Source organism: Flavobacterium sp. Root901 (assembly GCF_001429765.1).
In the GTDB taxonomy this organism is placed as follows: domain Bacteria; phylum Bacteroidota; class Bacteroidia; order Flavobacteriales; family Flavobacteriaceae; genus Flavobacterium.
This window is the reverse complement of record NZ_LMJB01000006.1, coordinates 519043-576713: the sequence shown is the minus strand read 5'-3', so window position 1 is coordinate 576713 and position 57671 is coordinate 519043. Positions and strand designations below refer to the sequence as shown.

General features: G+C 34.8%; 46 protein-coding genes (2 of these 46 only partly in view). 13 read left to right on the top strand and 33 right to left on the bottom strand.

The features are described 5' to 3' along the window. On the top strand, positions 1 to 216 hold the end of the coding sequence (locus ASE21_RS11935) for a LytR/AlgR family response regulator transcription factor (RefSeq protein WP_057122891.1). The gene continues 480 nt to the left of window position 1, outside the view; 216 of the gene's 696 nt are visible here — the last part of the coding sequence; its start codon lies off the left edge, out of view; its stop codon occupies positions 214 to 216. A 101-nt stretch (positions 217 to 317) separates the two neighbouring features. After that, positions 318 to 794, top strand: a complete 477-nt coding sequence (locus ASE21_RS11930; RefSeq protein ID WP_057122890.1) for a hypothetical protein — start codon at positions 318 to 320, stop codon at positions 792 to 794. 76 nt (positions 795 to 870) lie between these two features. Here ASE21_RS11930 and ASE21_RS11925 read toward each other — a convergent pair whose 3' ends face one another. Beyond that, positions 871 to 1473: a murein L,D-transpeptidase catalytic domain-containing protein gene (locus ASE21_RS11925; RefSeq protein WP_057123187.1), complete on the bottom strand. Its 603-nt coding sequence runs from the start codon at positions 1471 to 1473 to the stop codon at positions 871 to 873. Between the two features lie 730 nt (positions 1474 to 2203). On the opposite strand from ASE21_RS11925, the gene ASE21_RS11920 reads away from it, so the two are divergent. The 4 genes from ASE21_RS11920 to ASE21_RS11905 all read left to right on the top strand — a co-directional run bounded on the left by ASE21_RS11920 (position 2204) and on the right by ASE21_RS11905 (position 8010). Further along, positions 2204 to 4345, top strand: a complete 2142-nt coding sequence (locus ASE21_RS11920) for a catalase (RefSeq protein ID WP_057122889.1) — start codon at positions 2204 to 2206, stop codon at positions 4343 to 4345. An 18-nt stretch (positions 4346 to 4363) separates the two neighbouring features. After that, a complete protein-coding gene (locus tag ASE21_RS11915) occupies positions 4364 to 4933 on the top strand; it encodes a ferritin-like domain-containing protein (protein WP_057122888.1) in 570 nt (189 codons plus the stop codon). A gap of 190 nt (positions 4934 to 5123) precedes the next feature. After that, positions 5124 to 6704, top strand: coding sequence for an FAD-dependent oxidoreductase (locus ASE21_RS11910; RefSeq protein WP_057122887.1), 1581 nt, complete (start codon positions 5124 to 5126; stop codon positions 6702 to 6704). 85 nt (positions 6705 to 6789) lie between these two features. After that, positions 6790 to 8010, top strand: coding sequence for a DUF763 domain-containing protein (locus ASE21_RS11905; protein ID WP_057122886.1), 1221 nt, complete (start codon positions 6790 to 6792; stop codon positions 8008 to 8010). A 57-nt stretch (positions 8011 to 8067) separates the two neighbouring features. Here ASE21_RS11905 and ASE21_RS11900 read toward each other — a convergent pair whose 3' ends face one another. Continuing rightward, complete coding sequence (locus tag ASE21_RS11900) at positions 8068 to 8310, bottom strand: hypothetical protein (RefSeq protein ID WP_057122885.1); 243 nt, start codon at positions 8308 to 8310, stop codon at positions 8068 to 8070. Positions 8311 to 8635: 325 nt separating this feature from the next. Between ASE21_RS11900 and ASE21_RS11895 the strand changes: the two genes are divergently transcribed. After that, the gene (locus ASE21_RS11895; protein WP_057122884.1) at positions 8636 to 8893 is read left to right on the top strand and encodes a hypothetical protein; all 258 of its coding nucleotides are present in this window, start codon (positions 8636 to 8638) and stop codon (positions 8891 to 8893) included. Positions 8894 to 8985: 92 nt separating this feature from the next. Further along, on the top strand, positions 8986 to 9747 hold the full coding sequence (locus ASE21_RS11890; protein WP_157848777.1) for a hypothetical protein: 762 nt from the start codon (positions 8986 to 8988) through the stop codon (positions 9745 to 9747). A gap of 16 nt (positions 9748 to 9763) precedes the next feature. Here ASE21_RS11890 and ASE21_RS11885 read toward each other — a convergent pair whose 3' ends face one another. The 3 genes from ASE21_RS11885 to ASE21_RS11875 all read right to left on the bottom strand — a co-directional run bounded on the left by ASE21_RS11885 (position 9764) and on the right by ASE21_RS11875 (position 12353). Beyond that, positions 9764 to 10729 (bottom strand): YheT family hydrolase, encoded by a 966-nt coding sequence (locus tag ASE21_RS11885; RefSeq protein ID WP_057122882.1) that lies wholly within the window; start codon positions 10727 to 10729, stop codon positions 9764 to 9766. A gap of 171 nt (positions 10730 to 10900) precedes the next feature. Continuing rightward, positions 10901 to 11395 (bottom strand): hypothetical protein, encoded by a 495-nt coding sequence (locus ASE21_RS11880; protein WP_057122881.1) that lies wholly within the window; start codon positions 11393 to 11395, stop codon positions 10901 to 10903. 106 nt (positions 11396 to 11501) lie between these two features. Next, positions 11502 to 12353 (bottom strand): helix-turn-helix domain-containing protein, encoded by an 852-nt coding sequence (locus ASE21_RS11875; RefSeq protein ID WP_057122880.1) that lies wholly within the window; start codon positions 12351 to 12353, stop codon positions 11502 to 11504. A 117-nt stretch (positions 12354 to 12470) separates the two neighbouring features. Here ASE21_RS11875 and ASE21_RS11870 point away from each other — a divergent pair, with 117 nt between their 5' ends. Beyond that, the gene (locus ASE21_RS11870) at positions 12471 to 12887 is read left to right on the top strand and encodes a VOC family protein (RefSeq protein WP_057122879.1); all 417 of its coding nucleotides are present in this window, start codon (positions 12471 to 12473) and stop codon (positions 12885 to 12887) included. Positions 12888 to 12969: 82 nt separating this feature from the next. Here ASE21_RS11870 and ASE21_RS11865 read toward each other — a convergent pair whose 3' ends face one another. Then, positions 12970 to 15363, bottom strand: coding sequence for a TonB-dependent receptor (locus ASE21_RS11865; protein ID WP_057122878.1), 2394 nt, complete (start codon positions 15361 to 15363; stop codon positions 12970 to 12972). A 446-nt stretch (positions 15364 to 15809) separates the two neighbouring features. Here ASE21_RS11865 and ASE21_RS11860 point away from each other — a divergent pair, with 446 nt between their 5' ends. Beyond that, entirely contained in the window at positions 15810 to 16403 is a 594-nt protein-coding gene (locus ASE21_RS11860; protein WP_057122877.1) for a hypothetical protein, read from the top strand. Positions 16404 to 16422: 19 nt separating this feature from the next. On the opposite strand, the gene ASE21_RS11855 is transcribed toward ASE21_RS11860, so the two are convergent. From ASE21_RS11855 to ASE21_RS11790, 13 genes are all read right to left on the bottom strand, one after another. After that, complete coding sequence (locus tag ASE21_RS11855) at positions 16423 to 16662, bottom strand: hypothetical protein (protein WP_242410264.1); 240 nt, start codon at positions 16660 to 16662, stop codon at positions 16423 to 16425. 60 nt (positions 16663 to 16722) lie between these two features. After that, positions 16723 to 18072, bottom strand: coding sequence for a S41 family peptidase (locus ASE21_RS11850; RefSeq protein ID WP_057122875.1), 1350 nt, complete (start codon positions 18070 to 18072; stop codon positions 16723 to 16725). Between the two features lie 58 nt (positions 18073 to 18130). Continuing rightward, positions 18131 to 18904 carry a hypothetical protein gene (locus ASE21_RS11845; protein ID WP_057122874.1) on the bottom strand — a complete coding sequence of 258 codons (774 nt, stop codon included), beginning with the start codon at positions 18902 to 18904 and terminating at the stop codon, positions 18131 to 18133. 56 nt (positions 18905 to 18960) lie between these two features. Next, positions 18961 to 19809, bottom strand: coding sequence for a T9SS type A sorting domain-containing protein (locus tag ASE21_RS11840; RefSeq protein WP_057122873.1), 849 nt, complete (start codon positions 19807 to 19809; stop codon positions 18961 to 18963). Between the two features lie 67 nt (positions 19810 to 19876). Next, positions 19877 to 21178 carry a hypothetical protein gene (locus ASE21_RS11835; protein WP_242410263.1) on the bottom strand — a complete coding sequence of 434 codons (1302 nt, stop codon included), beginning with the start codon at positions 21176 to 21178 and terminating at the stop codon, positions 19877 to 19879. Positions 21179 to 21709: 531 nt separating this feature from the next. Continuing rightward, on the bottom strand, positions 21710 to 24952 hold the full coding sequence (locus ASE21_RS11830; protein WP_082603468.1) for a TonB-dependent receptor: 3243 nt from the start codon (positions 24950 to 24952) through the stop codon (positions 21710 to 21712). Positions 24953 to 25059: 107 nt separating this feature from the next. Beyond that, a complete protein-coding gene (locus ASE21_RS11825) occupies positions 25060 to 25908 on the bottom strand; it encodes a FecR family protein (protein ID WP_057122871.1) in 849 nt (282 codons plus the stop codon). A gap of 210 nt (positions 25909 to 26118) precedes the next feature. Beyond that, entirely contained in the window at positions 26119 to 26700 is a 582-nt protein-coding gene (locus ASE21_RS11820; protein WP_057122870.1) for an RNA polymerase sigma factor, read from the bottom strand. A gap of 277 nt (positions 26701 to 26977) precedes the next feature. Beyond that, positions 26978 to 28801, bottom strand: a complete 1824-nt coding sequence (locus tag ASE21_RS11815) for an alkaline phosphatase (RefSeq protein WP_057122869.1) — start codon at positions 28799 to 28801, stop codon at positions 26978 to 26980. Between the two features lie 345 nt (positions 28802 to 29146). Next, positions 29147 to 30682 carry a RagB/SusD family nutrient uptake outer membrane protein gene (locus ASE21_RS11805; RefSeq protein WP_057122867.1) on the bottom strand — a complete coding sequence of 512 codons (1536 nt, stop codon included), beginning with the start codon at positions 30680 to 30682 and terminating at the stop codon, positions 29147 to 29149. An 18-nt stretch (positions 30683 to 30700) separates the two neighbouring features. After that, a complete protein-coding gene (locus ASE21_RS11800) occupies positions 30701 to 34042 on the bottom strand; it encodes a SusC/RagA family TonB-linked outer membrane protein (RefSeq protein ID WP_242410262.1) in 3342 nt (1113 codons plus the stop codon). Positions 34043 to 34301: 259 nt separating this feature from the next. Then, entirely contained in the window at positions 34302 to 35225 is a 924-nt protein-coding gene (locus tag ASE21_RS11795) for a FecR family protein (protein ID WP_057122865.1), read from the bottom strand. A 117-nt stretch (positions 35226 to 35342) separates the two neighbouring features. Further along, a complete protein-coding gene (locus tag ASE21_RS11790) occupies positions 35343 to 35900 on the bottom strand; it encodes an RNA polymerase sigma-70 factor (protein ID WP_057123185.1) in 558 nt (185 codons plus the stop codon). A 382-nt stretch (positions 35901 to 36282) separates the two neighbouring features. Between ASE21_RS11790 and ASE21_RS11785 the strand changes: the two genes are divergently transcribed. Beyond that, positions 36283 to 36966, top strand: coding sequence for a DUF4386 domain-containing protein (locus tag ASE21_RS11785; RefSeq protein ID WP_057122864.1), 684 nt, complete (start codon positions 36283 to 36285; stop codon positions 36964 to 36966). Between the two features lie 117 nt (positions 36967 to 37083). On the opposite strand, the gene ASE21_RS11780 is transcribed toward ASE21_RS11785, so the two are convergent. From ASE21_RS11780 to ASE21_RS11770, 3 genes are all read right to left on the bottom strand, one after another. Next, the gene (locus ASE21_RS11780; RefSeq protein WP_057122863.1) at positions 37084 to 38508 is read right to left on the bottom strand and encodes a SusD/RagB family nutrient-binding outer membrane lipoprotein; all 1425 of its coding nucleotides are present in this window, start codon (positions 38506 to 38508) and stop codon (positions 37084 to 37086) included. A gap of 12 nt (positions 38509 to 38520) precedes the next feature. Continuing rightward, a complete protein-coding gene (locus ASE21_RS11775; RefSeq protein WP_057122862.1) occupies positions 38521 to 41697 on the bottom strand; it encodes a SusC/RagA family TonB-linked outer membrane protein in 3177 nt (1058 codons plus the stop codon). Positions 41698 to 42304: 607 nt separating this feature from the next. Next, positions 42305 to 45253 (bottom strand): Ig-like domain-containing protein, encoded by a 2949-nt coding sequence (locus ASE21_RS11770; protein WP_057122861.1) that lies wholly within the window; start codon positions 45251 to 45253, stop codon positions 42305 to 42307. Positions 45254 to 45656: 403 nt separating this feature from the next. Here ASE21_RS11770 and ASE21_RS11765 point away from each other — a divergent pair, with 403 nt between their 5' ends. Beyond that, positions 45657 to 46223: a GNAT family N-acetyltransferase gene (locus tag ASE21_RS11765; protein WP_082603467.1), complete on the top strand. Its 567-nt coding sequence runs from the start codon at positions 45657 to 45659 to the stop codon at positions 46221 to 46223. Between the two features lie 61 nt (positions 46224 to 46284). Here ASE21_RS11765 and ASE21_RS11760 read toward each other — a convergent pair whose 3' ends face one another. From ASE21_RS11760 to ASE21_RS11750, 3 genes are all read right to left on the bottom strand, one after another. Continuing rightward, entirely contained in the window at positions 46285 to 46737 is a 453-nt protein-coding gene (locus tag ASE21_RS11760; RefSeq protein ID WP_057122860.1) for a hypothetical protein, read from the bottom strand. A gap of 172 nt (positions 46738 to 46909) precedes the next feature. After that, a complete protein-coding gene (locus ASE21_RS11755; RefSeq protein WP_057122859.1) occupies positions 46910 to 47545 on the bottom strand; it encodes a hypothetical protein in 636 nt (211 codons plus the stop codon). Between the two features lie 212 nt (positions 47546 to 47757). After that, positions 47758 to 47952 (bottom strand): hypothetical protein, encoded by a 195-nt coding sequence (locus tag ASE21_RS11750; RefSeq protein WP_057122858.1) that lies wholly within the window; start codon positions 47950 to 47952, stop codon positions 47758 to 47760. A 170-nt stretch (positions 47953 to 48122) separates the two neighbouring features. Here ASE21_RS11750 and ASE21_RS11745 point away from each other — a divergent pair, with 170 nt between their 5' ends. Next, positions 48123 to 49577, top strand: coding sequence for an FAD-dependent oxidoreductase (locus ASE21_RS11745; RefSeq protein WP_057122857.1), 1455 nt, complete (start codon positions 48123 to 48125; stop codon positions 49575 to 49577). Positions 49578 to 49778: 201 nt separating this feature from the next. Here the strand turns inward: ASE21_RS11745 and ASE21_RS11740 are convergent, their stop codons facing one another. From ASE21_RS11740 to ASE21_RS11705, 8 genes are all read right to left on the bottom strand, one after another. Beyond that, a complete protein-coding gene (locus ASE21_RS11740; protein WP_242410261.1) occupies positions 49779 to 50861 on the bottom strand; it encodes a PepSY-associated TM helix domain-containing protein in 1083 nt (360 codons plus the stop codon). Between the two features lie 56 nt (positions 50862 to 50917). Next, entirely contained in the window at positions 50918 to 53299 is a 2382-nt protein-coding gene (locus tag ASE21_RS11735; RefSeq protein WP_057122856.1) for a TonB-dependent siderophore receptor, read from the bottom strand. 142 nt (positions 53300 to 53441) lie between these two features. Next, entirely contained in the window at positions 53442 to 54482 is a 1041-nt protein-coding gene (locus ASE21_RS11730; protein ID WP_057122855.1) for an adenylate/guanylate cyclase domain-containing protein, read from the bottom strand. Between the two features lie 129 nt (positions 54483 to 54611). Beyond that, positions 54612 to 55430, bottom strand: coding sequence for a DJ-1/PfpI/YhbO family deglycase/protease (locus tag ASE21_RS11725; RefSeq protein ID WP_057122854.1), 819 nt, complete (start codon positions 55428 to 55430; stop codon positions 54612 to 54614). Between the two features lie 34 nt (positions 55431 to 55464). Continuing rightward, positions 55465 to 56229, bottom strand: a complete 765-nt coding sequence (locus ASE21_RS11720) for a putative quinol monooxygenase (RefSeq protein ID WP_057122853.1) — start codon at positions 56227 to 56229, stop codon at positions 55465 to 55467. Positions 56230 to 56235: 6 nt separating this feature from the next. Further along, a complete protein-coding gene (locus ASE21_RS11715) occupies positions 56236 to 56466 on the bottom strand; it encodes a 2TM domain-containing protein (protein WP_057122852.1) in 231 nt (76 codons plus the stop codon). 29 nt (positions 56467 to 56495) lie between these two features. Next, on the bottom strand, positions 56496 to 57083 hold the full coding sequence (locus tag ASE21_RS11710) for an NAD(P)H-dependent oxidoreductase (protein ID WP_057122851.1): 588 nt from the start codon (positions 57081 to 57083) through the stop codon (positions 56496 to 56498). Between the two features lie 76 nt (positions 57084 to 57159). Beyond that, on the bottom strand, positions 57160 to 57671 hold the 3' portion of the coding sequence (locus tag ASE21_RS11705; protein WP_057122850.1) for a Crp/Fnr family transcriptional regulator. The gene runs 79 nt beyond the window's last position; 512 of the gene's 591 nt are visible here — the last part of the coding sequence; the start codon falls outside the window, past its right edge — the gene reads right to left on this strand; the stop codon is at positions 57160 to 57162.

Here is a 57671-nt window from a genome sequence, read left to right as displayed (position 1 = left end):
GGTCGAATAGAACTTCATGACAAATCGTTGGAATCATTAGAAAAACTTCTTCCTCCTACATTTCAGAGAATTCATAAATCGTACATTTTATGCTGGAATGAAGCTGAAAAACTCACGGTTGAAGCTGGTGGAAAATACAATATCCTGCTTAAAAATGGTGATTTACTGCCTGTTGGACGTTCTAAATATAAAGAAATGAAGAATAAATTGATTTAGAAAAGAAGAAAACAAGGTATAACTTATAAAACTCAAACACTATTATGTAACAAGCTTATTTTCTTAATAAATTAATTTTGAATGTTTTTAAAATATTTTTTATGAAAAATCTATCTATAATTATATTATCCGTTTTCTTTTTCTCATGCCAGCAAAAAGAAAACAAAAGTCTTCCCGTTCCAATGTCAGATTCAATTACAACAAAGGAAATAAAAACAGAGGAAGTTAAAGAAGTAAACAAACAAACCGGCGACACTATTGTGATGGATGTTAAGAATGAAATTGGGCTTTTTATTGCTAAGGGAATAATAGATTCTATTCATCCGAGAGTGTATGTTAAATTCAAAAATGAAAATCCGGGCGAATTAAAAGGGAAAATTATTACTCCAACAGGCGGAGGAAACATTCGTTTCAATCAAATTATTTTTCCTGATAAATCTTCAGACGGACCTTTTGGAGCAGACTTAACTTTAAATCTCAGACAAAAAGGAAATAACATTTTGGTTATTGGACATTCTCAAATGGCTGACAATCCTTATTATGGCAAATTTGAGGTACAGCTTGAAAATAAAAAATAATATTTCAGGATATTCTAAAATAAAAAAGAGCTTATTAGTTAATAAGCTCTTTTTTATATTTTTTTCATCGATAATATTAATAATACATATAAAGCATGATTTTTGAATCGGAGCTGTCTATGATTTTTTCAAGTCTTTTAAAGAATACTTCACTAACCATTGGACAACCGTGACTGTTAATGATGTAATATTCTTTTTCTTCATCCGGAACTTCTTTATAACGGTGCAGGACAATAGCTCTTTTCATTGCATTGTTATTTGTCTGATCTAAACCGTTTAATCTGAAAGCTTTTCCAAAAACACCATTGTAAGATTTCTCAATACAGTAGCGTCCTAGTGAAGAACAGTTAGAATTTGGCTGATTGCTGAATTGCAATATATCGCCTTTTATTCCTGTTTCTGATCCTGATCCGTGTGCCACAAGGCCCTGATCGATTATTCTTTGATTTTCAAGATCATAAACAAAGAAACGATTTTTCCCTGATTTAATTTTCATATCTAACAGGAAAGCTACTTTTTTGCTGTAACCGTGGTTTGCAGCAGTAAAAGATTTAATCTCGTTGACGTGGTCGTTAAGACGAACTAATTCAACTTCAGAAAGTAGGTCTTTCTTATCCGTTACATTGTAGGTAGTAAAGGAACTTAGAGAAAGAAGCAATGCTATAAAAAATATTCTCATAAACAGCCAGTAAAATTTAGTTAACAGCAGATTGGGGTTGCTTGCCAAAAATCAAACTTATTCGATATCAATTTTTAACCTTGCAAAATTATGTACAAATTTTACATAATTCCCATGTTTCATGTGTTAAATATATTATAAATATTTGAATTAAAGAACATTAGTGGCATTTTTTTCTTTGTAATATTTTTTTAAATCTTCCAAACTCCCAGTAATTGCTTGATTTTTAGAAAAATATTTTTTTTTAATTAAAAGTTAAATATTACTGCTTTTAATAAAATTTTATTTCAAAAACATAAAAAAACCTGCGGCATCAGCTGCCGCAGGTCAAACATTAAATAATCAAACAGGATGATACAGTGTATCATCTTTATCGTAATATCATTTTGATTCTATATTCCCTCATCTTCTAGTCTAACATTCAAACCAATATATTTAAAAAGCTGTGTATGTAATTGTTACCGCAATATTTATAAAATAAAAGTAACAGCACTTTCAATCAAATACTTATAAAATTATAATCTCTTATTACATTATTATCCTAAAATTAAAATAGTATTTTAAATATCAGCGACTTAGACTTTATAATTGTATAATATCGTCAGGAAATTCTGTAACTGTGTCCCCTATACTAAGCTTAAATTTGGATGTCTGAAAATTAATTCAGCTTATTAGTGCTGAGTTAACACTTTATTTCAGATTTATTTTTAACCAATAAACATTACCTCATATGAAAAATTTGCAGGATGAAAAGCAGAGAGATCTGCTGATCAATAAATCAGACGGCACCAATAAGTTTCTGACTACCGATCAGGGTGTCAGAATAAATGATGACAACAACTCATTAAAAGCTGGTGAACGCGGCCCCTCTTTATTAGAAGATTTTATTTTGAGGGAAAAAATTACCCATTTTGACCATGAAAGAATTCCGGAAAGAATTGTACATGCAAGAGGCTCCGGCGCACATGGATTTTTTGAAGTAACTAATCCAATCCCGGAATTAACAAAAGCAGGTTTCCTGCAGGAAAAAGGTCTTAAAACTCCTGTTTTTACAAGATTTTCGACAGTGGCAGGCTTCCGCGGATCTACTGATCTGGCCCGTGATGTTCGTGGTTTTGCTGTTAAATTTTACACTCAGGAAGGAATTTATGATTTGGTAGGAAATAATATTCCGGTATTTTTTATCCAGGATGCCTCTAAATTCCCTGATCTTGTTCATGCTGTAAAACCAGAACCACACAATGAAATTCCGCAGGCTGCCTCTGCGCATGATACTTTTTGGGATTTTATATCACTAATGCCGGAATCTATGCACATGATTATGTGGGCAATGTCTGATCGTGCTATTCCGAGAAGTTACAGAATGATGGAAGGTTTTGGCGTACATACATTCAGATTAGTTAATGAAGCAGGCGAATCAACTTTTGTGAAGTTTCACTGGAAACCTAAATTAGGAACTCACGCCGTTGCCTGGGACGAAGCCCAAAAAATTTCAGGTAAAAATCCGGACTTTCACAGACAGGATCTTTGGGAAGCTATTGAAGCCGGTAATTTCCCGGAATGGGAATTAGGGGTACAGATTATTCCAACTGAAGATGAAAACAAATATGAATTTGATCTTCTTGATTCAACTAAAATTGTTCCGGAAGAATTAGTTCCTGTCAAAATTATAGGAAGAATGGTTTTGAATAGAAATCCTGATAACTTTTTTGCAGAAACAGAACAAATCGCTTTTCATCCCGGACATGTTGTTCCAGGAATTGACTTTTCAAATGATCCTTTACTACAGGGACGTTTATTTTCTTATACAGATACACAACTTTCAAGACTGGGAAGTCCAAACTTTCATGAAATTCCTATCAACCGCAGCGTAGCGCCTGTACATAACAATCAGCGCGACGGACATATGCGTCAGGAAATCAATATGGGACGTGTAAGTTATCATCCTAATTCTCTTGGAGGCGGATGTCCTTATCAGGCAAAAATTGCCGAAGGCGGATTCTATAGTTTTAACGAACGTATAGACGCTCATAAAATAAGAGAACGAAGCGAAAGTTTTAACGATCACTTTGGTCAGGCAAAACTATTTTTTAACAGCCAGACTCCTGTAGAAAAAAGCCATATTGTAAAAGCACTTCGTTTTGAACTTGGAAAAGTAGAGACTACTGCTATTCGAGTAAGAATGCTCGGGCTTTTATCTCAAGTGGACAGGGAACTTGCCGAAAAAGTAGCTATTGGACTTGGGGCAACGGTACCGCCAATTTTAGAAACTCCTATAAATCATGGCGTTTCTCCAGAAAATGAAAATGGTAAACACGAACCAAGAACGGTAGAACAATCTGTTCAGTCGTCTGATGCATTGAGCATGCTTAAAAACCCAACAAACTCACCAACAATCGCATCCCGAAAGGTTGCAATACTTTGTTCTGACGGAGTTTCTGAAGCTGCGGTATCTAACATGAAAAAAGCTTTATTGAAAGAAGATGCTAAAGGCTGTATTATAGCGCCGCATTTAGGTGCTGTTATTTCTGATACCGATGCAGAAATTCATGTAGATTTTAGTTTCCTTACTGCTTCATCTGTATTATTTGATGCTGTTTATATTCCGGACGGACTTGGATTAAGCGTTCTTGCAGAAAGTGACGAAGTAAATGAATTTTTAAATGATGCTTACAAACACTGCAAAGTAATAGGTGCCGACGGAAAAGCCGGTGCTGTATTAAGTGCTGCACCTTTTGCCTCTAAGATCACAAATGAAGATCAGGGACTTATTATAACTGAAGAAGCTGCAAGCGATAAATTTGTTAGTGACTTTATCTCTGCAATGGAAAAACACAGATTTTGGGATCGTGAACCAAACTTATACAATTAAATCAAAAAAAATAGAATTATGAAAAATTCAGAAAAACCAAGCAATACAAAAACTTCAGATAAAAGCACCAAACAGCCAATTGTACAGCCTGCAAGTGGTGCAGCATCAGAATTAAAAGAATTATTTATTGATAGTCTGAAAGATATTTACTGGGCAGAAAATGCATTAGTAAATGCTTTGCCAAAAATGCAGGCCAATGCTACAGACGGAAGTCTGGCTTCTGCAATTAAAGAACATCATGCTATTACACAAAATCAGGTAACAAGGCTTGAAAAAGTTTTTGAACTATTGGGTGAAAAAGCTGAAGGAAAAAAATGCGAAGCAATGGCCGGATTACTAAAAGAAGGAGACAGCATTCTTGAAGAAACAGAACCGGGAGCAGTTCGTGACGCTGGTATTATTGCAGCCTCTCAAAAAATAGAACATTATGAAATTGCAACTTACGGAACCCTGGCAGCTTTTGCTAAAACACTTGGAGAAAATGATGCTGCAAAATTATTAACACAAACACTTGCAGAAGAAAAAGAAGCAGATTGTCTTTTAAATGATGTAGCACTAAATGCTATTAATATTGTAGCTGCAGAATAATTAAAGACTTAAAAACTCTTTTATATTTCACATAAAAAACCTTAAAGCATAATTCATGCTTTAAGGTTTTTGTTTTTAAAATAACGTAAACTGGCAATCATATAAATTTCTCCGGATTATTTGTAATGCAGTAAAATATTAGATTTTTAATTTTAAGAATCTAATTTTCAATAATCTAAAAAAAGCAAATATGAAAAATGCAGATGAAAAATTAAATGATGGAAGTATTACTTCAGGAGAAAATGTTTCATTCTGGATCGATTCGGCTCCAATTACCGGGTTTGAAAAGCCGGACAGAGATATTCAGACTGAAGTATTGATTATTGGCGGCGGAATAGCCGGACTAACAACAGCTTATAACCTTTTAAAAGAAGGAAAAAAAGTGGTATTAGTTGAAGATGGCTTTATAGGCAGCGGAGAAACCGGCCGTACGACCGCACATCTTACCAGTGCATTAGACGACCGCTATTATTTTCTGGAAGATACCTTTGGCAAAGACGGCGCAAAACTTGCGGCAGAAAGCCATACTGCAGCTATTGCCGAAATTGAGAAAAATGTAAACGACTTAAATATTGACTGCTCTTTTAAGAGAGTAAATGGTTATCTTTTCCTGCATCCGAGCGATAAAGAAAAAAATCTGCAAAAAGAATTTGAAGCTACTCAAAACGCAGGACTCAACACAGGAATTTTAAAAAGCACTCCTGCCATGGCAAATGGTGAAGAAACGCCTTGTCTGGCATTTTATAATCAGGCACAATTTCATATATTGAATTATCTTAGCGGACTTGCGCAGGGAGTTGTATCATTAGGCGGCCAGATTTATACCGAAGCGCATGCAGAAAAAATTTCAAAAAAAGGTGCTGTAGTAAACGGTTTTGATTTTACAGCAGATAGTATTGTAGTGGCAACAAATTCTCCTGTTAATGACGTTGTAACCATGCACACTAAACAAGCTGCTTACAGAACTTATGTTGTTGCCGGAAAAATTCCAAAAGGCAGTCTTCCTTATGCTTTGTGGTGGGATACTGGAGATGCCGATTCTAAATGGGTTTCTGAGCCTTATCATTATGTAAGAGTCGAAAATTTCGATGAGAATTACGACCTTTTAATTTCGGGGGGTGAAGATCATAAAACAGGTCAGGCAGATGAAGAAGGAGTCTCTGAATTTACACGATATGAAAAACTCGAACAATGGACACGCAGTCATTTTCCGGTTTTTGAAGAAGCATCATACAAATGGTCGGGTCAGGTTATGGAACCTGTAGACTCACTTGGTTTTATGGGTAAAAATCCCGGAGATGATAATATTTATATCATTACCGGAGATTCAGGAAATGGTATGACACATGCAACTATAGGCGCCAGAATAATTTCTGATGCGATTACCGGAAATAAAAATAAATGGGAAGATCTCTACAGCCCATCGAGAATTACTCTTAAAACAGGTTTTGATTTTGCAAAAGAAGCAGTTAATATGGCTGCTCAGTATTTAGACTGGATATCGACTTCTGATTTAAAAAATACAGCTGATCTTGGTGCAGGCGAAGGCGGAATCATATCTTCAAATCTTAAAAAAATTGCGGTATACCGTGATTATGATAATACGCTCAAAGCCTTTTCTGCAGTTTGCCCTCATCTTGGCTGCATTGTTCAGTGGAATAATGATGAAAAATCTTTTGACTGTCCCTGCCACGGTTCAAGATTTGCAACAGATGGCACAGTAATTAACGGTCCGGCCGATGCAGATTTGAGCCCTTTACAAATTAAATAAATATAAAAAAGTGCTAATTAATAGTCTGTTATACAAATAATTATTAACAGCATTTTTTAGTATTTTTGCATTAAATAAACTCTGTATGAAACGTTCCGGCACTGCTGATCTTCCACTGCATTATGGGCAGGTTCCGTTATGGCTTTCAGAACGAATGTCGAAACTGGGCTTTGCAATTGTAGAAACTATTGCCATGGAATTTTCTACTTCTGAGGTAATCAGTAAACTTAGCAACCCTTTTTGGTTTCAGAGTTTTGGTGCCGTTATGGGAATGGACTGGCATTCATCCGGAATAACTACTTCGGTGTTGGGAGCTTTAAAAAAATCCGTTAATCCACATTCAAAAGAACTGGGAATTTACATTTGCGGAGGCAAAGGAAAACATTCGATGTTAACGCCTCAGGAGCTTTTAATGGTTGGAGAAAAAACAGGTCTTGACGGCAGCGGTCTTGCCAATTGCAGCAGACTTACCGCCAAGGTAGACAATACAGCCATTCAGGACGGATTTCAGCTTTATCAGCATAATTTTATTGTTGATAATAAAGGACAGTGGGCGGTAATTCAGCAGGGAATGAATCCAGATTCTAAAACTGCGAGACGTTACCATTGGCATTCACAAGATTTGAAATCTTTTATTAATGAACCCCACACTTTTATTTATGGTGAAAATCAAGGAACTATTTTAAATCTTACCGCTCAGGCTGCTTTAAAATCAAGAGAAGGTATTTTAGAATTGACCAGAGAATCTCCTGCAAAAATTATAAAGGAAATGCAATATCTCTCTATGCCTTCACATCATGATGTGAGAATAGAAGATGTGAACATGAAAAGACTGGGCGCGATGTTATGGGCAACGCACGAAAATAAACCCGAAGATTTTGAAGAACTCCTGCTTTTAAAAGGAATGGGACCAAGAGCTTTACAGTCACTGGCACTCGTCAGCGAAGTAATCTACGGCACTCCTACCCGATTTGAAGATCCGGCACGTTTTTCTTTTGCGCACGGAGGAAAAGACGGACATCCGTTTCCTGTTCCCGTAAAAATTTATGACGAAACCATTGATACGCTTCAAAAAGCAATTAATCGTGCTAAAATTGGAAATAGTGATAAAATTGAAGCGATAAAAAAATTATCTGAAATCTCCAGAAAAGCTGAAGAAAACTTTACGCCCAATTCTAACTTCGATGCACTGATTAAGAAAGAAAGGGACGAATCGTATAAATATGGCGGAAGGACAATTTTTGGTCATGCAAAACCTCCTAAAAATAAACCTTCAAACCCAAATAACCAGCTTGAGTTATTTTAAATTTCCAAAGAAAATATTTTAGAAAACTTCCAAAAGAAACATTTGGAAGTTTTTTTTTTAACTGCTGTTTCTTACGATATAAAATAGTATTTCCTCTTCCAGCTCTTTTGCCATATTTTCAGAATTCAATTGTTCTCGTATTTTTTTCTCAATTTTTTCCTTACAAACTTTCACATTTACAACGTTTTTGCAGTAATCATCGCAAATCATCCTGAAACGATCGTCAAGCAAATACATTTTTCTCATCGCTTCAAAATATTCTGCAAATTTTACATTGTATAGCTCGTCAGGTAAAGACATAATTTCAATTTTTTATAAAAATGAATTAATAGCTGAAACTAATATTCCGATTTTTTAATACTGATTTCATCTAATGGTATATAAAGTTATGAAGATCTGAGACTAGCCTGCCGTATAATTTGGTTGCATATTATAACCTGAAACAAGAAAAGATTATACAAAACCTAAACAAAGTCTGTAATAATTATATTTAATTCCCATAAATGAAAATTTGACAAGTACCTGAGAAAATTATATAAAACTTTACAATACTGAAAACTGTACTTTTAAGAATATCTATTAAAAACAAAGATTCATTCTTTTACAATTAATAAACTCAACTATTATGAAGTCTCAAAATTACCTTTACATATCCGATGAAACTTCAGGTGATATGACATCTTACGAAGAACAGTTATTATTAAATTATGACGAATATCTTGAAACCAATTTTGCAAACAAACTGGCAAGCTCAAATCACTACAACTTAAAGCTTGGAGAACTGGAAGATTTTCTTGAAGATGATTTCGATTCAGAATACGATGAAAATGACTGGGAAGAAGAAGAAAACAATGAAGAGGAAACCGGGACTTTTTTAATGTAATTAATTCATTTTTAAACATTTCTGTATATAAAAATAAATCATTAATATTGAGAGAGGTTAAAAACGTATTTCTCAATTAAATGAATACAGATATGTTAGAACACACCTGGATAATCGCTTTATCACTTTTTGTGGTAATGCTTATTTCAACTTATTTCGGAAAACGAACAGGTGATTATATTCGGAAAAAAACAACTGTCGAAGAAAAATTACCCGAAACTTCATCACTAATTGCTTTGCTTTTTTTCTTACTCGCTTTTACATTTGGCATGAGCGGCGATCGCTATGATTCCAGAAGAAAGGTTGTTATAGATGAGGCAAACAGTATTGGTACCGCAATATTAAGAAGCGATTTATATCCGGATTCAACCAGAGCTTTATTTCGAAAGGATTTTAAAGATTATGTAGAAGAAAGAATAACCTATTATGAAGTTGGTGCAGATGAAAAAGGCGTTTTAAAAGCTGACAGTTTATCGCAGATTATTTCGGCTAAATTGTGGAAACGTGCAGCCGCACTTTCTAAAGATCCTGTTCATCTGGCTGCGATACAGCAAATGATTCCGGCATTAAATGATATGATTGATGTGACCACTACACGTCTGGCAGGCGAAAAAGCAAAAGTACCCCAAAGCATTTTAGTCATGCTGTTTTTTTTGGCTATGATTATTGCATTTTACGGCGGTTATTCTGAAGGCAGAAAAGGCAAAATTGACTGGCTAGTGCAAATTGGTTTTTGTCTTTTAGTATCTTTAGTTATTCTTTTTACTTTAGATCTGGATCGTCCAAGAACAGGTTTTGTCAATTTAGATACGCCTAATCAGACTATAATTAATTTGAGAAAAAATTTCGAATAAACTTTATTTAACCAAATCAGGCATTTGCATACGACTTGAAAAAGCTATACGCTCGTTTCTCTGCATAAGAATGAATGGAATCCCGAAGCGGAAAAGCACAGTGTCCGCCATACTTAGGCGTTTCAAGGTAAACATATGCGCTGTCTTGTGCTATATCTTTCGGGTAACATCTTTCGCCTAAAAAAGGATCATCAAGAGAATTAATAATCAAAACCGGAGTTGTAATATTTTTAAGTGAAAATTCAGGCGAAACGCGCTGGTAATAATCATCACGACTTGCAAAACCATGCAATGGCGCTGTAAAATACTGATCTACTTCATCAAAAGAAGAAATTTTATCAATCTGGTCACGGTTTATAAAATCAGGAAACTGTATGGCCTTATGTTTAAGTTTTCGTTTAATATCAATTGTAAAATTCTTTAAATAAACCCGGTTAAAACCCTGTTTGAGTATTGCTGCACTTGTCGCAATATGTGTAGGCACAGAGATCGTAACGGCAGCTTTTATGCGCTTATCAATTTTTGTCCATCCAAAATAATTTAACAGCTGAACACCGCCCATCGAATAGCCAATTAAATAAACCTCTTCGAAACCTTTTTTTAATACAAACTGAACCACTTCATCCAGATCATCAACAGCACCATGGTGATAAAGTCTTGGAAGCCGGTTCATTTCTCCTCCGCAGGTCCTATTGTTCCATGCAAAAACTGAAAAACCCTTTTCCTGAAAATAGGCAGCGCAGCTGTTGACATAGGTTCTGCGTGAATCTCCTTCTAAACCGTGGCATAAAATAACAGCCTTTTTAGGATCGTTTATAATAAAGTCAATATTAATAAAGTCTCCGTCATTTAATTCATGCTTTTCCCTGGTATATTCCGGCGCATCAAATTTTTTAAACAAAGCAGCATAAATAGTCGAAATGTGCCTGTTGCGATGAATAATAGAAGGAAAATGATATTCTGATTGTTCAATTATGGGCATAATAAAAGATTTTTATGGTGCGTAGTACAAATCTAATAAATCAATCAATATCTTACATAAAACTCTCTTTTTTTATTTATTTATCTTACATAATGAACTTAAACATCTGTTTTTTAATCTCATAAAATAAAAATCAGGTTTCGAACCATTTTTCAGAAACCTGATTTTTATTTAAGCTGCGACGGCTTTACTACTTTTCTTTTGTTTAATAAACTGATAGACCGAACCTGCAATAAACAGTAAAAGCAAAACAAGAAGTGTATTCCCGATAACAGGATCTTTTATGTCTTTTGCCAGCGGATGCCCAAGCGGAACGCGCGTAAAAGTTTCATTTACAGTAGGAACAAGAGACAGAAAAAAGCTAAAAGAAAGCCAAAAGTTTTCAAAATAACGCGCCCTGCTGCTGTTTTTTCTTTTTGCATTTAGAAAATAAGCTCCCAATACCAAAAGAATAATAAAGATTGAAAAAGCATGTCCCGGATTAAATCCGCCATGTTTTGAAATACCCAGTGAAGTTACCGAGGTTACAATTGTTCCGTAAAAATATATTTTACCGGATACAGTATTCAAATTGATTTTGCCATATTTGATAAAATCTCTTAAAGCCGCAATAATTGCCGCGACACCTATTACAGTGTGAAAAATTCCTAAAGCTGATAATCCCATTTCTTTTAATTTTAATTGGTTTGAAAATTACTTTGCAAACTTATATTTTATCAAAAGGAATGGTTTTGTCAATTCGTTCAATTATTTGTCAATTTAGTTCATCTGTTTACTGCTGGTTTTTTTCGCGATAAAGTGTTGGACTAACATTGTATTTACTGGTAAAACTTTTGGTGAAATTTGCCAGATCATTAAAACCACAGTCAAATGCGATTTCAGTAATTCTCTGATTAGAAAGCACCAGTAATTCGGCAGCTTTTTCGAGTTTTTTATTTTTAATATAATTGGCAGGCGTATCGTGATATATTTTTGCAAATTCACGTTTGAAGGATGAAACACTCAAATTGTTCTGCTGCGCCAGCTCTTCGATAGTGAACTGCGAAAACAAATTTGCTTCGATTATCTGCCTGAAAGTGTAAGCTGCCGGCGAAAAAAGCTGCGACAATATCAGCTGAACCGATTCTGAATTTTGTGTCTGCGAAAGCAAAAGTATAATCTCTTTTACCTTGATTATTAATATATCATCGTTTATCAGTGATGGGTTTTCAAAATAAAACAATAATCCTTCAATGTATTTTTGAATTAAAAAATCGTTGTTTATTTTTTGACTCGATATATTTGAGATGGCGTTTTTAGGTTTCTGCAGCAGTAATGGAAGTTCCCTGTCGTATATTTTCTTTAATATTTCGGGATAGAAAGTAACAATGACAATTTCGCAATTTGTTTTTGAGGCAGAATTGTAAATCTGTTTTCCGGAATTGATGCAATTTAGCAATAACGAATAATGGGTTGGAATATCCACCTGCTGGTCTTCTATTTGATACTGCATCTCCCCTTTTTTCATATATAAAAAACAAGCCTGTTCTGTAACCGGAAAATCAAATTGAAACGGCGGCGTTAATTCAATTTTCTGAATTAAAGTTTTACCATACAAATCATGTTTTTTATAATCGTTTACCATAATTTTTATTTGCTTATTACATTAAAATTGAAGTAAAATAACAAAAACTCAATAGCTCCTGACAAACTGTTGTCACAACCCCGATTATTTTTGCTCTGTAACTTAAAAAATAAAGATATGAATTTAGTATCAATTCGCATTATTACTGAGCGTTTAGAAGAATTAGTAAAATTTTATGAGCAGATTACCGGATTCTCTGCCATACGATATACGCCGGACTTTGCAGAACTTAAAACACCAACTACAACATTAGCTATTGGAAGCACTAAAACATTACAGTTTTTTGGCGGCGATGAAGTTGCAAAACCAGCTCAAAACAGCAGTGTGATTATAGAATTCAGAGTTGATGATGTCGAAAATGATTACACAAGACTGGCTGATTATCTTGAAAACAAGATTGTTCAACTCCCTGCAATAATGCCGTGGGGTAATAAATCATTTTTATTTCGCGATCCGGATGGTAATCTTGTCAATTTCTTTACGCCTGTAACAAAAGAAGCAATGACAAAATTTAATGGTCAGAATCAGAATTAAATTTTACAGCATTGTATCTGCAAAAAAAGGCCCGAACTAATGTCCGGGCCTTTTTAATATCTCATTTATTTCTAAAACTTACTTAGAATTTATACGTTACGCTTCCCATAAATGTACGTGGAGCCTGAACGTTGATTGTTGTATAACCATTGAAATATAATTCGTCTGTAAGGTTATTTGCTTTTAAAGATATTCTGTATTTAGGCTGATCGTAGTATAATGCAGCGTTTACCACAGAATAAGATGGAAGTGCAAAAGTTTCAGTTCCGCTATCGTAAATGTTTGTTGCATCTCCGTAGTTACCTCCAAAACCTAAACCTAATCCTTTCAGTTTTGTTGCCTGAAGGTTATAACTAAACCAGTAATTAATTAAATTTTCAGGTCCAGCAGTTACGGGTCTTAAATTATTTAACTCAGAATCATTTTTTGCATAACCAACAAGTAAGTTGAATCCGGGAATTGGGTTAGCAGTTAGCTCTAATTCAAAACCTTTACTGTATTGAGTTCCGTTTTGTACGTTAGCATTTGGGAAATTCGGATCAGCAGTTACGATATCTTTTACTTTGATGTTATAATAACTAACTGTAGCACTTAATTTGTTCTGGAATGCATTTGCTTTAAAACCTACCTCAAACTGGTTTGCTCTTTCCGGATCGAATTGTTTCAATTCAAGATTTCCACCAACATTTGCACTTGCAAATCCTACGTTTTTAAAACTATTCTGGTAATTACCAAACACAGATAACTGATCTTTTAAGATTTGAAAAACAGCACCAAATTTTGGAGAGAATGCATTTTGAGAAAAAGTCCCTGCCTCTGTATTTGCAGCCGGGTCAAATGATCCTTGATTTTCAAAATGATCAAAACGTACTCCTGCCGAAAGAATTAATCTTTCTGTAATATTAATTGCATCTGCAACATACGCACTGTAAGTAGATATAGAGCTGTTACTAGTATACGGAACATAATTTGCACCATCACCAACAAGTCTGTTTCTTACATTGGTTGGATTAAAATCATAATAATTGGCTGCTGTTCCCGTATAATTTATCACATCATATGCAGCATAGCCCGGTAAATTTTTGAAAACTAAGTTATTTGAACCATAATAGATATCACCACCAACTAAAAAGCGGTTTCTCATAGATCCGATGTGGAAATCACCATTAAAGTTTTGCTGGAATTCAATAGCATTGTCTCTTCCGTTTGCATCCCAGGCATTTCTTGAAATCTGCTGGTTTGGCAAAAGGTAAAACCATGTTTGCAAACCACTTGCTTTATTAGAACTGCTGCTAAATACAGACTGTGAAGTCCATTCGTCAGAGATTTGATATAAAGCCTGTGCAAATACGTTTAATGTTTTAGTATTCATAATGAATTCATCTCCCATAAATGATCTTTTGAAGTTGAAATCAAGATCTTTAGCATTGCTTACTCCTAAATCAGCAATAGAGACGCCATAAGGAAGGTAAATTAAAGGCATTCCTGAATTGTCCTGATTTCCTACCTCAGCATCAATAGAAATAGTCAATTTATCATTTACTTTATAAGAGAAAGACGGTGCTATAAAATAACTTTTTGAGTAACCAAAATCCTGAAAAGTATTTGCATTTCCAAAAGCAGCATTCAATCTGAATAATGCTGTATTGTCGTCATTAACCGGAGTATTAATATCTGCCGTTAAACGGTTAAAACCATAACTCCCGTTTTGGTATGAGATTTCACCGCCAAAAGTTTCATAAGGTTTTTTAGTCACACGGTTGATTAATCCACCGTATGAAGAAACTACGTTTCCAAAAAGTGTGGCAGAAGGCCCTTTTATAACTTCAATTCTTTCCAGGTTAACAGCATCAGTATTACTGTTTACTTTTCCGGCAAGACCGTTTCTTACCAAACTCTGTGTAGTAAATCCACGTAATGAATACCATGAAGATCCGTCACCTGCACGGTTGGTTGCTGCCCATAACTGGTATAAACCCGGAACGTTTTTCAAAGCTTCATCCTGATTTGTTACCAATTGGTCTTTAATTAATTCTTTAGTCACCACGTTATATACCTGAGAATTTTCAAGATTTTTAACCTGCATTCTGGATACATACTGGCTTTCTGTTTTAGTATATTTATTTGCATTTCCTTTTACAAATACTTCCGTCAGCGCTTCAGATGTTGTGATCAGGGTAAAGTTTTCAACAAGATTATTTCCCGAAGCAATAGTCAGATATTTTTCTTTTGGTGAAAATCCTACTACTGAAACCCTTAAGGTGTAGCTGCCCGGCTTAATGTTTTTGATCTCATAGTTTCCCTGAGCATCTGTAACAGTTCCAATCTTTGTTCCTTTAAGTGCCACAGAGATATTGTCAGCTGCTTCATCATTAGAAAGCGTAACTGTTCCTCTTATAGTCCCTGTCTGTGCAAATGATACTGCAGAAGTTAGCAGCATAACGCTCAATAGCGAAAGAAGTATTTTTAATTTCATGGTTATTTAGAATTATTTTTAATAACGCAAATTTATATGTTGTGTTAAAATAAACCAAATTATTTGTATTTATTCCAAATAATAATAACATAAATAGATTTTACTGTTTTTTTGTCAATTTTTTATATGCAAAAAAGAATAATTCATTTTTTTTAACATAATAAAGCAGTTTATGCTTATATAAAAAAGTTAGGGAAGTATATTTGGTTAAGTATAAAACAATATTTTATGTAGAAATTGCTGCTGCATAAAGCATACTCAAATGAAGACAGCTTAATTTATTTCATATGAAAGCGAAGTAATACGCTGTTTTTAAAATTTCTGCTATAATTTAAAAGTTGCAATTTTAAATTATAATGTTCTGTGTATTAATTTTTTATTAACTTTAGCATCCCCATCTTTAAAATAGCAGCTGCTGCACAATCTGACCACCTAAATTAAAAAATATGAAATGGTTCGTCACTTTACAAACAAAAATTAAGGGCCGGTTTTTTAAATCTAACCTTAAAGAAGTTAATTTAGAGAAAGGGAAACAGCTCTACTTAACAAGCCGTTTTAAGGAGGCTATCCTGCATCTGGACAATGCCGCCAATTCTGAATTTGATTCGACAGTTTATGAATTAAGGGCAAGTTGTTTTCAAAAACTGGATTATCATTATAAAGCAATTGAAGATTTTGATAAGGTAATTGAATTTAATCCTTTGGAGTTTTCTTATTACTACAGCAGAGCCGTTTCTAAAAAAGCTGTTTTTGATTTTACCGGACAAATTGAGGACCTTCACAATTGTATCCATTATTACAAAAAAAATAAAAATATAGAAATTGGTCTGCTAAAAACTGTTGAAACAGATTTAATAACAGCAGGAAACCATATCGAAAAACTGAAAAAAAATATTGGTTCCTTTCAAAATGCTTCTTATCTGGAAATAAAAGCTTTACTGAACGACTGCCTGCAGCAGATTAAGAAAATAAAACCTCAGACTAATAAACTCAGAACGGCTGTCAGACAGATAAAAACCAAAGTAAGTACATCAAACTGATATTTTGTTTGTCAAAATATTATGATTTCTTTTCGACCTCAGCTTTTATTTTACGCAAGTTTTTATGAATAATACTTCGGGTTGATTTTTTCTTCATTTCATATTCTCTTGTGCATCTTTGCAATTCGCTGAGTAAAACTTTAAAACAGTTGTATAAAACATCAAGTTCTTCCATGTTTCGGCAAATCTTCGCATCTTCTTCTGATGCTGCTTTTAGTGCGGCAGCTTCATATTTATATTTTTCAAATATTTGTATCAATTTACGATGTTCTATGTTGTCTATTCCCTGCATATGAAACGGTCAAAGTATTTAATAATTTTATGGTTTAACCTGCAAAAGCGGATCAATATCACTGCTCACTGCGGCTGATGGCAATATTCTCAATGACGCTGCCTTTGTTTTATTTGTATTTCCGGATATGTTATTTAATGCTTTGCTTAATAAAATTTCAGAACTGTTACCCAAATTAAATATTTCGGGCTGCTGCAATTCGTTTATATTTATTTCCGGCTCTATTCCTTTAGAATAATTTCCTTCATGTCTGGCATTAAATAATTTATAAATTGCAGGATATAATATCCAGCCTCTTTTTGACGGAATGCGGTCATCTTCTATGGGAAATCCTGCTACATCTTTACCAAATGTTTTTTCGCCAATCGTAATCACTTCCATATAAGGCTTTAAATTGTTGATAATAAGTTCTGAGGCCGATGCGGTGCGCTTTCCGCATAAAATATAAACTTTATTAATGGATGGATGAGCAGTTCGCAAAACTTCAAAATTTACTGCAGATTCATTACTTTTTAATGCTTCTGAAAAAGACTGTTCAACATTTCCTCCATTCGCATTTCCTTCAAATTTTATAAAAATATCAGCTGCTTTAATATTCGGAGCCAGAATTATACTTAAAGCTGCTGCAGACGATACATCTCCTCCTCCATTGTATCTTAAATCTAAAACGAGCTGGGTTATGGATTCAGCTTTTAATTCCCGAAAAACCTGCAAATATTCCTGTGCCTGCCCAACATCAAAATGCGGGATTTCAACATATCCTATTTTAGTGTTTTTCTCTTCAATTACCTTATATACAATGGGCTGCGAAAAAGTAAATCCTTGTGATACAGAAATTGTTTTTGGATCTGAAAAACCTGTTTGAGTATATAAAATCACATTTAAATCCAGCTGATTTGCTGCAATCATTTTATTATATAAAGCATCAAAATTTTCAGATTTCAATTTCTGGCCATTCACCTGAGTTATAAATTGTCCTCTCTGCAGGCCGCTTCTTTTTGCGGGAGAATCTTCCAGCACATATAAAATTACACCATAATACTGGCCTTCAAATTCAATAAAAGACATATCAAATCCAAATTTTCGCCGGAGACTTTGCGGGGCAGTTTCAGGCAGTTCGGGATGCAGTGCGAACGAATAAATATCATCAGACTTTAATAATGTGCTGAAATATTCTTTTGGATTCAAGGATAAACTGCCCTGATTATTTATGGAGTTATTCCACAAATAATACCTTTTCATCTGCTGGTACATCCAATCGTTTACATACTCATTTGAATTTTCATCATATAGTACCGGCTCCTCATTCTCACATGAGATAAGCAATAACGCAAAAAATAAAAATGAGAACAGCCTGGCCTGTAAATGATATTTCATTATACTCTTTTTAGATTGATGTACTTAATACAAAGCTGTGACAAAATGTTTTCTGAATTTAAAAGTCGAAATAATCTGCTAAATTCAAGCTGGCATCAACGTTTGAAAATTTTCCATTGGCATCTTTTCTTTCATCGAGCACAATTAATCTCGATTTGTTTGAGGTCATCAGCATTACTGTAATTACCTGTTTACCTGAAATATAAGATTCAGTAGTGTTATGTTTTACAAGTTCCATTCTAATAATTGGAGGCAGGCTCGCCGGAAATTCTATAAAATCGCTATAAGAATCTTTACCAATATTTTTTACTGTTCCCACCACTTCTCCGTTTACTTTACGCATTATTCCGTCCAGTTTTCCGGTGTAACCGCTTGCAGAATATTTATTTAAAGTTGGAAATATAAACTTAAATCCGGCAAACCCTGTTTGTGTTATTTTACCCGGTTTTGTTTTCAAAACATTTTCAACCCATATCTCTTCTTTTGTATAAAATGAGATCGTGTCAACAGGTTTCGCGGTATTTAGTTTATACGAATAAATAAGTTGTTTCGTTGCTTTGTTTGTAATTTCAACCACTTTGTCTTTATCTCCGTAAAATACAAATTCGTGCTCTTTGGAAATTTTTTTTATGTAAGCATCAACTTTTCCTTCTTTCAGTATTTTTCCGTCTACGGCAATCTGGATAGAATCTTTTTGTGCATTATAAGCCCTTATAACAACTTTTCCAGGCTGCTGTTTCTCATAGTAAGGAATCATTTCGTCATTTACGCAGGCCTGACAAAAGGCAAGTACAATTGAAAATAAAAGTATTTTTGCAATCTTAGTTTTCATATTAAAGTTTGTCTTTATAATTATTTCGAATTTCATTTCGGCAATAATTACTTTATTTATTTTTTAATAAATTTTATTTTTTTAGAAAAGGTATCATTCGATACGATAAGAAAATAGATTCCCTGAGACAGATTACCTACTTCGGTGTTTTGCTTTATATCTAAATTATCTTTGACTAAAATTCCGCCCGAATTATAAATTTTCATTGAAAAATTATCGTTTAAAAACTGATCGTTTATTTCTAATTCTAAATTTTGGGCAACGGGATTTTGTTTTAATCTTACAGAATTGTTTTTTTCAAAATCATCTACTCCTAATAAAGCTTCGGCAGTAATCCATATTTTGTCTACTTCGTATCCGACAAAACTGGTATTTTCTGTTAATAATGAAATATAAACGGTCTGATTTCCCACTAAAGATGTGATATCTACCGTATAATCTTTAAATTCTGCATCCAGCATAGTTTCCCTAACCAGATTAATGGTTCCTAAAAGTACTGCCGATGCAGGATCTGGCGAAGTCGATCCGTAAACTAAAAGGTTTCTTGTTCCGTCATAAATGGCGGTTTGTGCTGTAATATTCAATTCGATTTTTCCGTCATAATATGACAAATCTATTGGAGCTGTAAAAGCCCAGTTTTGTTCTGTTGTTTCAAGCGGTGCTCCCGAGTTGAGATCAATATTGTAAGTTCCCAGTATATTGATATTTCCACCAATAATAGCACCGGTATTGGGGTCAAGCTGAATATTTTTTCCGGCTTTCCAGTTACTGCTGTTGCCATCTTTATCCAGCAAAGTCCAGTCTGAAACGTCACCATCCTCAAAATCATCTTCCCAAATAGTAAACTGGGCAGATGAAGCAGTAGTAATCATGAGTACTATAAATAATAGTATAATTTTTTTCATATTTTATTTGTAAAAAGCATGGGCAGAAATGCTGCCCATGCTGAATTAAATATTCTTAACCTGACAATTAGAAATTTGTAAACTTAGTCCATGTGTTTGTCCAAAGTGCTTCTGTTTTGAATGCACCCGTAGCACCTGTAAAGTCTAATGCAGCATCATTAAAGAATGGCTGAGTTAAAGACCATTTTGTTCCAGGGTTTACTGTAGATGTAGCATTTCCTAAACCTAAAGATGTTCCTGTTGGCAATACTGGATTTGCATATCCGTGAATAGATAATCCTGACCATGAAGATGCTGATGGTAATGATGGAGTTTCCCAGAAAATACCTTTGTTATATCCTGTTACAGTAGCATCTGTAAGAGCGATTTGTCCTAATCTGCGTACGTGGATTCCGTTTTCATAAGAGTTAGCTCCTGTAGGAGTGCTAATACCAATGATAGATAATTGAGAAACAACAGGACGTGTAATAAGAGTTGTACTAGTACCTCCAGCGTTGTTATCTAACTCAATTCCGTTTGAATCAGGGCTTAAGTTTGGTGCTGTACCACTTGTACTGTGAGTAGAATTAATGTCAGCAAGTGCAATAGCTTTTGTTATTGATCCTGTGTATCCTAAATCAAAATCAAAGTTATCATCGTCTGGTGCGAAAGAAACTAAGTGAGTAGCATTTACTCTTCCTCCGAAAAATTCGAATGAATCATCTCTTCCGTAAGAAACCTGAACGTGATTAACTGTAGTAAGAGCCCCAACTCCACCAAAAGTTAAACCGTTGATCTCTACTCCAGTTGCAGCATCTAAGATTCTACCTGCGAATTCGATACGAACATAAGAAATTGTACCTGCATTGTGAGAAGCGTTAGAACCACCATAGTAAAAATCAGAAACAGTTGGCTGGTCTCCTAATCCTTCTATTACGTTAGTAACAGATCCGTTATTTACCTGATCGTCACCTAAAACTACAACTCCGCCAAAATCTCCCGGAGTTGCTTTTGTAGAAGCATTTCCATCTAACAAGTTGTAACTTGTAAAGATAATTGGAGCGTTTACAGTTCCTTGTGCATTAATTTTCCCTGTTTTTGTAATTACAAGAACTCCTGTAGCAACACCTGCAGCAAGAGGTTTTGCTTTAATGTAAGTTCCGGCTTCGATTGTTAATGTAGCTCCCGATTTTACACGTACAACTCCGTTAATTTCCCAAACTTTGTTACTTGTCCACGTTGTGTTTGTTGTGATATCACCACTTACAGTTTGTACTGTTGCAGGATATCCGCTGTAGTCAGCCCCAGCAGCTTTAATAGAAAAAGAAGAATCAGCAGAAGAATCATCATTTTGGCAAGAACTCACAAGTAGAGCTACAATTGCGAACATAAAAAATTTTTTCATAATAATTTAATTATTGCTATATTTGCCGCTATTAAACTAGGCCTTTGGAGAGAGCAGCAAAATTTCTTTCCTTAGGTCTTTCTCGTTTTTGGTAAATTTGTTTTTGCAAACTATCCGTTTTACCGTCCGGGGGGAGTTACCTAACTTCCATCTTTCACTATTAGGATTTTTTTCATTTCAGCGAAAGGATCAGTTTCAATTTCTTTAAAATTTCAATACACAAAAAGATAAATGTCTTTGGATATGATAAACCTAATGCCGTTATTTTTTTATTTTTTGGCTTAAATCGAAGATTCCGTATATCTGCAGTTTTTTATTCTTTATGGGTTTAAATTTTCAAAGAACATTTAAAAACTCTCAGCAAAAAGAGTTTCTATTTTTAACCAACTAGTTTTATTATCAGTATTAGCTTTCAAAAAGTCAAAATATCACAGGTCTTTTTTATTGTTAACTTTTTCTTAATATTCAGCAGGAAAATACTTATGATTATGAATTTATTATTAACTCTGGCTAATATTAAAAATCATAATTTAGAGAAAGACTGATCGTTCGTCCTATCCAGGATTTGAATACCACCTGATCAATATCCGGATCGTATTTATTGGTTGCGTTTGCTCCAAGGCTGTATCTCGACCTTGGGTTCGATCCAACCGGAACATCTTCAATTTTACTGTAACTGTTTGTGTTGTTATAAGTCTGCACTCCGGCATCAAACATGTTTTTAATACTGAATTTTAACTGCAAATCTTTTTCTTTAAAAAATTTGTAACTCAATTGTGCATCTGTCTGGGCATACGGCATTCGGATTTCTTCTGCAGAATAATCAAAACCTACTAAAATATACTGATCTCCAATGGCATTATGTCTAAGACTGAATCCAAAACGCTCGCCTATATAATCCATACCAAGGTTGTAGGTATAAGGAGATTGTCCGTAAAGCGGTCTGTTTGCTTCATAAAGTCCGCCTGTTCCGTCAAGATTTACATACGAAGTAACTTTTGTATCATTTACAGATGCATTTCCATAAACAAACAAATGTTTTAAAAGATCGCCTTCACCTAAAAAAGAAAGGCTTTTATAAAATTCTAATTCAACTCCCCAAAGTTTGGCTTTGCTCGAATTAACATTATAAATATCTCTTACACCGGAAGGATTTAAAAATCCAACAGACTCAATTGGATTGTCAATGTCTTTGTGGTAAATTCCAAAAGATAAAATTTCACCGCCAGAAGGATACCATTCAAATTTAACATCATAATTATTGGCAACACTCGAAACCAATCCGTCGGTATAGTTATAAATTTTAGCAGCACGAAGCGGATCGTAATACGGAATACTTAAACGCTCTGCAAACTGAGGACGCAGCACAGATTTATTGTATCCCAGTCTTACATTCATTTTATTCGTTGGACTTATAATTAAACTCGCCGATGGAAGAAACTGCCAAAGTTTATCGTCTCCCTGTACGTTTGAGAAACCATCCGGGGTTTCTGACTGACTTTCTATTTGAGTGTATTTGTAGCTTTCTGCCCTTACTCCCCAAACCAGTCTTACATATTGTCCAATTTTATCATCAAGCATTAAATAAGGAGAATGTATTTTTACGTCTCCAACATATCTGTTACCATAAATACCGTATTTCTGCCATCCAAAACCGCCGTAATAATAATTGGATCCGTCTAAAAATTCCGGCAGCGGTTCGTAAATCGTAGCCATTTCTGTTGACTGTCCAACGGTAATTAATTTAGCCGATTCCTGCTGATTGGCTGCTTTTTTATAAGTTCCAAAGTAACCCGCTTTAATATCATTGGTGAAAGAATCATTAAAATTAAAAGTGTATTTAAGATTTACAGCCCAGTTGTAGTCTACTTCATCATTTGTAAAATAACTTCTGCTGAACGGAAACCTTGCTCTGTTGTTATTAACACTGTAAGCTTCCAGTATATCATCCCCTACTTTTACTCTTCCAATGTCTACGAATGTTGCATCTTTGGTATCTTTTGTAACATTTCCGTAAGCGCCATACCAATTTACTTCCAGCTTATCGAATTTATGATTTCCTTCAACCTTATTCTGAATAAAAGTGGTGTAAACAGGATAATTAGATTCTGATGTAACAGGAAGGCTGTTCCCGTTTATAATTTCCGGAATTGAAACTGCTCCATCTGCCCATCCCGTAATTTGTGTAAGCTGATTATTGTAAATATGCATAACCGTATTACGCACTGTAATTTTATGATTATCAAGCTGAATGGCAGCATTAAACATTCCGCCAAGCGTAGAATTAAAATTATAATTGGCTCCGGAGTTTCTGAATCCGTATTTTGTAAAAGTAGCATACGCTGTTTTGTCATCTTCGGGAACAAATAAAGAATTCTTTTGGTAACTCCCTCTTTCTGTGTGTTCTATTTCTAAAGTTTCCTGTGTATTTTTAAAAATAAAAGAACCTACAAATCCCCATTTATTATTGTCTTTTAATTTATAAGCACGTCCTAAACCAAACTGAAGCGTAGTTCCCGGCGCACCATAGGTTTTATAAGTACTAAAATTATCCTGTGTAAATTGTTTGGAATATTCGATAAAAGGACCCGATTCAGCTTCTGTTTTTGGCGGATCTATTGTGGTGTGATTCGTTGGGTAATTTCGCGTTCCGTCATCAAATCCCCAGTAATCATAATCACCTTCCTGTCTGGTCAGTCTGTCTTTAAAAGTACTTTTGCTGTTATATGAAGTACTGATAGAAAAATTGGTAAAGTTTTCCTTCGGAATATCTTTTGTTTTTACTTCTACATATCCTCCGGCAAAATTAGCATACATATCCGGCGTTGCAGATTTGCTTACGACAATGCTTTCTACCATTGCCGTTGGAATAATATCAAATGAAAAATTCTGCTGATAAGCGTCTGTACTTGGCAAAGCTATTCCATCCATAACAGCCTGATTCCATCTTTCGCCCATAGAACGTACCACGACATATTTATCATTTACAGTTGTAACTCCTGTAATACGTTTTAAGGAGCTTGCCACATCTCTGTCCGGTGTTCTCGCAATTTGTTCTGCCGAAATACCATCAGAAAATTGTGCGGCCTTTTTTTGCTGCAACAGCATTCCTTCTACCGAAGCTGTGGCTTGTTTATAATTCTGCACAATAATTACTTCATTCAGCGATTGTGCATCTTCCTGTAAAGAAACTACCAGCGGAGTATCTTCTCCTTCCGTTACTTTTACATTTGTGATTTTTTGAGTCTGAAAAGAAATTACACTTATCTCTATCGTGTATTCTCCGGCTTCTAACTCCAAAACATAATTACCATCTATATCTGATTGTGTTCCAAAACCTGTTTCAATTACTTTAATATTGGCTCCGGGCAACGAAAGTCCGTTGTTGTCAACTACCTTTCCAGTAATTTTCCCTCTCCTTTTTTTTTTAGCTGCCTCATTTCTTTTAACTGCAATATTATTATCCGTTCTTCTAAAATCTAAATTGGTAAGGCTTTGCAAATCATTTAAAACTTCGTCGATTGTTACATTGTCTTTTTTTAAGGTAACAAGCGGAAGACTAAGGTCAAGATCCTTTTGATAAACAAACTGATAAGGGGTTTGCGATTTTAAATTATCAATGATTTTTTGAGGCGAAGAATTTTTAAAATCAACCGATACGGTTCCTGTTTGCGAATAAATTGTATTTGTTCCGAGAAAAAAACCCAAAACTAAAATCCAGATGGCAGCAAAATACTGCCTGGAAAAATCATTGTTCATAATGGTCATTATTAGTTTATTAAATTTATTTTTAATGAGATATTTTTGGTTAAATATTTTAATTTTTAAAACAAAAGCTTTAAGAACTAATTAGTGCTTTTTTTTGTTTATTTACTGATGATGTACGTGCTGTTTCCTACCGGACTAATATTAATTTCCAAAGCAAAAGCAATTGTCTGCAGTGTTTCATAAAAACCCTGACGCGTATCGAGCGTACCTTGTATTTTAAGTTTTTTTAAATCGTCGTTGGAATATTGCACCGAAAACTTATGATCGCGTTTGAGTGTAGTAATAACTTCTTCTAAGGTTAAGCCGTCAACGTATAACAATACCCTCTTCCACTCCGGTTCAAAATTTAAAGTTTTATCTTTATTTACTGTCGAAGTTTTATCAGTATAGACTGCTCTGTCGCCTCTTTCCAGAAAAACAGTATTCTGAGCAGTTTCTACTTTTACTTTTCCGGTTCTTACGCTCACTTGAGCATCGGCATCATTATACGCTTTTACATTAAAAGAAGTTCCCAAAACCGTTGTTTTTACAGCTCCTGAAGTAATAATAAAAGGTCGTGACTCATCGCGTTTTACTTCAAAAAATGCTTCTCCTTTCAGGGTTATTCTTCGCTCATTTTTAGAAAACTTTTCAGGATAATCAATTTCTGTATTTTGATTTAACCAGACTCTTGTTCCGTCGGGAAGTGAGATGAGTCGAATATCATCTTTGAAAGTTATGGTGGAAGTAATTTTTGGTTGAACCGAAACAAATTGATTAAAAGAATGATAACCACCAATTGAAAGTACAATTACTGCGCATGCTGCAGCTGTCCAGTTATAAAAAATTTTATATTTATGAATTGTAGCTTTCCGAATTGTATTCCACATTCTGGCTTCTGTTTCATGCGGAAGAATACCTCTGTTGGGTATGGCATTCCATTCTTCTTTTAATTTCTTGTTTTTCATTTAGATGTATTTAGAATCGAAAAAACATGCGCGAATCTCCCCGATTCAACTACATTAGATTTTCAATGTTTTAAATATCACGGGGCAGCGTTAGTATTAACGTTTTCTTAATGAAGGAGAAGATTTCGCAGCATAAAAAAGAACCGAAGGTTCGGTTCATATTATAGGGCCGGATTTCAATCCGGTCTACAACGCATATCGTCAATTTTATTATGAGTAAATTAGCTCAGTCTGACTTATAAAAAACAATGCAAACCAATAAAGTTCATGGTTCTTTACAGAATTTTTCTTTAAAAATTGAAGTGTTTTTGAGATTTGGTTCGCCACAGCACTTGGCGACATATTCATTTCTGCAGCAATTTCTTTATAACTGCGGTCTTCAAATTTATGAAGACTGAATATTTTTCTTCTTTTGGCAGGTATTTTATTAAGAAGGTATTCGATTTTTTCTAACTGCATGCTTATGTCTTCTTCCTGTTCCGATACAGTATCCAGTTCTTTAATCAACTGGTCATCTTCTAAAGAAAAAATCCGGTTTTGTTTTTTATACCATTTTGAGATTTCCTGCTTGGAACTTTTAAACAAAATGGCTTCTAAGCTTACATTTGGGTCTAATTTTGTGCGGTATTTCCAAAGATGAATAAATACATTTTGTGTCACATCTTCAGAATCTGCAAGCTGTGCCGTATATTTTTTCACAAAACAAAAAACTTTAAAATGGTATAAATCATATATTTCTTTAAAACAAGAATCATCTCCCGCACGTAACCTTAATATTAAATTAGAACTCATAATGCAATTTTAAATGTTAAAGAAGACCCTTACAAAAGTATAATAAACATTTATTGATATTTTTTGCAATTTGGTCATTTAATAATTTATTAATATTGCATTATATTTTTTGATTTTCAGTTCATTCTCCGCTTTATAATACGATTAGATTAACATATCATTAAAAGATTTATAATTTACAACAGAAAATCTTTAAGAAATCTCCACTCAGAAAATGAAACTAAATAAAAAAAGCCCCTGCAGTTTTGCAGAGGGCTTTTTTGGTTGTTGATGAAAATTACTTTTTAAAAAGGAGCTCCAGTATTTTAGCATAAATTTCAGTATTCTGATAAACTCCGGAAAAGTTTTGAGCACCTGCTCCATAAGCAAATACCGGAACCGGAACTGCCGTATGATCGTTTGTGCTAAAACTACCCTGAACATAACCTTTTGCAATACTTCCGTCAATTAATGAAAGTCCGCCCGTTTCATGATCTGCCGTTACAATTAAAAGTGTTTCCGGGTTTTGGTCTGTAAATTCCATTGCCTTGCCCACTAATTTGTCAAAATCGAGCATTTCGCGAACTATATATTCCACATTATTCTGATGTCCGCCATAATCAATCTGTGCTCCTTCTGCCATAATAAAAAACGGATTTTTTGATTTTGAAAAAGTATTGACCGCTTTCGCAAAAGATTTGGTTAAGAAATCTCCTCTTCCATTTTTTACAGAAACTACCGCTTTATCTTCCAGCACTACAAAACGGTTGTTTTTGATGGTATCTAAACTCGCAAACTGATCTGAAAATGTATATCCTTTTTCCATTAAAAGTTTAGATAAATCTTTACCGTCTTTTCGTGCTTTGAATTCATTCTGCCCTCCTCCGATTAAAATATCAGACGGATTACTTAAAAAATCATTTGCAATTGGTTCGCTGTAACTTCTTTCAGGCTGATGTGCATAAAATGCCGCCGGAGTAGCATCTGTAATATTTCCTGCCGAAATAATTGCTGTTTTATAATTTTTGTTAGCTAATTGCTGTGTAATTAGCTCCAGCGGTTTTCCGTTTTCGTCAACGCTTATAAAACGGTTGTTGGTTTTATGTCCGGTCGCCATTGCCGTTGCTCCGGCAGCCGAATCGGTAATATAACTGTCTGATGCTTTCGTAATAGAAAGTCCCTGTGTTGGGATATTAAAAAGGCTTAATTGCCCTTTGTTTGCCGTGTAACCCGAATAAATCTGTGTTAATCCCATTCCGTCGCCAATAAGCAGAATGACATTTTTTGGTTTCTTTTTGGCGAAAGCCGAAACATTTTTAGGAATATAGGCTTCATGAAATTCTGTATTTTGATAAAATGTCGATTTGATATTATTGATAAAATGTGTCAGTTCCGGAACATTGTCCGTACCAATAAAATCGACTTTTAAGTTCATTAAAGTCATCCAGGTATTTACATTATCCTGCGTTGCCCAAAACCTTATTTTTTTATTCTGATTGTGAACTTTTTTAATAATCGACTGGATTTTTTCCAGATCGGTTTGTGTTAAAACACCTTTACCGTTCCAAACCGTAATTTGTTTCAGGTCTTCGCTGATCATTTCTACACGCGCCAATTGCTCTGCCGTGTATTCTTCATTTAACCTTCCGTCAAAATAAATAAACAATGGATAAGCTGCCCATTGCGACTGATCTGGTCTGTTTCCTGAAATAACCACTTTTATGTTTTGATTGGAGATAATATCCGGAAAGGTTTTTAACTGCTGTGCAATTGCTTTTAGAGTCGGCTCTGCATCAGATTTTATATCTATCATTAAAATCAAAGGTTTACCGCTTGCATAAGCTTTACTTCCCAAAGTTTTTAATTTTGAAGAAAGCGGGTCCAGATACATATTTTTCAGTGTATTAGCTGCTGTAATATCTTTAAAATTATGCGCGACAAACAATTCGTTATTTACTAAAAAAACATCGGCTTCTATAACACCTGCTTCATTAGAATAAGCACCGTAAAACGGGAGCGCACCTGCATAATCGTTATGAGAATGAATGTTGGAAGAACTGTATTCCTGCGCCTGAACAAACAGAAAAAACTGAAGGCAAAAAAGGGTTATTATTTTTTTCATTGAAAATGATTTTTTTTATTAAAAGCTGTTTATTTTTTGCCACAGATTAAAAAGATTTAAATGATTTTTTAATTGCTTTGCGTAAAGTTTTTTTGCCGCGAATTGCACGAATTGTCACGAATTATTTTTTTTGATTTTACGAATGAAATTTGTGCAATTCGCGGCAAGAAAAAATCTTTTGAATCTGTAGCAGAAAACAATAATAACCAGTCCTTTAATAAAGACTGGTTTTTATATTATAAAATGTGTCCATTTTTTTACTGCCTGCAGACTCCACAACGAGCCTGCAGCGTAAAAAAAAATAAACAAACAAACTAATTGTTAATGGTTAATTATGAATTAAAACTACCATCCCTGATTTTGAAACAAAGCTCCTTTGCTTACTGCGATTTCGTCTGGTGGAATTGGCCACACATGGTGAATTGCAGGATTGAAATTACGGGCAGGATAAATCACGCTTCCGTTGTAATGGTGAAGCGGTTTTGCATACGTTTCTTTTGCATCTCCCCAGCGAACTAAATCAAAATGACGGTCTGTCCATTCGCCTGCAAGTTCACAGCGTCTTTCTCTTTTTAAATCGGTCAAAGCAGCTCCTGAAATATTAGGAAGTCCGGCACGACGGCGAATCATATTAATTTCATTATCTGCATTTTGACCTTTCATTAATTTAGCTTCAGCCAGCATTAAAATTACATCTGCATAACGCAAAAGCGGCACGTTTAAAGCAGTAGAAGGTTTATCTCCATTTGCATTTACATAACGAATATCTACAGCTCCTGAACCCGTTTTTGGATAACTAAACGGTTCCATATATTTTTTAAACTGATAACCCGTTCTGTTGCTTGAACCTACAATATACTTTCCTTCATTAAAAGTTACAAGTTCACCAAAATACATGAATTTATCTCCTTTTTGAAGTATTGTTGCGCTCCTTCTTTTATCAGCAGGATCATACGTATCGAATAACTCTTTTGTCGGATAAAAATTCCCCCAGCCATTATAAGCTCCCCAGCCTTTATCTTCTAAACAAACTCCCGGAAAAATAGATCCTAAACCTGTGTTTTCTGCACTTGATGTTACGGACCAAATATATTCTGAAGACCAGTTATTGCTGATTTTAAACACATCTTCAAAATTATCAAGCAGTTTGTGTTTTCCGCTTGCCACAATCATATTAGCGTATTTAATGGCATTGTCCCAGTCTTTTGCGTACAAATAGGTACGAACTAAATAAGCCCAGGCTGCAGTTTTGTGCGCGCGTCCGTAATTATCCGGAGTCATTTCATTAAAATAAGGCAGTAACTCTGCAGCTTTAATTAAATCGGCTGCAATATAGGCGTAGTTTTCAGCCACATTTTTGGCACGTGGCACATATACATTTGTTGGATTGGCACGATCCTGAATTGGAATCCCCGCACGATCATCTCCATAATGATACGCTAATTCTAAATGCATGACAGCATGATTAAAATAAGCTTCGCCTAACATTCCGTTTCTTGTTTTTTCGTTAAGGGTAATATTCGGAACATTACGAATTACGTCATTACAGCGTTTCATGATTTCATAGTGTAGTCTCCAGATGTCTTTTGTATCCGATTCTGATCCGTCTACAATAAAATTTTTGATACGCTCCGCATTTTGTCTTGGTTTTGTTCCAATGTCATCGCTGGCATTATTTAACCAAAAGAAACCACGACCGTACATATTATCATCAGAATATAAAGCATAAATAGCATTTACTCCTGCTTGTGCATCTGCCGGAGTTTTCCAGAAATTTCCGCTTGACGGCGCTCCCTGCGGAATTACGTCAAGTTCGCTTTCGCAGGCCGAAGTGCCTATTAACAGCACAAAACTCAATACTAAAAGACTTAAATTTTTCATTTTGTTAGTTTTATATTTTTAAAATGTTGCGTTTACACCCGTCATATAAATGCGGGAAAGAGGATATTTACCTAAATCCATTCCGAAGTTTTTAAGACCAACTTCCGGATCCATTCCTGAATATTTAGTAATGGTAAACAAGTTTTGTCCTGATATAAAGAATCGCAGTTTTGCTTTTCCGTTCAGCCAGTTTTCTTTTACAGTATAACCAAGAGAAAGATTTTTTAATCTTAGGAAAGAAGCATCTTCAATATAAAAATCTGAGATTCGCCCGAAATTATTATTGTTGTCTGTTGATGAAAGTACCGGAATATCAGTATCTCTGTTCGCTGGCGACCAGGCATCTTTAGATTCTGCCAATAAATTATAGCCAGGAAAAGAAGCGTTTAATCCGGTATGTTTTACGGCATTGAAAACACTATTTCCAGCAGCTCCGTTAAAAAAGATATTCATATCGAAGCCTTTATATCTAAAGTTTGCATTTAAACTATACGTTGTTTTTGGGAACGGACTTCCAAGTACTACCCTGTCGCTGTTATTGATTACACCGTCTCCGTTTTCATCACGAAATTTCATATCTCCGGCAACTGCATTTGGCTGATAAGCCACCCCGTTGGCATTTACATATGCTTTTGCTTCTTCGTTACTTTGAAATAATCCGTCTGTTCTGTATCCGTAAAAAGCACCAACCGGACTTCCTACCTGATAAATATTGGCCAACGGAAGACTACGAACCCTGCTAAGGTTTAAAGGTTCTAACGACGTTAAATCATCTTTAATAGAAACAATTTTGTTACTCAAAAATCCTGCGTTTGCCGTTACATCAAACTTAAATTCGCCACGTGTTTTCTGGTAAGTTAAACTTACTTCAAGACCTTTGTTTTCAACATCTCCGGAGTTTACAATTCGTCCCTGCGGAGTTCCCGAAACACCCGGTAACTGATCGCGTACCAACATATCTTTATTGGTTTTTACATAAGCATCAACAGATCCTGATAGTGTATTATTGAACATGGTAAAATCAAGACCAACGTTTGTCTGCTCAGAGCTTTCCCATTTTAAATTAGGATTTGATAATTCGCTTTCGGCATAACCGTAATTAATGACCGGAGTTGCCCCAATTAAAGCCTGAGTCTGCGTTAAAGGCACACTAAACTGATAGGGTCCCAGGTTTCCTAAATTTCCAATTTGTCCCCAGCTTGCACGAAGTTTTAAGCTGTTTACTGTAGAACTGATGCTTTTCATGAATTCTTCTTCAGAAATTAACCATCCTGCAGAAACAGAAGGATAAACTTTCCAGCGGTTCTCCTGTAAAAGTTTTGATGTTCCGTCGCGGCGTACGATTCCTGATAGTAAATATTTTTGGTTGAAATCGTAATTAAGTCTTCCAACATAAGAAGAAATAATTTCGTCTGACATTCCTGCTCCGGTCTGCTGAATTAATTTAGCATTCAGCAAATAACGCTGGGACGGATCTTCATTATCAAAACCAGTTCCTTCAACAGTATAAAAATCTCTTTTAGTTTCCTGATACGTATATCCGGCTAAAGCTTTAAAGTTGTGTTTTCCAAGTGATTTTTCATAAGAAATAGTCTGCTCGCTCAACAAATCTGTAATGGTTACAGACTTTTTTGTCAATCTGTTAAAGTCAAATATTTTTCCCGGTTCTGTGATTTTAACTGTGAAATCTGTTGCGTTATCCTGAATTCTGGTATAACCCCAGTTTGATTTTACTTTTAAACCTGAAACGATTTCCCATTCTGCATAAGGGTTAATTAAAACCGTAGAAATTGGATTGCGGTTGTCTAATCTTTTTAAATACGCTACCGGATTAATAACATCTCCGTAAGAACCAACATATTTTTCAGGAACACCTCCAAATTGTCCCGAACCGTCTTCTCTGTAAATAGAAGCATTTGGCGGATAAAAAATGGCTCCCAAAATAGCTCCTGTATAAGCACTTGCCGTATTTGCTGTCTGTCCGTCTGTTAACGAATACGATAGGTTTTCTCCAATTGTAAAATTATCAGCCAATTTAAAAGAAGAATTAGCTCTTACGGTATAACGGTTTCCAAAAGTGTTTAGCAAAATACCTTCGTTTCTTCTGTAACTTCCTGAAAGAAAGAAATTTGATTTTTCTGTTTTTCCATTTACAGATAGGGACAAATCCTGAATTTCTCCTGTACGGAAAATTTCATCCATCCAGTTGGTTTTTGTCGTTCTTGCAGTTGGTTCAAAAGCCGTATCAAAAGCCGGAATTCGTGGTAAACCTGCATTATCTCTTGCTGTATTCATAGCATCAGCATATTCGGCAGCATTTAAAACATCGAGTTTTTTTGCTACCTGCTGAAAACCTCCCTGATAGTTAACATTTACATTAATTTTATCTGAAATTCCTTTTTTAGATGTAATTAAAATCACACCTCCGGAAGCCCTGGCTCCATAAATTGCTGCCGATGCCGCATCTTTTAAAACACTTATCGAAGCAATATCATTTGGATTTAAAGTATTTAACGAACCGCTGTAGATAATTCCGTCTAAAACAATTAACGGCGTTTCTGCATTTAAAGACCCAATACCGCGGATATTGATGGTTGGCGATGCCGTTGGATCACCTCCGTCATTAATAACGGCAACACCTGCTACAGTTCCCTGCAATAATTCGCCTGCATTATTGTACGTTCTGCTTGAGGTTTCTTTCATAGAAACAGAACCTACAGCGCCCAGAACTTCACTCTTTTTTACACTTCCATATCCCATTACTACAACTTCCTGAAGCTGTTTCATGTCTGCTGCTAATTTTACCGTGATATTTTCTATTTTGGTTACCTTTATTTCTTGTGTAACGTAACCTACATAAGAAAAAACAAGTACAGCTTCAGAAGCATTGATTTCCATTTTAAAAGTTCCGTCAAAGTCTGTTGCTGTTACTGCGTTCGAACCTTTGTCTTTGATTCCAACGCCCGGCAGCGGCATATTATCATCTCCGCTGTAAACTGTTCCCGAAACAATAATTTTGTTTTGTTCTGCCGATGCGACTTTTTGGGTTTTCTTAATAACAATATTGTTATTTACAATTTCATATCGAAGCGAAAAACTACCGCATATTTTATCTAATGCCTGTTCCAGTGTAACATTAGAAAGTTTTAAACTGATTTTCTGATTGGTATTAACTTGATTCGATTCGTACATAAAATGCACATTAGCCTGATTTTCAATTTTTTGAAAAACATTTTTCAAGCTTTCATTTTCTACCTTTAAGGTTACTTTTTTATCAAAATCAATGTTTTCGGCGTTTGCAAATCCGGTAAAAAACAAAGCAATTAAAAGGATTACTTTTGCCCAAAGAGCTTTTTTCATGCTTTGAAAATTTACGACGTACCGCTTTTGTTTTTCATTCATAGGTTTTAAATTTTAGATTTTTGATTTATTTTGGGATTTTAGATTTTAGATTTTAGATTTTAGATTTTAGATTTTAGATTTTAGATTTTAGATTTTAGATTTTAGATTTTAGATTTTCACAACTTTGTCAAAATTTGAAATTTTGACAAAGTTTTCGAGCAACGACACTGAAAACTGAGACTGCGACTGAAAACTCATAATTCATAACTCATAACTCCTACTCAATTTTATAAACCCCGTCTTCAACTTTATATTCGGCATTTATGATATTGCATACCAAACCCAAAACCTGATCGGCGGAGAGTTCTTTGAAATAGGCGTTAATTTTAAGTGTGTTCAGGTTTTTATTTTTGATTTCAATTGCTACATTAAAATTTCGGTTTATGGTTGCAACGACTTCAGGAAGCGGCGTATCTTCAAAAACAATAATATTTTTTCGCCAAAGCGAAATGGTATTTACCGGAACATCTTTAAATGCCTGCAGTTTGTTATTTTTAGATTTAAAAATCACTTTCTGACCCGGCGTTACATACACATTTTCCTCTGTAACAGTCGATTTCACATTTACTCTTCCCGTCAAAACAGAAACTTCCTGAGTAGTCTGATCCGGATAGGCCTGAACATTAAAACTGGTTCCGAGGACTTTTGTATCCATTTTATCAGTGTGAATTATAAAAGGATGTTTTTTGTCTTTGGCAACATCAAAAAAAGCTTCTCCGGTAAGGTAAACTTCGCGGGTATCGCTTTTAAACTCTTTTGGGTATTTTAGAATACTTCCTGCATTGAGCCAGATCTGCGTGCCGTCGCTCAGTGTTATTTTGGCATGTTCGCCTAACTTTACTGCATATTGCCTGGTTTCAATATTGGTTATTGATTTTTGGTAAATAAAAAACGATAAACCAATTAATAGCATAACTGAAGCTGCTGCAGCCCAATATTTTGTTTGAAGAAAAATAACCTTATTTGATTTTTTAATTTGTCTTAATTCATTTTTTAGTTTCGAACGACTGGATTTTATTGTTTCCATATCTTCAAAAACTTCATCGGTACGATCGTACCATTTATTCCACATTTCCTGTCCTTTAGGAGAATATTTCCCCTCTAAAAAATGTTTTATTTCTTGTTGTAATTTTTCAGGCATTATAATTTCTTTATGTCTTTAATAGTATGTCTTGGGAATTGAAAATTCAGGTAGGTTTAAAAGGTTACGCTTGTGTTAAGAAAAAATATTCCGAAACTTCATTTGGAAATATTAAAATCAATTAAACTCCCCTAAATAAGTCCGCATAAATTTTAGTGCGTATGTAATATGATATTTGACCGTATCGATAGAAACATTGAGTTCGTCTGCGATTTCTTTATTTGAATAATGTTTGATTCTGCTGAGAATAAAAACCTCTTTTGATTTTTTAGGAAGTAAAGCGGCGACTTTGTCAACGGCTATTTGCAATTCATCATAATAAATAGAATCTTCTGTTGCGTTATGGCTGTTGAATGAAACAGGGTTTCTGTCTAAAACTTCCTGAATGTACTGATCTGTAACAGTGTGCGACTTGATATGGTCTAAAGTGGTGTAACGAACTGAGGTATAAATGTATGCCGCAAAACTCTTTTGAATAACAATTGTTTTTCGACGTTCCCAGATTGTGGTAAAAACTTCCTGAACGATTTCTTCTGAAACCGGAACTGATTTCATTCTCAGGTAAACAAACCGGACAAGTAAATCACGGTACCTGAAATACAGTTCATCAAAAGCTTTATCTTTTCCTTGTTTTAATAATTCAACAAGTTCTTCATCAGAATAACCTTTATACATAATACTGCGCTTTTTTATTGTTAACCAACGAAATGATGTTTGCAAAAACATAAATTCTGCGAAGTATTTTTAATTCAAAAAATGACATATCCTACAATAGTTTGTTTTAATAATATGTCTTCAAAATTAAAAATGAGGGTAGGTCGATTAGGTTACGTTTACATTAATAAAACAGCAGGATTATGAAACATTGTATTAACATTTCGTCTGGTTTGTTAATCCATTATAGCGTAAAAAGAATATTTAAAAATGAATTCAAAAAAATGCAGAAGAGGTTTTAAATCTTTAACTGTAACATTATCAGCAGCTGTTCGACTTATTTTTAAATGAACATCCACATGGGATTTTAATCTTACCAAAAATAAATTAAACAACCAGAATTATGATATCAAATAAAAAGAAAGCCAGAATTGCAGGTTTGCTGTATCTTGTCGTTGTACTGACCGGAATTTTCAGTTTAGCATATGTTCCTTCAAAAGTTATTTTTTGGGATGATCCTGCGGCAACTTTTAACGCTATAAAAGAATCTGAAATGCTTTTTCGACTGGGAATCGTAAGCGGGTTAATTTGTTATGTTTTCTTTTTAATGCTGCCGATTGCACTTTACGAACTTTTAAAACCGGTAAATGAATTATATGCCAGATTAATGGTGCTTTTGGCTGTTGTAAGTGTTCCGATATCATTTCTTAATATTCAAAATAAATTAACGGTTTTGAATTTGGTAACTGAAAATCAAAATGTAACAGAACAGTTACAATCTCAGGTAATGTTTTATCTTCAGCAATATGATAACGGAATTTTATTAGTTTCTGTATTTTGGGGATTGTGGTTATTTCCTTTTGGATATTTAGTATTCAAATCAGGATTTTTGCCTAAATTTTTTGGTGTTTTATTGATGCTGGGATGTTTTGGTTATCTGATTAATTTCTTGGGAAATTCTTTGATCTCTAACTATTCCGATTTTGGAATTGCAAAATATATCCGTATTCCTTCGGCTTTGGGAGAAATGGGAATTTGTTTGTGGCTGCTCATAATAGGAGCAAAAGAAAAATCAGATTTCAAATAAAAACAGCAAATGAAGGTAAGCATCAATTTACTTAAAGATGCTGAATGATTCAATTATAAAAAAGAAAACCTCCAAAATCAAATGACTTTGGAGGTTTTTATTTTGATTTAAATCTGGTTATTTTACGTCAAACCAAAGTTTTGTAGTAAGCAGATCTTTTCCTTGTTCAGCAATTGCAGCCTTATAATTTACACCATTTAAAGACTGTTCTGTTCCGGGATAAAAGAAACGTGAAGGTATTTGTCCGTCTAATACCGTTGCAGGACCAGCTGTTAATACCGGATAATCCAGTCTTCTCCACTCTGTGAAAGCATCAAGACCTTGCCCGTAAAACGCAATCCATTTTTGAGTTCCAATTGATTTTGCATAATTTGATGCATCATACTTCACCACTGCCTGATTAAGATAAGCAGAAATTGTTGCAGCATTTGTAATTCCAAACTGATTGAACGATGCTGTAATGGCATCATTATAAAGCTGTTCTGCATTTCCGGAAATATAACCGCGCGCTACTGCTTCGGCAAGATTAAACAATGTTTCAGAATAAGAAGCAATTACAGCCGGAGATGATGATGTTAAGAAATAAGTTCCCGGTTTTGATGTTTTAGCAAAACCCTGGCTATTTGCATCACTATTTGATAATCCGTTTGCGCCTCCAACATATTTACCTACACTTGCATCTGATGGAAGCTGTGCATAAACTGGTAAACGCGGGTCGGCCAAATCATTTAATTTATCAACCAATGTTTTTGAAATACGATAATCATCACGGGTTTCAAACCAAGCCGACGCCGGATTTTGCTGAGGCGAACTTGTGTAAGTAAACTTAAACGTATCATTATTACTGCTTAATAATCCTGCCGCATCGCTTGTTGCATCAATTGCAGTTTGTTTGGCTAAAGCCGGCTCTCTGTCTGAAATTCTTAGTGCAATACGCAGACGAAGTGAATTTACCAGTTTTTTCCATTTTGCAATATCACCCTTGTAAACTAAATCGCCCGTTACCGTTCCGTTTGCTGTATTTAATAAAGACTGGGCCTGTTTTAAATCTTCAAGCAGTCCTGTATATACTTCTTTTTGAGTATTGTATGCCGGAGTAACTTTTTGACCTGCTTCTTTATAAGGAATACTGCCGTAAGCATCAGTCAATAATAAAAAGGTCCACGAACGTAATGTCAGAGCAATTCCTTTATAATTTGAGTTTGCCTGTTCTGCCGGAAAATTCAAAATGGTATTTAAATCTGTAATTAAAGTTGCGTATCCTGTGTTCCACAAAGTAGTGAAAGAAGTATTTGAAACATCATATCTGTCCGGTTCTGTATATTGGATTTTAGCCCAGTGCTGCACAAACAACAAAGACGAGTCAAAGTTATTTGTTGAACCCCAATATAAATCAGCTCCCTGTTTTAATGTTCCTGTTAACAAATAAGGAGCAAGTGGTGTTTCTGTTGCATTTGGATTTTTATTAATGTCATCCAATGTATCACTGCAAGAAGTCAGTGTCAATGCAAATAGAGTTATATAAGCTATCTTTTTTAGCATGATTTCGTTTTTTTAAAATTTAAGATTCACATTAAGGCTGAAATTTCTGGTAGTAGGCAAAGCTAAACTTTCCAGTCCTTGCGCATTTCCGGTATTAAAAGCCGTTTCAGGATCGATATTTGGCACATCTTTGTAAATAAAGAACAAGTTACGACCTGCGGCAGTTATACTTGCACCATCAAATCCAAGTTTTCTGGCCAATTGTTTGTTTACATTATAAGTCAGTTTTACTTCTCTTAGTTTTACAAAAGTCGAGCTGTAAATATAAGCCTCACTAATGTTGTATGACGCTTTGTAATATTCCTGAGCACTGATTACCTGATTATTTGGAGTTCCGTCAGCATATACACCTTTAAAAATCATACCATCATCATATACTTGTACTCCGGCTGGTGCAGCACCATTCAACAATGTTTTTACAGCACCTGCATAATAGTAATTTAAACCGCCGTTTGCCGCATCACGACCCGGAAGCGTTTGAGCCAGCACACCTGTATAATTACCTGTTCTGTTCGTTCCTGAGAACAACTCCCCACCTACACTTGCATCAACAAGGAATGACAATTCTAAATTTTTGTAAGTCAATGTATTTGTAATTCCGGCTAAATAATCCGGCGTATAATGTCCTAATACTTTCTTCTGCGGATCTGCTTTTGGCAATCCATTGGCGCCAACTACAATATTTCCATTGGCATCACGCTGATATGCAGTTCCGTAAAGCGCTCCGTAAGCCTGTCCTACTGATGCTAATACATCAACACCTCCAGATGAACCAATTGTGTAGTTTTGAATCTGTTTGTCATAGTCAAGAATTTTTACTTCACTTATGTTTTTAGAATAATTCACACCCACATTCCATTTGAAATTTTCAGTCTGAATAGGATTTCCATCCAATTGAATCTCGATACCGTGATTGTTTATTTTTCCTGCGTTGATTAACTGTGAATTATAACCGCTTGAAGCTGTTGTTTTAATCTCCAAAATTTGATCAAAACTATTAGTGTTATAATAAGCAGCATCAAAATGAAGTCTGTTTTTCCAGAAAGAAGCTTCTAATCCTACTTCTGTAGAACGTGTCGTTTCCGGTTTCAGGTTCTCATTCAGTTTTTTCTGTGAAGAAGTCTGAATTGGGTTTCCGTCAAATGCAGTCTGGAAATTATAAACTGTCGATAATTGATAAGGATCTGCGTCGTTACCTACTTCAGACCATCCTCCGCGTATTTTTAAGAAATCAAGAGTATTACCTTTTAAATTTAAAGCTTCAGATAATACTAAACTTCCGTTAACAGAAGGATAGAAATAAGAACGGTTGCTGCTTGGTAATGTAGACGACCAGTCATTACGCGCTGTTAAATTTAAATAAGCATAGTTTTTATAACCAAATTGTGCCGAAGCATATGCACTGTATACTCTTAATCTTGATAAATAGTTTGATGACGTTAACGGGTCACGAGAATTCGTTAATGTATATAAATCCGGTACAGCCAAACGCGGTGCTTTTTGATAATTGTTTGCATCACTGTGGTTACGAATATTGAATCCGGCAAGAGCATCTATTGTAAAGTCATCGTTTAGTTTTTTAGTGTATGTAAAAATTCCTTCCGTATTTTGTTCATTTACAGTATAAGCATCTTCGGCATACGATCCGAATGGAGTTCCGTTTGTACCATATTTAATGGTATATTTTCTGCGGTCATTATAGTAATCAACTCCGGTACGGAATCTAAAATTAAGACCTTCGGCAAGTTTTGCATCTAAATGGATATCTCCAATTATACGGTTACGCTGCTGACTTGTAGTGTTGTAATATGCATTCCAATACGGGTTGCTGTAATAGCTGTTGTTCCAGTTAACATTTCTGTTATTTCTAAGCTGATTGATATCTACCTGACGTCCGAACCATAAAAACTGAAGCATAACACCCGCAGCACGGTTACCTGACGGACCACCCGGAAGAGCCGGAGCGTTTGTAACAATATAATTACCCGTTACTCCTACTTTTACATTTTTTGAAATCTGATAATTAGAATTAATGGTAAAGTTTGTTTTGTTTACTTCACTGTTTGGTACCGTTCCTAATTGTTTTTGGTTGTTTACCCCTAAGCGAAAATCTGATTTATCATCTGATTTGGCAACCGAAATACTATTATCATAAGTAAGTCCTGTATTAAAAAAGTCTTTAACATTATCAGGATGTGCTACAAAAGGCACCGCTTCACCATTTGAATAAAATTGCGGAATCAAACGTCCATCCATTTTAGGTCCCCAGCTTTCGTCAACTCCATCATTAATACCGCCGCCTTTACCATCTACAAAGCTGAATTTTCCATTAGATCCTTGTCCAAATGTATTTTGAAATCGCGGTAAAGTAGTAACCTGAGAAACGGTTATTCCTGTACTAAAACTTATACCAAGGCCTTTTTGGCTTTTCCCTGATTTTGTTGTAATAAGTACAACACCATGCGCAGCACGAGATCCGTAAAGTGCCGCAGCATTTGGACCTTTTAATACTGTTAATGATTCTATATCCTGAGGATTTAAATCGGCAATTGCATTCTTGAAATCCCTTGTAGCACCGCCAACACTTCCTAACTGTGAGTTATCAACCGGAACGCCGTCAACCACAAATAATGGCTGGTTATTTCCTGCAATAGAGGTTTCTCCACGAATGATAATACGTGAAGATCCCATATCTCCCTGAGAATTAGTAATACGAACACCTGCCAGTTTCCCGGTAAGACTGTTTAAAAAGTTGGTTTCTTTTGTGTTTTCTAAATCTTTACTTTTTAGTGCCTGAGTCGCATATCCTAAAGATTTCTTTTCTTTTGAAATTCCTAATGCCGTAACTACAACTTCTGATAATTGATTCTGCTCCTGAGTAAGGCCAATTACAACTGAATTTGCCGTAACTACAGTTTCTGCTTTTTTATATCCCAGAAAACTTACTACCAGTGTATAAGGAAATTTTTGTCCTGTCTGGAAAAAGAACTTTCCGTCAAAATCGGTTAAAACTCCGTGTGTAGTCCCTTTAATATTTACCGAAGCACCAATTATTGGCTCTTTTGTAACAGCATCAACTACTGTTCCTTCTAGTTTTGACTGTATCAAGGGTTTGGTTTCCTGAGCTCTAATTCCTATGGAAATCAACAAAATACATAACCATGTATATATATTTAACTTTTTTTTCATTACTTTGTTTTAGTTTAAAAAATAAGGTGAGCAGAAAACGGATTTATTCCACTCTCGCTTTCCCTATAGAGATGTACAATTTCTTTAAGCTTCGCCATTTCTGCTGCAACAGAAATGGTTTTTTTATCTGCAACACATTCGTTTTTTCATTTTATTTTTATTGATTACTACTATTATTTATTTGGGCCTGTATATATTTTTTCTAAAAAAATTGAGGTTCATTTAATCAAAAATCGGAACAAATTTTAGACAAAGTCTTATTCCGCCTAAAACTCTACTAATTTGATAGAACAAAAATATATTAAAAATATTTATCAAAAAAGTTTAATTGTTTTTTTTGCAAAAAAAATGTTAAACAAAATATTCTTTACTTTTTAAAATATTACAAATAAGACAGTTAGTCAGTAAGACCATTTCTTTTTCCGTGTAGGATTTTTTTTAAAAGAATACTGGATATTTAAAATCTTTAATCAATTTTAATATTTCAAGACACTTACTATTAGAAACTGCTAGACGTCAGTATCTTTTTTTTGATTTAAAATTTTCCAAAAAAAAAACAACCCGAAGGTTGTTTTCATTTCTGTATTTTAAAATTTAAACCGGCTTGTTATTTAACAATTAATTTTTTTGAAACATTAAAAGTGTTAGAATGAATTGTTACAACATATATTCCGGCTGCTAAATGATGGCTGATTTTTGAAGAAGCATTTAATTGGTTCACCAAAACTTTTCTTCCATTTATATCCGTAACCGTTACAGTAGCGGTACCTCCGGCTTCTAATTCCGGTAAAATAATATTAAATTCACTATTAACTGAAGGGTTTGGATAAATACTAATCAAAGAATTTTCAACTGCTACTTCAGCTTCATTAACAGTTACTTTTTTAGAGGCAGTTGTGGCCTGAAACTGCCATTGTGCACTTTCCCAATTGTTTTGAGCTCCGGCATATTGAGCAGAACCATTCAGGTTTTCAATATGGATCATACTTGCGGTCTGCCATCTGTTTTTAATTCTCACCCACGTGCCGTCAACATTTTCACTCGACCATTGCGCACTCCACCATCCTGATGAACCTGCAGTACATTGTACGGCTCCTGTTAAGTTTTCAATGTGCATTACATCTCCTGTACCAACATTTTTTATAATATAATAAGTGGCATCCACTGCAACTTTTTCCCATTTGTAATTGTTATTGGCAGCGGTTGGTCCGTAACCTACATTTGCTCCGGCATCATATAAATAATTGCCTGTCCATCTGTTTTTAATGGTAAAATAATTTCCTGATGCTGTATTAATTGTAATAGCAGCTGTGCTTGTCTTGTTTCCGTCTACAGTTGTTACGGTTATCGTTGCCGTACCATTTGAAATTGCGGTAACTAAGCCTGACGAACTAACTGTTGCAACACCGGTATTGTTTGAAGAATAATTAACCGATTTGTTTGTCGCATTTGTCGGAAGAACGGCAGCGGTTAATTGCTGTGTTCCGCCAACGCTTAAAGTTACCGAAGACGGACTAAGGCTTACACTGGTCACCGCTACATTTGAAGAATTAACAGTGATTACACTAGTCGCTGTTTTTGCTCCATCCTGAGTAGTCACGGTAATAGTTGCTGATCCTGAAGCAATTGCAGTAACAAGCCCTGATCCGTTTACGGTTGCTACACCTGTATTATTAGAGCTATATGTTACTGTTTTGTTTGTGGCATTTGCAGGAGCCACAGTTGGCGTTAATTGTTGTGTGGCGCCAACACCTAAAGTTACTGCTGACGGACTAACCGTTACACCCGAAACCGGAACTGATGTACTCGAACAATTACTTCCCGGTGTCCATGAAAATGTTCCAATCGCACTTATTTCTTCATTAGAAGCAGCATTACCGCCTCTGTTAGAATAATTCATATTGCAATAGGTACCGTTTCCGCTTGGAGAACCTGCAATAAGAACGAAATAACCTCTGCCCCAATTTCTGTTAAGCGCATTATTATTGGGATATTCCTTCCCTGTTCCATTAACTGTTATGTCTTTAAATGAAAGATTGTAAATTCCGTCTCCTGATCTTTTGCTTATAGAAATTGCATCATTTCTTGAATCTATAATATCGATATTGTACAGCTGAACATTTTTAACCTGACTTCCGGCATTTGATGCACTAAAAATATCGATTGCCGCTACCGGATTGTTATACGTGTCATTAAAAGTTCCGCATGCCGTTACAGTAATATCATGTATTTCGTGCATACCGTCATTGTTAAATGGCGCTCCGGGAAAATTATTACTTACTCTGATACCGGCTTCTAAATTGTCTTTAATAATCAAATTATAACCTTTGTTGTTTTTTCCGCCGTAAATAGCCAGACCACAGGCACGCCAGCAATTTTCTGAAGTATTGTATCTAAAAGTATTATTAATACATTCCAATCCATCAGCCGACCAGATTGCCTGATCGTCATCACCATTGTTTCTAAAATTACAGTGCTCTACAACCGAATTTGCAGTTCCTTTACAAAGATTAATTCCATCAGCATAATTGTTTCTGAAACGACAGTGGGATAATGTAAATCCATCTGCAATTGCAGGTCCTCCGGTATTGTACTGTGCAATCCAGGCGCCGCATTCAAAATGTTCTGCCCAAATATTTTTTACTGTCGAACCGCTTGTAAAAACTCCGTTTATACCTTTGTATGAGTTACTTCTGGAAGCCGAATTAGTTGTCAAATAAAGATCGGTAAATGAAATATTACTTGCGTTGGCACGCAATCCTCCGTTTAAACTGCTGGTATTGGTAAAATTAATCTGCGTATACCACATTCCGGCACCAATTAAGGAAGTATTTGCCGAACCGAAATACAATTCACGGTTTACATTATAAACCCCAGCCGGAACAAATATTTTTTTTCCGCCGTTTGCATCAATAAAAGTTTGAAGATCACTTCCATTACCACTATAAGTTACTGCACCTGACGGAGCTGTAACAGCGGTTGGAACCGGCTCCATTTCTGCAAAATCAATATGAATATTACCTGATTCCCTAACCAATTTTAATGTTCCGGATGCCGCTATTTTAGCAGGAAATTTGTAACGCACTTCATCAAAACGCATTCTTGGGTTTTGATTGGTAATTCCATTATTATTAGGGTTTCCGTTGCTCCATAAATATTCCCATGACCAGGTTGAAGTCAGCGTAAGAGTAGCCACTTTTGTATTTCCGTTATAAACGCCTAAAGTTCCGGATTGGCCGTCCGGAACGCTGTATCGCACCACTAGTCCGTCTGCAGCTTCAGTAAGGGTCCATTGCACTGTTGCATTAGGCGCAGACATATTGACACATTGCTGGTCTGAGGCTTCAGATTGAAGATCAGCCTGATTGTATGACTTTGCTGTTACAGAAGCACCATTAGATAATTGGCCTAAATTTGCTTCATATCTTTTATACGGCGCATCATAATAACCGCGCTGTGCATACGAAGATGTAGTTAAGAGTACGAAAAAAAACCACATAAGAACATGGCAGAATTTGTCTCTTTTCAAAAATTTAAAATGTAATTTGTTTCTCATAAGTTTCGGTTTTTTTAATTAGTTAGTATCCATAAAATAGAACTTAACGAAACTAGAGCTTAAAAATAAATTAAAGAAAAGGTTGACAAAAAATCAAGATCAATATAACGATTTCGGAATCACAAAATACTAATATTCAGCATATTAAATTTTTAATGAAAATAAAAAATCAAGAATAAATATAGATACATACTTTACAATTTAAGATAAAATAAATGAGAATACAGAAAAATTTAACGCCTTTTTTATACATATTCTCTTTTTTACTAAATAAGAATAAACATACCTTAACATTCAACTAGTTTTAAAAACTCAACTGCCTGAAAAACTATTTCAATTTGTATATTCGCTTAATATTCAAAATATAATTATTCAAAATAAATAAAGGAGAACTCTCTTAATAATGAAACCATTATACATAAACACAACACGACTTAACATTCGGCATCTGGCATTATCTGATCTTTCTGATTTTATGACTTACCGTTCTAATCCTGAAGTTACAAAATATCAGGGTTTTGATGTTATGACAACAGAACAGGCCGAAGAATTTATAAAAGACAATTCAACCAAATATTTTGGCAATGCGGGAGAATGGGTGCAATACGCAATTGAAAACAGTGCAACCGGAAAACTGATTGGTGACTGTGCTATTAAATTAGATTTGTATGATATCCGGATTGCAGAAATTGGAATTACAATTTCGCATTTGGAACAAAGAAAAGGATATGCAAAAGAAGTTCTTTTAGGAATTCTGGCTTTTCTGTTTGATGAAATAAAAATCCACCGTGTAGTTGAAATAGTGGATGCTGAAAACAGGGCTTCAATCCAGCTGTTAAAAAGCATCGGCTTTAGAGAAGAAGGGCATTTTATTGAAAATATATTCTTTAAAGGAAAATGGGGAAGCGAATTTCAATACGCAATGCTTAAAAGAGAATGGAATGAATTAAGGGAAAATTCAAAAAAATAACAAAATAAAAAAAGCTCCAAAATTAAATAATTTTGGAGCTTTTAACTAATTTTTACATCTGTTACATTTCGTTCAGTTCGTTGAACTCGTGTAATGATTTTAATGTGTTTTCATAGAATAAAATCGCAGCGATAAGATTTCCTTTATCTGAGTAAGGCATCATTTTTCTTTGAAACTCTACTGTAGTATCTAAGAAAGTTGATGTACCAACTGCTTGGTTATCTAATATTTTTTTGTGATCTCCATCGTCTGGAATACCAAGGTCTGCCATTGTAACTCCTGGTTTAGTAACTAAAGCGATATAAGGAAGAGTTTTCACTAAAACTTTAATACGCTCAATATATAATTCCAAAAGTTCTCCTTTTTGCATACCGCTCAATTCTTTTTGATCGTGGTATTTACGGATTAGAGCTGTTGTACTGATAATACTTCTTGGAGCATTCTTAGCCTGTGCTGAAGCAGCAGCAGTTACCAAAAAGAAAAGAATACTTAGTAGGGTAATTTTGCTTTTCATTTCTTAGATATAAATTAGTTGTTGGTTAGGACAAAAATATATAAATTAACTTGATTTACAACTTTATTGATTTCTTTTTTTTAGAAAAATTTAACATTTTTTATTGTTAGCACTAATTATGTAAGTAAAAAATTACAATAACAAATTAAAAAGAAATCTTTACTTTATTTTTTTAGGACTTAATTATTCTAAAACGTCCCGGATATTTTATCCAAATGCTTTTTCTATTGCCATAATAGTCCATAAAATCCTCGCATACAAAAACAGCATGTGCAGTCGACCACGCAACAACTCCGCAAAACTCACTTCCGGATTCTCTTTTTAACTTCTGCACCTGTTTGCCTTCTTTAAATCCTAAATATTTATAGATTGTAGGCGTGTATACTTCTCCATCTTCCAGATCTTCAAGTGCTTTATCAAAACTTGGATCTTTATCAATAATCTGTTTGTACTTTGCCATTACGGCGTAAGTCAGTATTGCGTAATCTGTAATTCTTTCGCTGTCAGGGTTATCTTTAATGTATACAAAATCTGCAGATACTTTGGCTTTGTTTAATTCGTCACTTTTTAAAATGAATGATGCGTTGTTTTTGAGCGTTATTTTACTTTCTTTTTCGTTCAGTTGTTCTATTTCAAAAAGATTATCCAGTCCATAAACATTTAAGGAAGCTTTAATAAAGGCTATTGATGAACAATTTGTTCGTTCTCCCTGCTTAAAGCTTTCAAATATTTTATCTGAACTTAATTGTGAGTAAGAATTGGAACAGACGAACATTAAGAATAAGAATATTGAAGTAACCGATTTCATTGTCATTAAATTTATAATTGTTTCCCAACTATTTTTTTGGAAATATAATAGAATTTACAAATCTATAAAAATCAACTCATAATTTTTTCACTTTTTAATTTTTATAAAAAAATGTACTGCTTTCGAGGATTGAAATACTCTGAATTCATTGTTTTATTGATATAGTACTAAATAAAAACGTCTCAAATAGAATTTTGAGACGTTTTTGCTTTTTATTTTTTTTCTTCATTATTCAACTTATCGTCAAATTCAGGCTCTTGCCCTTTAAATTTATGAGTATCAACATCATAATTTTCATCGTTTGTCAAAATTTCATCATGATCCTTATATTGATGCTTTCTCATGTCATTTCGATTATCTGAGCCACTTTTATGAGTGACATTCGGATTTTGATTATTTGTGCTCATAACTTAAGTTTTTAAATTTTATTAAAATTACTTTAATCCTGCCATTTATGCTTATATAATCATTTGTAAAAGTTATAAAATAACAGGGAGTAATTGTATCTTTGCGGGACCAAAAATAAATCCCGTTTCTTTTGAGATGGGATTTTTCATGTGAGATCAAGCGGACTAAAATGGAAGTGAAAACAGAGGAAACAGAAAAGACCAGCTGGGCAGTTTGCCAGGAATGCCAGGGACGTGGTAAAAAAAGCCGAAGACTCAGCAAAAAAGTAAGGCTCAGCTATGAGAATGCTTTAGCGCAATTTGAAAAAAATGCTGGCGGCGAAAAGGAACCTGTTCGTCCTAAAGCTCCTTTATATACTTGCTTAAATTGTTCCGGATCCGGATTAATTGCTTCAGTAAACCATCCTCCGGCTGATAAAGAAAACTATCCGCATGTTGCTATTATTGGTGCCGGTATTGGCGGCGTTGCGCTGGCTGTGGCATGTTTACATCGCGGAATTCCTTTTACTCTCTTTGAACGTGATCCTGATTTTGAGGCGAGATCTCAGGGTTACGGACTTACATTACAGCAAGCCAGCAAAGCAATTGAAGGTTTCGGTATTTTTTCTTTGGAGGAAGGTGTGGTTTCAACCCGACATTTAGTTCATACTACCGAAGGAAAAGTAATTGGCGAATGGGGAGTTCGAAAATGGCTTCAGTCTGATACTGAAAAAAAATCTCCAAAACGTACTAATATTCACATTGCGAGACAATCGCTGCGTTTGGCATTGCTTAAACAACTCGGTACAACTGATGCTGTACAATGGGGACATCAATTAATTGATTTTAAGCAGAATGAAGATGAAACTGTAGATTTGAATTTTCAGGTAAATGGAGAAATAAAAAACTTCAAAGCAAATCTTTTAGTTGGAGCTGACGGTATTCGCAGTGCTGTTCGAAAGCTCTTAATTGGCGATGATGTTAGTCCTTTACGTTATTTAGACTGTATTGTTATTTTGGGAATTTGCCCGTTGAGTGCACTTGAAAATACCGATAGTCTTTTATTGGATTCTGCAACGGTTTTTCAGACTGCAAACGGAAATGAACGAATTTATATAATGCCCTTTACATCAGATTCGATTATGTGGCAGCTTAGTTTTCCTATGCCGGAAGAAGAAGCTAAAGCACTTAGCGCTAAAGGACCTGAAGCACTTAAAGAAGAAGCCTGCAAAAGAACGCAATGGCACGAGCCGATTCCGCAAATTTTAGCAGCAACTCACCAAGCTCAAATTTCCGGATATCCTGTTTATGATCGGGAATTACTTAAATCTGAAATGCTTGAAAAAGGAAAACAAATAACTTTAATTGGCGACGCAGCCCATCCAATGAGTCCGTTTAAAGGTCAAGGAGCAAATCAGGCACTTTTGGACGCGCTTTCGCTCGCTCGCGGAATCGCAAAAGGATGCAAACCTTCTTCACAATGGAGAAAATCCGGAATCAGAAAAAGTGTTTTAAAAGACTTTGAAGCCGAAATGCTGGAACGCAGTGCCGTAAAAGTAAAAGATTCTGCAGATGCCGCACAATTCCTGCATTCTGAAATTGTACTTCATGAAGGAGACGAACCGAGAGGTAGATGTCTTAAATAGTTAGTCGCAGTTTGCAGTCGCAGTTTGAAGTCGCAGTTTGCAGTCGCAGTTTGCAGTCGCAGTTTGCAGTCGCAGTTTGCAGTCGCAGTTTGCAGTCGCAGTTTGCAGTCGCTATAACTTTGTCAAAGTTTAAAACTTTGACAAAGTTTGTTGAATATCAATTTGAGACTGAAAACTGAGACTGCGACTGAAAACTAAAAACTATTTCTTCTTTTTCTTCCCCTTCTTCCACCAAATAATAAATCCGGTTATGGGAAGCGAAGCTCCAATCAGGCTTACTAAACACCAGATAATTTTTCCGGCAAGGCCAAAGAAAACTCCGGTATGCAGATCGTGATTACTGGCTTCGTAAATGTCAGCAGCATTGTTGTCTTTATAAAGTTTCGTACGCAGCATCTGTCCTGTTTTTCCGTCAAAGAAAATCGTGTTTTGATTTCTGGCCCAATCATTTGGATAAGTCATTCTTAATCTTAATTCACCCGTTTTTCTAATCGAAAATGAAACCGAAACTGCTCCCGGATATTTGGAATTTGCCGTTTCATATATTGCACTGTACCGAACCGGAATGGCAGCAGAATCTACTTTTTCTTTAGACAAAACCTCATCTCCTTTTCTAAGAGTTGATCCTGTTATAAGATTAACCGATTTTTTTACAGTGTCGTATTTAAAATAAGTTCCGGTAAAAGCAATTAAAAGTAAAATAACAGAAGCGTAAAATCCTAAAACCTGATGCAGGTCATAATTAACCCTTTTAAAAGAGCCGCTCCATTTTATTTTTAGAGATTGTTTTAGTAAACGTCTTTGATTTGGAAACCATAAAACAAGCCCCGTTATCAGCATGATAATGAAAATCACAACTGCCCAGCCCTGAATAAATTCTCCAAATTCGCCTAATAATAAAGTACGGTGTATTTCTAAAACAACATTTAACCAGTCAGAACCTTGCTTATTGATTAAACTGCCGTCATACGGATTAAAATAATACGTTTTTTTCTTTTTAGTTGAAATCTCAACGGCTGCATTGGGCTCTTCCCTATTTATTTTTAAGGCTGTCATTTTCTGTTTTGGCTCCAGACGTTCATAATTTTCGATTATAGTTTTTAAACCGATAAAAGATTTTTGCTGAACCGGAACGTGCAGATATTCCTTATTTGTAAAATCGCGGATTTCCTCTTCAAAAACATATAAAAATCCTGTTATGCTTATTATAAAAACAATGAGGCCCGATGCTAAACCGAGCCACAAATGTATTTGTCTTATTGTTTTTTTTAAACCTTTGGCCATAATTTTAATAAAGTCCAAATGTAGATAATATCGTTTAAAATGATGAACTTAAAATTTTAGAATTTTAAAGTAATATTTCCTGTTATTCTCGTCGGATTTTGAGCAGCTAAACGGTATGACCAATATTTTTCATTCGTAAGATTATCTACTTTTAAACCTAACCTGTATTTTGGCCTGTCGTAGAAAACAGAAGCATCTAGAACCGTATATTCAGGAATACTGAATTTAAAAGCAGCCGTATTAGTCTGGAAATACTGGCTTCCGTAGATTCCTCCAACACCAAATCCAAGACCGGATGCTGTACCCTGAGTTAATCTGTAACTTGCCCAAAGATTGGCAGTTGTAGGCGAACCTGCGGTTGTTGGTCGTAATCCGTTAGTAGCTGGATTAGCTTTTGTTAATCTACTGTCATTATAAGTATAACCTGCTACAATATTTAAACCTTTAACAGGGTTTGCAATAAGTTCAGCTTCAAAACCTTTACTTAACTGTGTACCGTCCTGAATTTGAAAATTGGCATGTTCCGGATCATCACGGGTTACATTCGTTACTTTAATGTCATAATAACTCAAAGTCGCACTAATTTTATTGAAGTCAAATTTAACTCCGCTTTCAAATTGATTGGCCTGATTTGGCTTAAAAGTATCTCCGTTAAAATCTGATCCGCCAACATTATTAAATCCGTTCATGTAATTGGCAAATACAGAAATCTTTTCTTTAACAACCTGATAAACTGCTCCAAATCTAGGAGAAAAAGCAGTCTGGTTGTAATTACCTGTAGTAAGGTTTGTACTTGGATAATACGCTCCTTTATTAATATAACGGTCAGCCCTGATACCTCCCATTACAATTAATCGATCTGTAAGATTCAGTACATCAGAAACATAGGTACTATATGTTCTTTCGTTATTGGATGTATAATTCACGTAAGTCGCTGTTGCAAATAATGGTTTTATTTTATCAATAGTAAAATTATTATAGGCATCTCCCGGTTGTCTAAAATTAACAGCCGGCATATTTACAGATGCATCGTTGCGTGTTGCACGAAGACTGTAGAAATCAAAACCTGCCACTACTCTGTTACGCAGACTTCCAATTTTAAAATCACCGTTAAAATTCTGCTGAATATCAGTTCCGTAATAAGGATAATCCTGATTCGTAACTTGTTGTCTCAGCGTTTCGTTGCTCAAAGCAGTCAATTGCACGACATATCCTTCTGATGATGATCTTGTACGCGAAACAATAGTCTGCGATGTCCATTCGTCTGAGATTTTGTATTTTAACTGAGCAAAAATATTGTATTGCTGACTGTTATAATTAACCGTATTGTTGGCAAAAGAAAGCTTATACGGAATTCCCATTTCTTCGATACTGTGTGCTATAGCATCAGCTTTTGTATAAGGGGCCAATCTTGTCGGAGAAGTTCCTTTTGATGCGCTGAACTCCGCATCAATAAGTAAAGTCAGTCTTTCGCTTACCTGATAAGAAAAACTCGGTGCAATAAAAAAGCTCTTATTGAATCCCGCATCCTGAAAACTTCTTTCGCTATGCAAAGCTGTATTGATTCTAAAAAGTGCTGTTTTTTCATCATTTAGCGGAGTATTAATATCGGCTGTAAAACGGTTTAAATCCCAATCTCCTGCAGAATATGAAACTTCACCTTTAAAAAAATCAAAAGGTTTCTTTGTAACCCTGTTAAACAATCCTCCAAAAGAAGAAATTGTACTGCCAAACAAAGTTGCCGATGGTCCTTTAATTACCTCAATACGTTCTAAGTTGGCCGGATCAATTGTGGTATACGTAAAACTTCCAACTCCATTTCTTACTAATTGCGGTGTTGCAAATCCTCTAGAAATATTGGTTGTTCTTCCCTGATTTCTTACTTCTGCAATACCGGCGCCTGGAACATTTTTAAAAGCACTATTATAATCTGTTATGACCTGCTCTTTCATAAGTTCTTTACTTACAATGGTGTAAACCTGCGGATTTTCCATGTTTTTAAGTTTCATTTTAGAAACTTCTTCACTTTCTTTTCTCGCAAATCTGTTTCCTCCGGAACTTACAATAACCTCTTCTAATTTTTGAGAAGTATAACTAAGTTCAAAATCCAAAACCGGATTTGGATTATGCTGATCTACTAAAACAGATGCCGGAGCAGCGTCGTAACCGTTTAATTTTATTTCTACTAAATAAGTTCCAAACGGAATATTTTTTAATTGATAAGCGCCGTCAGAATCTGTTGTGACAGCTTTGTTTAATTCTGAAATTTTTACGGCCGCACCTTGTAAAGAATTTCCGTCTTTCAAAATTGCATGACCTGAGATTGTCCCCGTATTTGACTGAGAAAAAGCGACTTCTGAACATAAAAACAGGATCAGAAATGTTAGAAAAACCTGTGATAAAACATTGTTTTTAAGCGCTTTAAAAATTGCTTTCATATAAAATTATGTGATTTATTTTTATTTAGACTGATTACAAATATATTAAACAGCACAAAAATTCAAAGACTCACATTAAATTTTTCTTAGAAAATTATTAAAATTAACATTGATGAAATTAAGCTGTTGATGAATTTCAGTTTCAATTAAAATCAACAGTAAAAAGCTGGGTTGGTTTTGCTTTTCCTCTTAGCAGTATTTCTCCCTGCTGTGTATACTTTACAGATGAATTAGGAATTAAGGCATTTTTCATAGTTTCTGAGACCACAAAATCGTGATTCAGTTCATTACATTTACACTGAATTCTGGAAGTTGTGTTTAAAACGTCGCCGTGATACACAATTTCTTTCTTTACCTTTCCCACCCAGGTTGTAACGGCAGTTCCTATGTGCATTCCGGCTTTAAATTTTGGAACTGTATGATAGGTCTTCTGATAATATTCTTCCTTATTTTTAATCTCCCGTTTTAAAAGATAAAAGCAATACAAACATCGATTTTCTTTTAATCCCTTTGAAGATTTCCAGGTCAGGATAATTTCGTCTCCGGCATATTGATAGATTTCTGCACGGGAAGCCAGGATCGCATTGTTAAAATCATTAAATAAATCTTGAAGTAAACTGCTGTAAAGAACATCTCCTAACTGCTCGGCGAGTGTTGTAGATGATTTTACATCAACAAACATAAAAATTCTTTCTTCCTGAATTGGTTTATGATATTGTCCTGTAAAATAATTATAAAAGAAACCAGCACTTAACAAACTACTGATTTCCAGAAAAAGAATTAAAAAAACAGAAGCTCCAAATGAGAACAAAAAATCATTAAACAGACGATTTGCCATATATTCCTGAACAGCCTCCTGATAAGAAATATGCATTACTGTAGTAGTATAAATAACTACAAAAAAGAGTAAAAAAATAAGAATACTAAAACTGTAAATAAGTGCCTTTAAGACCATACTTACTCTAAAAGAATACCTGTTTAAATAAGCAAGTGACTTCTCTAAAATGATAATAATAAAGCCAATGGAAATTCCGATTAAAGTACTCAGCAAAAGTCTGAAATATACATGATCTGATCCTGAATCGATAATAGCTGAATACAGCATACCTAATATTCCGCCGGCAATAACCGCTTTAAAAATCAGGCTGTATTTTCTGTAAAAAGGCAGTGCGGGTAAATCCATAAATTAAAATTATCACAATAAAAATAGATAAAATTAAAACACAAAGCACTGTATATCAAAATAGTATTTCCCTGAAAGCTTAAAAACATTCAGGGAAATTTATTTAGAATAAAATAATACTTAAAAATATTATTTTTTAACAAGCCAGTTTTCAACCGCTCTTGAAAAATCAGCAACATCGATAGGATGACGGCTTGTAATGATGTTTCCATCTGTTACTACGCTTTGTTCCAGTATTGTTCCGCCAGCATTTTTCAAATCAACCTGAATATTCCAATATCCGGTTAATTTTCTCCCTTTTAAAATATCAGCAGAGGCTAACACAACCGGAGCGTGACAAATGGCAGCAATTAATTTTCCTGATTTATTGAAATCCTGAATAAATTTAATAACATCTTTATCATTGCGAAGATTATCCGGATTCCATGCACCGCCCGGAATAAATACCGCATCATAATCACTTACTTTTATCTGATCTGCAGTTCGGTCAAATTTAATCCATCCAACAGGCTGTAAATATTGTATTGCCATTACATGCGTATTTGACATTTCAGGATATGCCAAACCGTAACGTTCCGGCGCCGGATTGAATTTTGGCGCTACGATTTCAACCTCTGCTCCTAATTCTTTAAAATACCAGACAGGACCTGTCAGTTCAATTTCTTCAAATCCGTCTGCTACAATAACAGCGATTTTTTTTCCTTTTAAAGCTGATTTATCTTTTACCGGAGTAAAGAAAAAATCTCTTAAAGCTTCGTTTCCCGGTGCATTTAATAATTTGGTTACCGGCATATTGACAACTGCAGACTGAGTTGACAATTTGTTTACAATTTCTAGTTCATTCATTGTTTTCATTTCTTTCGTTTTTACGGTTACTTGTGCTTCTGCATTTAATACTGCCAATACGCTTGTTATAACAGCAGCGATCATTTTATTAATTGTTTTCATTTTTTAAGGTTTTAAAAATTATTTATTGTTTTTATTATTCACGAATAAGAGGTGCAAACTCGATCAGGTTATGGATGCCGTCCTGAAACGGCTGCTTTTTAATGCTTGTATTCAAATAATCAATAACCGGCTGAATGGGAGGAAAATTTAAGTGATACTGAAAGGCATCGTTACTTCGGAATTTTTCAAAGGTTACAAACTGCGAACTGTCTTCTTTTAATTCTGAAAGCTGATAGGTTACTACGCCCGGTTCGCTTCTAAATTGCGGCATTGCTTTGTGGTATACCTTTTTAAAATTTTCTTCTGTACCTTTTTGAGCATCAACAAAAAGCATAATAGTCAGCTGTTTATCTTCTGCTTTGCTGGCTCTGCGCCATTCTTGTTTTGATATAGGTTCTAAATCTTTTATATAGATTGCTCTTTCTGGTTTAGACAATGCTGTTTTTACTAAAGATTTTACCGTTTTAGATACTGAATTGGTTCTAAATTTATCCAATTCATTTTGACTCGTCCAGCGTTCAAATAACCAAATCACTGTTTGGTTTTCCTGTTCAAAATAAGCTTCAGACATAATATTGCTTTCATCAGAAAGGGATTCCTTCACATAATCTGAAACAGCTATTTGAAACTTTTCCAGATTTTCTTTTTTTACTTCGTAACGTGTAATCAGAGCTGTCATTTTTTCTTCTTTATTATTAATTTTCGAATGCTGTGCTTCTGCAGCCAAACCCTGCAAAAGAAAGATTGCTGTAATAATTCCTTGTATTTTTTTTGGAATTGAAAAAAGTATTTTCGTCATTGTTTCTTAGCTTTTAAGATTTATTCTGTTTTTAAAATAGAAAACTCCCAAAAAGTGAAACAACACCCCTGTTCCCCACACTGCATTTTGCCAAAGCGGCCACAGGTAGGTTCTGTCTGTTAAAAACCATACGGTCCAAACCACCGGAACAGTTAATACAAACACTAATAAATGAATTCTGAATCCTCTTTTTGGTTCAATGTGAGCAGTAGTATGCTCTTTTGTAAGATGTCTCATGATATTTAGTTTTATAAATTTGATTGTTATTATTTAAGCTTCATTCCTAATTTTTCTACTTTCTTAAGCCATTTCATACGCTGATTTTCTGTTGATTTTCGGATGAATCCAAAAGTCGAAAACTGAATCGGATCAAATCCTACATAGCCAAACACGATATCTTTCAAAATTTGATATTGTGAGGCGCGATAAATCAGATAAAACCACCATTTTGGTGTGTCCATCGTAACGAGAAGCCTTAAGCTTTTTCCTTTTAAAAGTTTTTCAGGGAATATTTTTCCGGAATGGTGTTTGAATGCAAAGTCTGGCAGAAAAATACGATCAATAAATCCTTTTGTAACGGCTGGCATAAAGCCCCACCAATTTGGATAAGCCAATACCAGATGGTCTGCCCATAAAATAAGTTTTTGAGCCTCAGCCAAATCTTCTTCTAATTGTAACTTTTCTCCGTTTTTGTAACCGTCCGCAAGATTTACATCAAAATCCAGTTCTGATATATAAAGTGTCTTGCAGTTTGCTCCGGCTAATTCTGCTCCTTTTCTGTATGCATTAAGCAATGCATTGCAAAAAGAGTTTTGAGAAGGATGCCCCAGTATAAGTAAAATATTCGTTTTCATTGCAGATTGTTTTAATTTTACACTGCAAAGGTTTTAAATAAAGGAGGGGCATGCCTGACACAAATGTGTCAAAAACCTATTGGTGAGCTAATTTTTGTCTAATTCTGGTGAGTGTTTGTCTTTCTATACCCAAAAAACTACACAAATGGGAAATAGAAACCCTGTTAAATAAGCCTGAATGCTGCTTAATAAAATGAAGATAACGTTCTTCTGCCGTTTGAAATATAAAGCTTTCAATACGAGCCTGCTGACGTTTCAAAATTTCTTCGGCAACCAGTCGGCCGTATCTTTCAAAATTGGGTAAGTTTTCGTAAATCCATTGTATGTCATCATACGAAAGACAAACCATAGTTGTGGGTTCCAAACACTGAATGGAATATTTGCTGGGCTGCTGGGTGATAAATGCAGGATAATGGGTAGCATAATCGCCCTCAGCATAAAAACCAACTGTAATTTCATTTCCGTCATTGTCTATAAAAGACGAACGTACAAGTCCTGTGGCAACAAAACCTATGTTTTTTTGAACTTTTCCAAACTGCTGGAAATATTCTTTTTTATTTAATTCCAAAATAGTAAGTTTTGAAGCAA

Excerpts from the sequence above, each read along its gene's own strand:
- ASE21_RS11930 (WP_057122890.1), top strand. The coding sequence starts at position 318 with ATGAAAAATCTATCTATAATTATATTATCCGTTTTCTTTTTCTCATGC.
- ASE21_RS11925 (WP_057123187.1), bottom strand. The coding sequence starts at position 1,473 with ATGAGAATATTTTTTATAGCATTGCTTCTTTCTCTAAGTTCCTTTACT.
- ASE21_RS11920 (WP_057122889.1), top strand. The coding sequence starts at position 2,204 with ATGAAAAATTTGCAGGATGAAAAGCAGAGAGATCTGCTGATCAATAAA.
- ASE21_RS11915 (WP_057122888.1), top strand. The coding sequence starts at position 4,364 with ATGAAAAATTCAGAAAAACCAAGCAATACAAAAACTTCAGATAAAAGC.
- ASE21_RS11910 (WP_057122887.1), top strand. The coding sequence starts at position 5,124 with ATGAAAAATGCAGATGAAAAATTAAATGATGGAAGTATTACTTCAGGA.
- ASE21_RS11905 (WP_057122886.1), top strand. The coding sequence starts at position 6,790 with ATGAAACGTTCCGGCACTGCTGATCTTCCACTGCATTATGGGCAGGTT.
- ASE21_RS11900 (WP_057122885.1), bottom strand. The coding sequence starts at position 8,310 with ATGTCTTTACCTGACGAGCTATACAATGTAAAATTTGCAGAATATTTT.
- ASE21_RS11895 (WP_057122884.1), top strand. The coding sequence starts at position 8,636 with ATGAAGTCTCAAAATTACCTTTACATATCCGATGAAACTTCAGGTGAT.
- ASE21_RS11890 (WP_157848777.1), top strand. The coding sequence starts at position 8,986 with ATGTTAGAACACACCTGGATAATCGCTTTATCACTTTTTGTGGTAATG.
- ASE21_RS11885 (WP_057122882.1), bottom strand. The coding sequence starts at position 10,729 with ATGCCCATAATTGAACAATCAGAATATCATTTTCCTTCTATTATTCAT.
- ASE21_RS11880 (WP_057122881.1), bottom strand. The coding sequence starts at position 11,395 with ATGGGATTATCAGCTTTAGGAATTTTTCACACTGTAATAGGTGTCGCG.
- ASE21_RS11875 (WP_057122880.1), bottom strand. The coding sequence starts at position 12,353 with ATGGTAAACGATTATAAAAAACATGATTTGTATGGTAAAACTTTAATT.
- ASE21_RS11870 (WP_057122879.1), top strand. The coding sequence starts at position 12,471 with ATGAATTTAGTATCAATTCGCATTATTACTGAGCGTTTAGAAGAATTA.
- ASE21_RS11865 (WP_057122878.1), bottom strand. The coding sequence starts at position 15,363 with ATGAAATTAAAAATACTTCTTTCGCTATTGAGCGTTATGCTGCTAACT.
- ASE21_RS11860 (WP_057122877.1), top strand. The coding sequence starts at position 15,810 with ATGAAATGGTTCGTCACTTTACAAACAAAAATTAAGGGCCGGTTTTTT.
- ASE21_RS11850 (WP_057122875.1), bottom strand. The coding sequence starts at position 18,072 with ATGAAATATCATTTACAGGCCAGGCTGTTCTCATTTTTATTTTTTGCG.
- ASE21_RS11845 (WP_057122874.1), bottom strand. The coding sequence starts at position 18,904 with ATGAAAACTAAGATTGCAAAAATACTTTTATTTTCAATTGTACTTGCC.
- ASE21_RS11840 (WP_057122873.1), bottom strand. The coding sequence starts at position 19,809 with ATGAAAAAAATTATACTATTATTTATAGTACTCATGATTACTACTGCT.
- ASE21_RS11835 (WP_242410263.1), bottom strand. The coding sequence starts at position 21,178 with ATGTTCGCAATTGTAGCTCTACTTGTGAGTTCTTGCCAAAATGATGAT.
- ASE21_RS11830 (WP_082603468.1), bottom strand. The coding sequence starts at position 24,952 with ATGAACAATGATTTTTCCAGGCAGTATTTTGCTGCCATCTGGATTTTA.
- ASE21_RS11825 (WP_057122871.1), bottom strand. The coding sequence starts at position 25,908 with ATGAAAAACAAGAAATTAAAAGAAGAATGGAATGCCATACCCAACAGA.
- ASE21_RS11820 (WP_057122870.1), bottom strand. The coding sequence starts at position 26,700 with ATGAGTTCTAATTTAATATTAAGGTTACGTGCGGGAGATGATTCTTGT.
- ASE21_RS11815 (WP_057122869.1), bottom strand. The coding sequence starts at position 28,801 with ATGAAAAAAATAATAACCCTTTTTTGCCTTCAGTTTTTTCTGTTTGTT.
- ASE21_RS11805 (WP_057122867.1), bottom strand. The coding sequence starts at position 30,682 with ATGAAAAATTTAAGTCTTTTAGTATTGAGTTTTGTGCTGTTAATAGGC.
- ASE21_RS11800 (WP_242410262.1), bottom strand. The coding sequence starts at position 34,042 with ATGAAAAAAGCTCTTTGGGCAAAAGTAATCCTTTTAATTGCTTTGTTT.
- ASE21_RS11795 (WP_057122865.1), bottom strand. The coding sequence starts at position 35,225 with ATGCCTGAAAAATTACAACAAGAAATAAAACATTTTTTAGAGGGGAAA.
- ASE21_RS11790 (WP_057123185.1), bottom strand. The coding sequence starts at position 35,900 with ATGTATAAAGGTTATTCTGATGAAGAACTTGTTGAATTATTAAAACAA.
- ASE21_RS11785 (WP_057122864.1), top strand. The coding sequence starts at position 36,283 with ATGATATCAAATAAAAAGAAAGCCAGAATTGCAGGTTTGCTGTATCTT.
- ASE21_RS11780 (WP_057122863.1), bottom strand. The coding sequence starts at position 38,508 with ATGCTAAAAAAGATAGCTTATATAACTCTATTTGCATTGACACTGACT.
- ASE21_RS11775 (WP_057122862.1), bottom strand. The coding sequence starts at position 41,697 with ATGAAAAAAAAGTTAAATATATATACATGGTTATGTATTTTGTTGATT.
- ASE21_RS11770 (WP_057122861.1), bottom strand. The coding sequence starts at position 45,253 with ATGAGAAACAAATTACATTTTAAATTTTTGAAAAGAGACAAATTCTGC.
- ASE21_RS11765 (WP_082603467.1), top strand. The coding sequence starts at position 45,657 with ATGAAACCATTATACATAAACACAACACGACTTAACATTCGGCATCTG.
- ASE21_RS11760 (WP_057122860.1), bottom strand. The coding sequence starts at position 46,737 with ATGAAAAGCAAAATTACCCTACTAAGTATTCTTTTCTTTTTGGTAACT.
- ASE21_RS11755 (WP_057122859.1), bottom strand. The coding sequence starts at position 47,545 with ATGAAATCGGTTACTTCAATATTCTTATTCTTAATGTTCGTCTGTTCC.
- ASE21_RS11750 (WP_057122858.1), bottom strand. The coding sequence starts at position 47,952 with ATGAGCACAAATAATCAAAATCCGAATGTCACTCATAAAAGTGGCTCA.
- ASE21_RS11745 (WP_057122857.1), top strand. The coding sequence starts at position 48,123 with ATGGAAGTGAAAACAGAGGAAACAGAAAAGACCAGCTGGGCAGTTTGC.
- ASE21_RS11740 (WP_242410261.1), bottom strand. The coding sequence starts at position 50,861 with ATGGCCAAAGGTTTAAAAAAAACAATAAGACAAATACATTTGTGGCTC.
- ASE21_RS11735 (WP_057122856.1), bottom strand. The coding sequence starts at position 53,299 with ATGAAAGCAATTTTTAAAGCGCTTAAAAACAATGTTTTATCACAGGTT.
- ASE21_RS11730 (WP_057122855.1), bottom strand. The coding sequence starts at position 54,482 with ATGGATTTACCCGCACTGCCTTTTTACAGAAAATACAGCCTGATTTTT.
- ASE21_RS11725 (WP_057122854.1), bottom strand. The coding sequence starts at position 55,430 with ATGAAAACAATTAATAAAATGATCGCTGCTGTTATAACAAGCGTATTG.
- ASE21_RS11720 (WP_057122853.1), bottom strand. The coding sequence starts at position 56,229 with ATGACGAAAATACTTTTTTCAATTCCAAAAAAAATACAAGGAATTATT.
- ASE21_RS11715 (WP_057122852.1), bottom strand. The coding sequence starts at position 56,466 with ATGAGACATCTTACAAAAGAGCATACTACTGCTCACATTGAACCAAAA.
- ASE21_RS11710 (WP_057122851.1), bottom strand. The coding sequence starts at position 57,083 with ATGAAAACGAATATTTTACTTATACTGGGGCATCCTTCTCAAAACTCT.